Annotated in this window: 62 protein-coding genes and 1 pseudogene (2 of these 63 running past the window's edge); 17 read left to right on the top strand and 46 right to left on the bottom strand. The window is 33.4% G+C overall.

What is annotated here, in order from left to right:
• Positions 1-108: pseudogene (locus R4Y45_RS04310) on the top strand (GNAT family N-acetyltransferase) (its annotated part extends 30 nt beyond the left edge of the window); the annotation flags it as partial.
• Positions 109-177: 69 nt separating this feature from the next.
• Positions 178-801 (top strand): hypothetical protein, encoded by a 624-nt coding sequence (locus R4Y45_RS04305; protein WP_339969633.1) that lies wholly within the window; start codon positions 178-180, stop codon positions 799-801.
• Between the two features lie 41 nt (positions 802-842).
• On the opposite strand, the gene R4Y45_RS04300 is transcribed toward R4Y45_RS04305, so the two are convergent.
• The 4 genes from R4Y45_RS04300 to R4Y45_RS04285 form a co-directional block, all read right to left on the bottom strand.
• A complete protein-coding gene (locus R4Y45_RS04300; protein WP_339969631.1) occupies positions 843-1295 on the bottom strand; it encodes a hypothetical protein in 453 nt (150 codons plus the stop codon).
• Positions 1296-1379: 84 nt separating this feature from the next.
• On the bottom strand, positions 1380-1532 hold the full coding sequence (locus R4Y45_RS04295) for a hypothetical protein (RefSeq protein WP_339969629.1): 153 nt from the start codon (positions 1530-1532) through the stop codon (positions 1380-1382).
• Between the two features lie 88 nt (positions 1533-1620).
• A complete protein-coding gene (locus R4Y45_RS04290) occupies positions 1621-2544 on the bottom strand; it encodes a magnesium transporter CorA family protein (protein ID WP_339969627.1) in 924 nt (307 codons plus the stop codon).
• A gap of 74 nt (positions 2545-2618) precedes the next feature.
• Positions 2619-3017 carry a reverse transcriptase-like protein gene (locus R4Y45_RS04285; protein WP_339969625.1) on the bottom strand — a complete coding sequence of 133 codons (399 nt, stop codon included), beginning with the start codon at positions 3015-3017 and terminating at the stop codon, positions 2619-2621.
• Positions 3018-3067: 50 nt separating this feature from the next.
• Here R4Y45_RS04285 and R4Y45_RS04280 point away from each other — a divergent pair, with 50 nt between their 5' ends.
• The 7 genes from R4Y45_RS04280 to R4Y45_RS04250 all read left to right on the top strand — a co-directional run bounded on the left by R4Y45_RS04280 (position 3068) and on the right by R4Y45_RS04250 (position 12379).
• Positions 3068-4756, top strand: a complete 1689-nt coding sequence (locus tag R4Y45_RS04280; protein WP_339969622.1) for a formate--tetrahydrofolate ligase — start codon at positions 3068-3070, stop codon at positions 4754-4756.
• Between the two features lie 18 nt (positions 4757-4774).
• The gene (lspA, locus tag R4Y45_RS04275) at positions 4775-5236 is read left to right on the top strand and encodes a signal peptidase II (RefSeq protein WP_339969620.1); all 462 of its coding nucleotides are present in this window, start codon (positions 4775-4777) and stop codon (positions 5234-5236) included.
• Positions 5220-6149 (top strand): RluA family pseudouridine synthase, encoded by a 930-nt coding sequence (locus tag R4Y45_RS04270; RefSeq protein WP_339970256.1) that lies wholly within the window; start codon positions 5220-5222, stop codon positions 6147-6149. The genes lspA and R4Y45_RS04270 overlap by 17 nt, the downstream gene beginning before the upstream one ends.
• A gap of 169 nt (positions 6150-6318) precedes the next feature.
• A complete protein-coding gene (gene pyrR, locus R4Y45_RS04265) occupies positions 6319-6825 on the top strand; it encodes a bifunctional pyr operon transcriptional regulator/uracil phosphoribosyltransferase PyrR (protein WP_339969618.1) in 507 nt (168 codons plus the stop codon).
• Between the two features lie 22 nt (positions 6826-6847).
• Positions 6848-8113, top strand: a complete 1266-nt coding sequence (locus R4Y45_RS04260) for a uracil-xanthine permease family protein (protein ID WP_339969616.1) — start codon at positions 6848-6850, stop codon at positions 8111-8113.
• Between the two features lie 14 nt (positions 8114-8127).
• The gene (locus tag R4Y45_RS04255) at positions 8128-9210 is read left to right on the top strand and encodes a carbamoyl phosphate synthase small subunit (RefSeq protein ID WP_339969614.1); all 1083 of its coding nucleotides are present in this window, start codon (positions 8128-8130) and stop codon (positions 9208-9210) included.
• Complete coding sequence (locus tag R4Y45_RS04250; protein ID WP_339969612.1) at positions 9203-12379, top strand: carbamoyl phosphate synthase large subunit; 3177 nt, start codon at positions 9203-9205, stop codon at positions 12377-12379. The genes R4Y45_RS04255 and R4Y45_RS04250 overlap by 8 nt, the downstream gene beginning before the upstream one ends.
• Positions 12380-12396: 17 nt before the next feature.
• Here R4Y45_RS04250 and R4Y45_RS04245 read toward each other — a convergent pair whose 3' ends face one another.
• Together R4Y45_RS04245 and R4Y45_RS04240 are read right to left on the bottom strand one after the other, a co-directional pair.
• Positions 12397-14181 carry a hypothetical protein gene (locus tag R4Y45_RS04245; RefSeq protein WP_339969610.1) on the bottom strand — a complete coding sequence of 595 codons (1785 nt, stop codon included), beginning with the start codon at positions 14179-14181 and terminating at the stop codon, positions 12397-12399.
• Between the two features lie 87 nt (positions 14182-14268).
• Positions 14269-15960, bottom strand: a complete 1692-nt coding sequence (locus tag R4Y45_RS04240) for an Rqc2 family fibronectin-binding protein (protein ID WP_339969608.1) — start codon at positions 15958-15960, stop codon at positions 14269-14271.
• Positions 15961-16099: 139 nt separating this feature from the next.
• Between R4Y45_RS04240 and R4Y45_RS04235 the strand changes: the two genes are divergently transcribed.
• Positions 16100-16996, top strand: a complete 897-nt coding sequence (locus tag R4Y45_RS04235) for a DegV family protein (RefSeq protein ID WP_339969606.1) — start codon at positions 16100-16102, stop codon at positions 16994-16996.
• 299 nt (positions 16997-17295) lie between these two features.
• On the opposite strand, the gene R4Y45_RS04230 is transcribed toward R4Y45_RS04235, so the two are convergent.
• The 16 genes from R4Y45_RS04230 to parE all read right to left on the bottom strand — a co-directional run bounded on the left by R4Y45_RS04230 (position 17296) and on the right by parE (position 32642).
• Complete coding sequence (locus tag R4Y45_RS04230; RefSeq protein ID WP_339969604.1) at positions 17296-17673, bottom strand: hypothetical protein; 378 nt, start codon at positions 17671-17673, stop codon at positions 17296-17298.
• 46 nt (positions 17674-17719) lie between these two features.
• Complete coding sequence (locus tag R4Y45_RS04225; RefSeq protein WP_339969602.1) at positions 17720-20416, bottom strand: putative mucin/carbohydrate-binding domain-containing protein; 2697 nt, start codon at positions 20414-20416, stop codon at positions 17720-17722.
• 146 nt (positions 20417-20562) lie between these two features.
• Positions 20563-21420: an SPFH domain-containing protein gene (locus R4Y45_RS04220; protein ID WP_339969600.1), complete on the bottom strand. Its 858-nt coding sequence runs from the start codon at positions 21418-21420 to the stop codon at positions 20563-20565.
• Positions 21421-21441: 21 nt separating this feature from the next.
• A complete protein-coding gene (locus R4Y45_RS04215) occupies positions 21442-21768 on the bottom strand; it encodes a toxin-antitoxin system HicB family antitoxin (protein WP_339969598.1) in 327 nt (108 codons plus the stop codon).
• A gap of 110 nt (positions 21769-21878) precedes the next feature.
• On the bottom strand, positions 21879-22223 hold the full coding sequence (locus tag R4Y45_RS04210) for a hypothetical protein (protein ID WP_339969596.1): 345 nt from the start codon (positions 22221-22223) through the stop codon (positions 21879-21881).
• Between the two features lie 67 nt (positions 22224-22290).
• Positions 22291-23118 (bottom strand): DUF2785 domain-containing protein, encoded by an 828-nt coding sequence (locus tag R4Y45_RS04205; protein ID WP_339969594.1) that lies wholly within the window; start codon positions 23116-23118, stop codon positions 22291-22293.
• A gap of 20 nt (positions 23119-23138) precedes the next feature.
• Positions 23139-23573: a hypothetical protein gene (locus tag R4Y45_RS04200; RefSeq protein ID WP_339969592.1), complete on the bottom strand. Its 435-nt coding sequence runs from the start codon at positions 23571-23573 to the stop codon at positions 23139-23141.
• A 93-nt stretch (positions 23574-23666) separates the two neighbouring features.
• Positions 23667-24125: a hypothetical protein gene (locus R4Y45_RS04195; protein WP_339969590.1), complete on the bottom strand. Its 459-nt coding sequence runs from the start codon at positions 24123-24125 to the stop codon at positions 23667-23669.
• A gap of 36 nt (positions 24126-24161) precedes the next feature.
• Entirely contained in the window at positions 24162-24575 is a 414-nt protein-coding gene (locus R4Y45_RS04190; RefSeq protein WP_339969588.1) for a hypothetical protein, read from the bottom strand.
• A 79-nt stretch (positions 24576-24654) separates the two neighbouring features.
• Positions 24655-25116, bottom strand: coding sequence for a hypothetical protein (locus R4Y45_RS04185; protein WP_339969586.1), 462 nt, complete (start codon positions 25114-25116; stop codon positions 24655-24657).
• A 26-nt stretch (positions 25117-25142) separates the two neighbouring features.
• Positions 25143-25595 carry a hypothetical protein gene (locus R4Y45_RS04180; RefSeq protein ID WP_339969584.1) on the bottom strand — a complete coding sequence of 151 codons (453 nt, stop codon included), beginning with the start codon at positions 25593-25595 and terminating at the stop codon, positions 25143-25145.
• Between the two features lie 19 nt (positions 25596-25614).
• Positions 25615-26052: a hypothetical protein gene (locus tag R4Y45_RS04175; protein WP_339969582.1), complete on the bottom strand. Its 438-nt coding sequence runs from the start codon at positions 26050-26052 to the stop codon at positions 25615-25617.
• A 104-nt stretch (positions 26053-26156) separates the two neighbouring features.
• Positions 26157-27092: a manganese-dependent inorganic pyrophosphatase gene (locus R4Y45_RS04170; RefSeq protein WP_339969580.1), complete on the bottom strand. Its 936-nt coding sequence runs from the start codon at positions 27090-27092 to the stop codon at positions 26157-26159.
• Positions 27093-27111: 19 nt separating this feature from the next.
• Positions 27112-28077, bottom strand: a complete 966-nt coding sequence (locus R4Y45_RS04165) for a LysR family transcriptional regulator (RefSeq protein ID WP_339969578.1) — start codon at positions 28075-28077, stop codon at positions 27112-27114.
• Positions 28078-28195: 118 nt separating this feature from the next.
• Positions 28196-30679, bottom strand: a complete 2484-nt coding sequence (gene parC / locus R4Y45_RS04160) for a DNA topoisomerase IV subunit A (protein WP_339969576.1) — start codon at positions 30677-30679, stop codon at positions 28196-28198.
• A gap of 28 nt (positions 30680-30707) precedes the next feature.
• Complete coding sequence (gene parE / locus R4Y45_RS04155) at positions 30708-32642, bottom strand: DNA topoisomerase IV subunit B (protein ID WP_339969574.1); 1935 nt, start codon at positions 32640-32642, stop codon at positions 30708-30710.
• A gap of 113 nt (positions 32643-32755) precedes the next feature.
• Between parE and plsY the strand changes: the two genes are divergently transcribed.
• Entirely contained in the window at positions 32756-33364 is a 609-nt protein-coding gene (gene plsY / locus R4Y45_RS04150) for a glycerol-3-phosphate 1-O-acyltransferase PlsY (protein WP_339969572.1), read from the top strand.
• Between the two features lie 29 nt (positions 33365-33393).
• Here the strand turns inward: plsY and hslU are convergent, their stop codons facing one another.
• From hslU to R4Y45_RS04105, 9 genes are all read right to left on the bottom strand, one after another.
• Positions 33394-34806 (bottom strand): ATP-dependent protease ATPase subunit HslU, encoded by a 1413-nt coding sequence (gene hslU / locus R4Y45_RS04145; protein WP_339969570.1) that lies wholly within the window; start codon positions 34804-34806, stop codon positions 33394-33396.
• 11 nt (positions 34807-34817) lie between these two features.
• Positions 34818-35342 (bottom strand): ATP-dependent protease subunit HslV, encoded by a 525-nt coding sequence (gene hslV / locus R4Y45_RS04140; RefSeq protein ID WP_339969567.1) that lies wholly within the window; start codon positions 35340-35342, stop codon positions 34818-34820.
• Entirely contained in the window at positions 35329-36255 is a 927-nt protein-coding gene (xerC, locus tag R4Y45_RS04135; RefSeq protein ID WP_339969565.1) for a tyrosine recombinase XerC, read from the bottom strand. Before xerC ends, hslV begins: the two co-directional genes overlap by 14 nt.
• Positions 36256-36266: 11 nt before the next feature.
• Positions 36267-38339: a type I DNA topoisomerase gene (gene topA, locus R4Y45_RS04130; RefSeq protein ID WP_339969563.1), complete on the bottom strand. Its 2073-nt coding sequence runs from the start codon at positions 38337-38339 to the stop codon at positions 36267-36269.
• Between the two features lie 87 nt (positions 38340-38426).
• Entirely contained in the window at positions 38427-39278 is an 852-nt protein-coding gene (dprA, locus tag R4Y45_RS04125) for a DNA-processing protein DprA (RefSeq protein WP_339969561.1), read from the bottom strand.
• 34 nt (positions 39279-39312) lie between these two features.
• On the bottom strand, positions 39313-40068 hold the full coding sequence (locus R4Y45_RS04120) for a ribonuclease HII (protein ID WP_339969559.1): 756 nt from the start codon (positions 40066-40068) through the stop codon (positions 39313-39315).
• Positions 40058-40909, bottom strand: coding sequence for a ribosome biogenesis GTPase YlqF (ylqF, locus tag R4Y45_RS04115; protein WP_339969557.1), 852 nt, complete (start codon positions 40907-40909; stop codon positions 40058-40060). The genes R4Y45_RS04120 and ylqF overlap by 11 nt, the downstream gene beginning before the upstream one ends.
• Positions 40910-40966: 57 nt before the next feature.
• The gene (locus R4Y45_RS04110) at positions 40967-41194 is read right to left on the bottom strand and encodes a YozE family protein (RefSeq protein WP_339969555.1); all 228 of its coding nucleotides are present in this window, start codon (positions 41192-41194) and stop codon (positions 40967-40969) included.
• An 11-nt stretch (positions 41195-41205) separates the two neighbouring features.
• The gene (locus R4Y45_RS04105) at positions 41206-42051 is read right to left on the bottom strand and encodes a DegV family protein (protein ID WP_339970255.1); all 846 of its coding nucleotides are present in this window, start codon (positions 42049-42051) and stop codon (positions 41206-41208) included.
• Between the two features lie 126 nt (positions 42052-42177).
• On the opposite strand from R4Y45_RS04105, the gene trhA reads away from it, so the two are divergent.
• Positions 42178-42843: a PAQR family membrane homeostasis protein TrhA gene (trhA, locus tag R4Y45_RS04100; RefSeq protein WP_339969553.1), complete on the top strand. Its 666-nt coding sequence runs from the start codon at positions 42178-42180 to the stop codon at positions 42841-42843.
• Positions 42844-42878: 35 nt separating this feature from the next.
• On the opposite strand, the gene R4Y45_RS04095 is transcribed toward trhA, so the two are convergent.
• The 6 genes from R4Y45_RS04095 to R4Y45_RS04070 form a co-directional block, all read right to left on the bottom strand.
• Positions 42879-43040 carry a hypothetical protein gene (locus R4Y45_RS04095; RefSeq protein WP_339969551.1) on the bottom strand — a complete coding sequence of 54 codons (162 nt, stop codon included), beginning with the start codon at positions 43038-43040 and terminating at the stop codon, positions 42879-42881.
• 105 nt (positions 43041-43145) lie between these two features.
• On the bottom strand, positions 43146-43700 hold the full coding sequence (locus R4Y45_RS04090; RefSeq protein WP_339969549.1) for a hypothetical protein: 555 nt from the start codon (positions 43698-43700) through the stop codon (positions 43146-43148).
• Between the two features lie 264 nt (positions 43701-43964).
• The gene (locus tag R4Y45_RS04085) at positions 43965-44423 is read right to left on the bottom strand and encodes an NUDIX hydrolase (protein WP_339969547.1); all 459 of its coding nucleotides are present in this window, start codon (positions 44421-44423) and stop codon (positions 43965-43967) included.
• A 210-nt stretch (positions 44424-44633) separates the two neighbouring features.
• Entirely contained in the window at positions 44634-45131 is a 498-nt protein-coding gene (locus R4Y45_RS04080; protein ID WP_339969545.1) for a dihydrofolate reductase, read from the bottom strand.
• Positions 45132-45135: 4 nt separating this feature from the next.
• Positions 45136-46092: a thymidylate synthase gene (locus R4Y45_RS04075; protein WP_339969543.1), complete on the bottom strand. Its 957-nt coding sequence runs from the start codon at positions 46090-46092 to the stop codon at positions 45136-45138.
• Complete coding sequence (locus R4Y45_RS04070; RefSeq protein ID WP_339969541.1) at positions 46085-47293, bottom strand: CCA tRNA nucleotidyltransferase; 1209 nt, start codon at positions 47291-47293, stop codon at positions 46085-46087. The genes R4Y45_RS04075 and R4Y45_RS04070 overlap by 8 nt, the downstream gene beginning before the upstream one ends.
• Positions 47294-47383: 90 nt before the next feature.
• On the opposite strand from R4Y45_RS04070, the gene R4Y45_RS04065 reads away from it, so the two are divergent.
• The gene (locus tag R4Y45_RS04065) at positions 47384-48280 is read left to right on the top strand and encodes a YitT family protein (protein ID WP_339969539.1); all 897 of its coding nucleotides are present in this window, start codon (positions 47384-47386) and stop codon (positions 48278-48280) included.
• 338 nt (positions 48281-48618) lie between these two features.
• Here R4Y45_RS04065 and R4Y45_RS04060 read toward each other — a convergent pair whose 3' ends face one another.
• Positions 48619-49035: a cytidine deaminase family protein gene (locus tag R4Y45_RS04060; RefSeq protein ID WP_339969537.1), complete on the bottom strand. Its 417-nt coding sequence runs from the start codon at positions 49033-49035 to the stop codon at positions 48619-48621.
• 165 nt (positions 49036-49200) lie between these two features.
• On the opposite strand from R4Y45_RS04060, the gene R4Y45_RS04055 reads away from it, so the two are divergent.
• From R4Y45_RS04055 to R4Y45_RS04045, 3 genes are all read left to right on the top strand, one after another.
• Positions 49201-49443 (top strand): hypothetical protein, encoded by a 243-nt coding sequence (locus R4Y45_RS04055; protein WP_339969535.1) that lies wholly within the window; start codon positions 49201-49203, stop codon positions 49441-49443.
• 352 nt (positions 49444-49795) lie between these two features.
• Entirely contained in the window at positions 49796-50635 is an 840-nt protein-coding gene (locus tag R4Y45_RS04050) for an ABC transporter ATP-binding protein (protein WP_339969533.1), read from the top strand.
• A complete protein-coding gene (locus R4Y45_RS04045) occupies positions 50628-51527 on the top strand; it encodes an ABC transporter permease (RefSeq protein WP_339969531.1) in 900 nt (299 codons plus the stop codon). Before R4Y45_RS04050 ends, R4Y45_RS04045 begins: the two co-directional genes overlap by 8 nt.
• Positions 51528-51584: 57 nt before the next feature.
• Here the strand turns inward: R4Y45_RS04045 and R4Y45_RS04040 are convergent, their stop codons facing one another.
• The 3 genes from R4Y45_RS04040 to R4Y45_RS04030 form a co-directional block, all read right to left on the bottom strand.
• Positions 51585-52190 (bottom strand): hypothetical protein, encoded by a 606-nt coding sequence (locus R4Y45_RS04040; RefSeq protein ID WP_339969529.1) that lies wholly within the window; start codon positions 52188-52190, stop codon positions 51585-51587.
• A 429-nt stretch (positions 52191-52619) separates the two neighbouring features.
• Positions 52620-52805, bottom strand: coding sequence for a hypothetical protein (locus R4Y45_RS04035; RefSeq protein WP_339969527.1), 186 nt, complete (start codon positions 52803-52805; stop codon positions 52620-52622).
• 21 nt (positions 52806-52826) lie between these two features.
• Positions 52827-53042, bottom strand: a complete 216-nt coding sequence (locus R4Y45_RS04030) for a DUF2642 domain-containing protein (RefSeq protein ID WP_339969525.1) — start codon at positions 53040-53042, stop codon at positions 52827-52829.
• Positions 53043-53179: 137 nt separating this feature from the next.
• Here R4Y45_RS04030 and R4Y45_RS04025 point away from each other — a divergent pair, with 137 nt between their 5' ends.
• Complete coding sequence (locus tag R4Y45_RS04025; protein WP_339969523.1) at positions 53180-53377, top strand: DUF3923 family protein; 198 nt, start codon at positions 53180-53182, stop codon at positions 53375-53377.
• A 16-nt stretch (positions 53378-53393) separates the two neighbouring features.
• Here R4Y45_RS04025 and R4Y45_RS04020 read toward each other — a convergent pair whose 3' ends face one another.
• The 5 genes from R4Y45_RS04020 to der form a co-directional block, all read right to left on the bottom strand.
• Positions 53394-53543 (bottom strand): hypothetical protein, encoded by a 150-nt coding sequence (locus R4Y45_RS04020; protein ID WP_339969521.1) that lies wholly within the window; start codon positions 53541-53543, stop codon positions 53394-53396.
• Positions 53544-53701: 158 nt separating this feature from the next.
• On the bottom strand, positions 53702-55168 hold the full coding sequence (locus R4Y45_RS04015; protein ID WP_339969519.1) for a metal ABC transporter solute-binding protein, Zn/Mn family: 1467 nt from the start codon (positions 55166-55168) through the stop codon (positions 53702-53704).
• A 140-nt stretch (positions 55169-55308) separates the two neighbouring features.
• Positions 55309-56568 carry a tetratricopeptide repeat protein gene (locus R4Y45_RS04010; RefSeq protein WP_339969517.1) on the bottom strand — a complete coding sequence of 420 codons (1260 nt, stop codon included), beginning with the start codon at positions 56566-56568 and terminating at the stop codon, positions 55309-55311.
• A gap of 77 nt (positions 56569-56645) precedes the next feature.
• The gene (locus R4Y45_RS04005) at positions 56646-56921 is read right to left on the bottom strand and encodes an HU family DNA-binding protein (RefSeq protein ID WP_056974976.1); all 276 of its coding nucleotides are present in this window, start codon (positions 56919-56921) and stop codon (positions 56646-56648) included.
• Positions 56922-57083: 162 nt separating this feature from the next.
• A protein-coding gene (gene der / locus R4Y45_RS04000; protein WP_339969514.1) for a ribosome biogenesis GTPase Der crosses the window boundary here: on the bottom strand, positions 57084-57671 show its 3' end. It continues 723 nt past the right edge of the window; the window shows 588 of its 1311 coding nt (coding positions 724-1311); the start codon falls outside the window, past its right edge — the gene reads right to left on this strand; the stop codon is at positions 57084-57086.

Raw genomic sequence — 57671 nt, 5'->3', positions numbered from 1 at the left:
TGTGGCATGACAAAAGAAGCCATTATTTGAAAAGTACGCTATTTAAATGGTCAGTACTATGACTCGGTTAAATACGGTATTTTGAGAGAAGAGTTTAACAATTGTTAAACTCTTTTTTATTAGTTTTACAGTTCTATTCATTAAATGCTATTATTCGTAATAGAATGGAGGAGTATGATGAAGAAAAAGTATATTGGAATAGCCATAGGACTTGCAGCCTTTATGGTAGCACTGACGGTATATATTAATGTTTTTCAAAAAAATGCCGAAGCAAGTAGAAATAATCACGATTTTGCGGTTTATCAAAGTGGAGAAATAACTGTTAGAGAAGCAGTTGCTAATACTGACAATGACTATATTAAAGCGTCAGCCAAGGTAAAACCTGAATACTTTGAGCTTGCTCAAAGTATTTCAGATGACATGCATCAAAAATATCCTGGATATGACTTTGAAGTCTCAATCATTACAGGTAGTTCTGAAAAAATTACAAAGTCACAATATCCAACTCAGCAGTTTATTTATATTGATACTAAAAACGCATTAAGTAAACTATTAAAAGACAACAAAAATAACGAACATTATCTTGAATTCAGACAATTTATTCGAGAAAAATCAACACATTTACGTCAGATTCCAGCATTAGGAAATATTCAAAATAGTGCCGATTTAATTATTGCAGGTAATCATTTACAGTTAGCAAGTATGTTACCATTTCCAAGTGATAAAGGGACTGATTTATATTTACAATATGCCAATAATTTAGATGTCCAATTATATATTGCAAATCAACCACAAAAATAAAACCTAATCTCATTGGAGATTAGGTTTTATTTTTTTAAGTCTTAAATTAATAACAATAGTAAGAAAAAAAGCAAAATAAATGATGGTATACTCAAAATTAATATTAGACGTTGATTCCTTTGCCATTGCTTTTTTTGACTAATGTTTAAATATTTTTCATCAAATCGAGGTTTTTGATAGTAAATAAAGGAGCCATAAACAATAAACGATATAATAAAGAATAACACAATTAAAATTCTATAAATAGGTAATAGTGAATCGCCAAATGTTATTAAAATATCAACCATAAACAAAGGAATAATAAATAAAATCATAGCAAGAATGACTTTGGATTGGAATTTTTTTTGAATTAATTTGTCTTTTGAGTTTAGTTGAGATTTAACTAATCTTCTTAGTTTTAATTTAATACGAGCTAAGGGAACTGATGCTAAAAATAGCAAAAATTCTATTATTAAAATTATAGATATTAATTCTGATCCGTTAATTCCAAACATCTTACCACCGAACTTTCAATTTAGTAATCTCAGAGTACAACTAATTCTAGTCTCCGTAAAATGAAAGATCCTCAAAATTTTGTGTTAGTGTTTTTGTCGCTTTTTTCTTTTGCCACTGATACCAATTATTAGGAAAAAAATCATTGTAATGATTTGAATAGGTGTCCATTCCATAAAAAGGTCAACTAATACACCAATTATCCCTTTTTCTTTAATCGTTTCTTTTTCCTTTTTCATAGTTACCCCCCTAAAAAGTTCTTAGTGAGGGGAGTATAACACGTCCATACAAAAAAGCCTACAAGCCCCGTAGACTTGTAAGCTTTTTTTAAAAGAAGTGGTGTTTTTTCATTTGCCACCACATAAAACTAATAATACCAACCATAATTAAAACAACGAACACCCATGAAAAGGGTGAATCTGCTAATGGAAGATCAACGTTCATTCCATAAAATCCAGTCACAATTGTAGGGATTGTGAGTACTATGGAATAAATAGTTAAAAATCGCATCACATTATTGGTTGTATTACCAATTAAATTATTATAGGTATCAGCCACTTTATTCGTAATATCAGAAGTTAGCTGAGCCATTTGTTGTGCTTGGCGTGCTTCGATTAGCACATCATCTAAACGTTCGTATTCTAGTTGACTAAGATCTAAAATACCAAGACGTCTATTATAAAGTTTGAAACTTTCAATAGCCATTGTATTAGAGTTTGCACTGGTCAACATATAAACCATTGCCTTAGTTAGGTCAGCCAGTTCAAAAATATGGTCATTATTTGGACTATTTCTAATTTCAGTTTCAAGTTCTTGACGTTGAGCATTCAATGCTTCAATTTGATCAAAAAAATCAGTCGTAATGCGGTATAAAGCATTAAATACCATTTCCCAAATTGTTTGATGGGTTAGGGGGATATGCAATTTTGTATTGTCTATTTTTGAGAAATAGTTCTGAATATACTGTGTTTCAGTACGTGTAAAGACAAATACATTCTTATCCCGAATAATAATAGCAATCGGACTAATCGGTCTTGAAAAATTTTCAGCTACTGCATTATAAATCATAATCCAGGATTGAGTAGGTTGGTCATATTCCACACGAGCTCTTTCTCGAAGGTCTTTTGCATAAATTAACATTTCAGTCGTCAGTTGATAATTTTCTCGCAAGTACTCTTGATCTTCTTTTGACATATTGTTAATTAAGATGGTGCGTGAGTCTCGGCTTTGGACTAATTCTTTTGAGATCACATGCTCACTTCCTTTTGTAGTTATCGGCAACACTCTAATTAAATCATTAATTAAGAGTCGTGTTAACCCTTAAATTATTTTAATTCAAATAACCGATCATTCGCCAACTTATGTGCTCGAAAGTTCTGTTTATCAGGAATAAGTTTGATATAATGATCATAGAACCGGTCTAACTGGTTTAAAATATCTTGCGTTAATTCTTGATAATTCTTAGCATACCGTTTATCAATTGAGTCACACAGAATTTTAGAATCTGTTTCAATACTCAATATTTGGTTGGTTTGCTGGGTTTTAATTAAGTAGTCTAACGCATAGTTTAAAGCGATGAACTCTGCTTCATGATTATCTTTAGCGAAAATTTTTTCAGCGTGTTGTTTAACTAAGGTGGACTTTGGGAATGTTTCAATGATATAGCCGATGGTTGCTTGATTAGTTTTGATATCAAAGGCACCATCTGTATGAATTTTTAACATAAACGAGGTCACACTTTCTATTGAATGAATTATTTCAGGAGGATTTTTTGGTGAGAACAGATATCGAGATTGCACAAAACTTTCAAAATACTAAGGCTAAGCCGATTAATGAAGTAGCCCAAACCTTAGGACTAGAATCAAATGACTTAGAGCTCTATGGTCATTATAAAGCTAAACTCAGTCATGACGCATTAAAAAAATATACCGAAAACAAAAAACTTGGTAAATTAATTTTGACAACCTCGATTAATCCTACTCCTGCCGGAGAAGGTAAGTCAACGATGGCCATTGCATTGGCAGATGCTTTATCAACACAAACCCATCAAAAAAGCATGTTAGCTTTAAGAGAGCCTTCACTTGGACCAGTTATGGGACTAAAAGGTGGGGCAACAGGTGGTGGACAGTGTCAAGTTGTCCCAATGGAAGATATCAACTTGCATTTTACAGGTGATTTACACGCCTTAACTAGTGCAATTAATACATTAGCCGCTTTAATTGATAATCATATGCAACAAGGGAACGATTTGAACTTGGACCCTCGACAAATTATGTTTAAACGCAGTTTAGATGTAAATGACCGTGTGATGCGCCATGTTTTAGTTGGTATGGGTGGCAGAACAAGTGGAGTCCCACGTGAAGAAAGCTTCCAAATTACAGCGGCTAATGAATTAATGGCTATTTTATGTCTAGCAACAGGGATTGATGATTTAAAGAACAGAATCAGTCAAATACTTGTTGGTTATACTTATGATCAACAACCTGTTTATGTTAAAGATTTAAATGTTCAAGGGGCTATTACAGTTCTACTAAAAGATGCAATTAAGCCTAATTTAGTACAAACACTAGAATATACACCAGCTTTAATTCATGGAGGTCCATTTGCTAATATTGCTCATGGAACAAACTCTGTAATTGCAACTACAGCCGCTTTAAATATGGCTGATTATGTGGTGACTGAAGCTGGATTTGGAGCTGATTTAGGTGGGGAAAAATACAATGATTTTGTAAGCCAATTGCTACCAAAAGCTCCTGATGCTAGTGTCATTGTCGCAACAGTTCGTGCATTGAAGTACCACGGTGGACAAGCACTTGCAGATCTTAAAAATGAGAATGTTTCTGCACTTGAAGTAGGATTTGCTAACTTAAACCAGCATATTGAAAACATGCAGAAATTTAATGTACCTGTTGTCGTTGCCATCAACGCTTTTGCTAGTGATACACCAGCAGAATTAGCTAAACTTAAAGAATTAATTGAAGCTTTAGGTGTCAAAGTTTGTCTAGTAGATGCTCACCAAAAAGGATCTATTGGGGCTAAAGATTTAGCTGAAACAATTATTGAAGTCACTCAAAATCAGCCTGTGACTGATTTTAAACGTATTTACGATAATAATGAATCTATCGAAGACAAAGTTAAACATGTCGCTCAAGAAATTTATCGTGCTAAAGATGTTGCATTTTCAAAACAAGCTTTAAACTCAATTAAAAATATTAAACAAAATAACAAAGAAAACTTACCAATCATTATCGCCAAGACACAATCATCATTTTCAGATGATCCTAAACAACTTAATGTAGTTTCTGACTTTACTTTACAAGTTCGAGATGTTGATTTGAAATCAGGAGCTGGATTTATTGTTATCTATGCTGGAAGTGTGTTAACAATGCCTGGATTATCTAAACATCCAGCTGCTTTGGATATTGATATTGATTCTAATGGTAAAATTTCCGGTTTATTTTAAAGGAGATTTCACTACTATATGATACTTTTTTGGTTAATTGGTCTAGGCATGCTTGTTTTAGACCAACTACTAAAGCTATACATTGCCGCTAATTTTCAGTTAGGGCAAGTACAAGAAGTTGTACCTAACATTTTGTCATTCACTTATGTTCAAAATACCGGCGGAGCCAGCAATATTTTTAGTGGGAATATGTTATTTTTCTACATTATTTCCATTATTGCTATCCCAGTCTTGTTATACTTAATCCATCGCACAAAAAAACGCCACTTTACTTGTCGACTTGGACTTATCTTGATTTTATCAGGGACAATCGGTAATTTAATTGACCGTATTCGTTTACAATACGTTATTGATATGTTCCAATTAGACTTTATGCGATTTAATATCTTTAATATCGCTGACATTGCCGTAACTTGTGGAGTTGCGTTAATTATTATTTACTTATTATTTTTAGATGGGAAAGATCATGAACAAAATTAATTTAACTATTTCAACAGAAACAGGCCGTTTAGATGCTGTGTTAGCTACAGCTTATCCTGAACTCAGTCGTGCTAAATGTAAGACAATGATTCAAAATGGCGATATTAAAGTGAATGGCGAGCCAAAGAAAGCTAAATACCAAGTTAAATCTGAAGATCAAATTACAGGAGAAGTGCCTGAAGAAAAGCCTTTAGATTTGGTAGCTCAAGATATTCCTTTAGATATTGTTTATGAAGATGATGACGTTATTGTGGTTAATAAACCTCAAGGAATGGTCGTACATCCCAGTGCAGGTCATCCTGATCAAACGCTTGTCAACGCTTTGCTTTATCACACTAAACTTTCAGGAACTAATGAAGGAGAGGCTTTTAGACCAGGTATTGTTCATAGAATTGACAAAGATACATCGGGATTACTTATGGTAGCCAAAAACGACCAAGCCAAAATTAGTTTACAAGCTCAATTAAAAGATAAAGTTAACAAACGTCAGTATTTAGCGATTGTACATGGGAACTTCAACGAAGAAAGCGGAACTATTACAGCACCAATCGGTCGTGATTATAAGGACCGCAAAAAGCAAGCGGTTATTCCAGATGGCCGTGATGCAGTGACTCACTTTAAAGTATTAGAACAATTTAGTGGATACAGTTTAATTCAATGTGAACTAGAAACTGGTCGTACTCACCAAATTCGTGTTCATATGAAGTATATTAGCCATCCTGTTGCGGGAGATCCTTTATATGGACCACGTCGTTCTTTAAGTAGCCATGGTCAATTACTGCACGCCAAAACACTTGGATTTTATCATCCTGTAACTGAAGAATGGTTAGAGTTTAATGTTAACCCGCCTCAGTTATTTGAAAATATTTTGACTCAGCTACAAAAAGATTCAGTTGACAATTCCACCAATTAAAGTTAATCTAGTAAACAACTATTTTAATTCCTTTAATTAAGTTCTGTGAAGCTTCAAGGAGTTGCTCAATTGTTTATTATCTATTTTTATATGGACTGATAACTAACAAAAGGACTTCGCATGCTTTGCGGAGTCCTTTTTTATGTGGAAAAGAGAGGAAAATAACATAATGACTAAAGAAATTATGGATCAAAATCAAATTAAACGTTCACTAACACGTATTAGTTATGAAATTATCGAAAAACTACAAAACCCTGATGAATTAACTTTATTAGGAATTAAGAGCAGAGGCGAATCACTAGCCAAAACAGTAGCTCAGCTTCTTGAACAAAATAATCCTGAAACTAAAATTAACCTTTATGATTTAGATGTTAGAAAGCACCGTGACGATGACCGTCAAGAAGATGTGACTAATGATATTCCTAAAGAAGCAATTGAAAATAAAACCGTTATTTTGATTGATGATGTTTTATTTTCAGGACGTACAATTCGTGCGGCCTTAGATAGTGTATCTGAAATTGGACGTGCCAAAAGAATTTGTTTAGCAGTACTAGTGGATAGAGGTCACCGTGAATTACCAATTAGACCTGATTTTATCGGTAAAAATATTCCAACAGCTATCAATGAACATGTCCAACTACAATTAGGTGATACACAAGCCGTTATCTTGAACTAATGACTTTTTATGGAGGGTTACGATGAAGAACGAAAAACCGGTATTAGATATTTTCGATAAGCCATCCTTTTTTAAAGGAATTTTCTTATCTATGCAACACTTATTCGCTATGTTTGGTGCTACAGTATTAGTGCCGATTTTAGTTGGGTTAAATCCAGGAATTGCCCTATTTGCTTCAGGAGTAGGGACTTTACTTCACTTATTGATTACCAAAGGTCAAGTTCCTCTTTATATGGGGTCTAGCTTTGCCTTTATTACGGTGATGGCATCCCTTATGAAAACTGCTGGATATGGTGGGGTTTCTCAAGGAATCATCGCTGTTGGTGTGGTTTACTTGATTATTGCATTAGTTATTCATTTTATAGGTTATGATTGGGTTGATAAAGCACTTCCAGCTATCGTAGTGGGGCCAATTGTCATTGCGATTGGGCTATCATTAGCCTCAAGTGCAGCCAAGCAAGCGACAATGGTGAATAATAATTATGATGTGAAGTCTTTTGCGGTAGCGATTGCTACGTTACTTTTAACTATTGGTTTTACCATTTTTGGCAAAGGTTTTATTAGTCAAATTGCTGTATTATTAGGTATTGTCTGTGGATATATTCTTTCGCTACTTGTCGGATTAGTTGATTTTACACCCGTAATGAATGCCAACTGGTTCCAAGTTCCTAATTTTGAAGTCTTGTTCGTTAATAGTCATCCTAGCATTAACTGGGGAGCTATTTTAGGAATGGCACCGATTGCTTTTGTGACGATGACAGAACACATGGGACATATTATGGTCTTAAATGATTTAACCGGTCGTAACTTCTTCAAAAAACCTGGTTTAGATCGTACGCTTGTAGGTGATGGTGCAGCATCTATTGTTTCTGGACTAGTAGGTGGACCTGCAATCACCAGTTATGGTGAAAATATCGGAGTAATGGCAATTACTAAAATTCATTCCGTGTATGTTTTAATTGGTGCAGCCGTATTTGCAATTTTGTTTAGCTTTATCGGTAAATTATCAGCACTAATTCAAAGCATCCCTGGTAGCGTTTTAGGAGGCGTTAGCTTCTTGCTATTTGGAGTTATTGCTTCAAGTGGTCTTCGCATCTTAGTTGAAAATAAAACAGACTTTAATAACCGTCGCAATTTGATGATTGCTTCATCCATTTTGGTTATTGGGGTAGGAGATGCTATGTTACAATTAAACCCTCAACTAAGTTTTTCAGGTTTAACAGTTGCAACTGTTATTGGTATTGCATTAAACTTAGTATTACCGAAAGATATCGAATCTAAAAAGTAAAGTAGGCTCAAAAAATGGATAAACGTTATTTGATTTTAGAAGATGGTACTTACTACTCTGGAATCAGATTTGGTTCAGCAGTCACTACAACTGGTGAACTAACTTTTCAAACTAGTAATTATGGCTACCAAGAAGCGATCACTGACCCAACAAACAGTGGTCGTATTTTGGTTTTTACAACGCCAATTTTAGGGAATGCCGGAATTTCTGCAATTGATTATGAATCGATTGACCCAACAGTTAAAGGTGTCGTTATTAATCAATTGGATTATAATCAAGGAATTCATAACGATCTATTTAATCTAGATGCCTTCCTAAAAGAAAAGAATATTCCTGGTTTGTATAATGTTGATACAAGGAGCTTAGTTCGTAAAATCACACGCCAAAATGTTAAAAAAGCAAGTTTTATGGATGCCAATGATCAACATGCATTTGATCAAATCAAAGCTTTGGTTTTGCCTAAAAACTTAGCTTCAATGGTGTCAACTAAACAAGCTTATGCTGCGCCTAATGTAGGGAAAACTGTAATTGTCTTAGATTTAGGAATCAAGCACTCATTATTACGGGAACTGTCACTTAGAAATATTAATACGTTAGTATTGCCTTTTAATACTAAATTAGAAGAAATTTTAAGTTTAAACCCTGATGGTGTGATTATTTCAAATGGTCCAGGACATCTAAAAGACGTTTCTGCCATTAAGCCTGTAGTTGAATCGTTAATGGGGAAAGTACCTGTCATGGCGATTGGGCTGGGATTTTTAGTGACATCTGAACTTCTAGGACTATCCTTAACAGACAGGACACGTATTGGGTTTTACGGTACGAACTTCCCAATCATTGATCAAAACAAAACCCAAAAATTGAAGCAAACATCAATGAATGTGCAACAGTTAGTTCAAGCTGATAAACGACTAGACGATTATGACTTCAAAGAAGTTTATTATGAGTTGCATCATCACTATATTGCGGGCTATGAATTGCAAGATATGCCGCTATTAGCAGTGGCTTTTAACCCAGAAGCTGCACCTGGAACAAAAGAAGCGGTTGTAATTTTGGATGACTTTTTGAGATTGATGGAGGAACAAAAGAATGTTTAGTAATAGTATCAAAAAAATATTAATCTTAGGTTCTGGTCCTAGTATTGTGGGAGAAATTGCGGAATTTGACCTCATTACAAAACAAGCAATTAAGTCATTTCAAGAAGAAGATAAACAAATTGTTATTATCAACCCTAATCCTGCTACAGTCGCTACTGATCACGATGAGAACGTCACAGTTTATTTAGAACCGATGACTAAGGACTTTTTGAAGCGTATTATTCGAATGGAAGAACCTGACGCCATTGTTTCAATCTTTGGAAGTAAAGTCGGTATGAAAATGGCTTATGAGTTATATGAAGATGGCATTTTAGATGAGCTATCCATTAAATTACTATCATTGCCTATCCAAACACTTAAGTTCACACAAAATAAGTATGATTTTAATACAGCGTTGCATGAGGCTGGTATTTTTGTCACCCAAAAACAACGACTTTTCCCTAGAGATAACAACTTAGAAGAGCGAATTGAAGAAATAAACTTTCCGATTGTCTTAAAACCTGAGAAATACGATGCCCATTTAGGGTTTAGACATTTAAATAATGCTGAAGAATTGCGAACGATTATCAAAGAAGAACGACGCAAAGAAACGAGCTTGCAAAATTCTTATGAAGTGCAAGAAGACTTATCAGATTATACAGAGTATACAATTGATGCTGTTCGTGATAGTAAAGGACAAATGGTTGTCTTAAATTACGCTGAAAATATTAATCCAGCAGGAGTTAATGCTGGAGATGCTATTAGTGTTTCACCTATTCAAACACTCAATGATCATAAAGTTCAAGTTCTAAGACGATATACTAAAAAGATCATTGATTCACTTGAAATTGTTGGTATTGTCAGTGTCCGTTTTGCAGTTAAACCGCTAACAGACAAGTTAAGATTTAGAGTAATTGGCATTTACCCAAGAGTTACTCGCAGCAATTTACTGGCTTATCGGACAACAGGTTATAACATTGGCTATATCTTAGCTAAGTTAGTTTTGGGATACACATTAGATAAAATCATTAATCCAGCAACAAAACTCAGTGCGGCAATTGAGCCAGTATTAGATGCTGTGAGTGTCAAAATACCGATGTGGTCTTTTGCAGACTTAGGAGAGAACCATTATTTATTAAATAATAAAATGCACTCTAGTGGTGAAAGTGTGGGAATTGGGCGTAATTTTGATGCTGCTTTAATGCAGGCTGTTTTAGCGACAAATCAAGTTTCAAAGGTCTTGAATTTCAAATTTTTTGCTAATTTATCTGAAAAAGAGTTAATCAAACAGCTATCGCACCCAAATGAAAATTTGATTTTTATTATTTTAGCCGCTTTTCACAAGGGATTCACACTACAAGACATTCATACTTACACTCGAATTCATCCAACTTATCTTGAAAAATTTGCTAGGCTGACAAACTTATTAGAAGAAGTTCTTGAAAATCCATTTGATTCAGGTGTCTTAAACAAAGCTAAGCATCGAGGGATTGCTGATGTTATCATTGCTAAATTGTGGCAATGTTCAGAACAAAAAGTGCATCAATTTAGACACCAAAACCAAATCATTCCAAGTGGACTTTATATTGAATCTACGGCAGGATTTTATCCAACCTACAATAACGCCGTTTTTCATGCTTATCAAGCAAGAAATGAAATTGTTCCTTTTGATAAAGCACAACCTACTATCTTGATTATTGGATTAAGTCCGTTTCAAATTTCACAAAACTCTGAATTCGACTATATGCTTTACAATGCTATTCAAGAAATCAAAGCAAAAGGCTATCGGACAGTGTTGTTAACCAATAATTCTGAATCGATTAGTGCCGATTATCAATTAGTGGACCGCTTATACTTTGAGGCTGTTACATTAGAAAACATTTTAGAAATTGCTAATATTGAATCACCTCAATATGTTTTAACGCAATTTAGCGGTAAAATGGCTACGCAGTTGCTCCCAGTATTACAACAAAATAACCTGCAAGTCCTTGGTGGAAGTGAAGAAATTAACGATCTTGTCGGACAAAAGCAAAACTTTAGTCAATTACTTAATGAACTAGGTTTTCCAGGTGTTTCGGGATTAACGACTAGCCACAATTCTGTTGCCATTAATTTTGCTGAAGAAGTTGGCTATCCATTACTAATTGGTGGTAAAAGAGCACATAAAGTCCGTAAGTCTGCTGTTGTGTTTGAAAAAGAAGCACTTGAACAATATCTTAAAGAATCAGATGTTTCAGATATTTCGATTAGTCGATTTATTGAAGGCCACAAGTATGAAGTAACAGCCATTAGTGATGGGGAACAAGTTACGATTCCGGGTATTATTGAACATTTAGAACAGTCAGGGAGTCATGCCAGTGACTCAATTGCTGTTTTTAACCCTCAAAATTTATCTTCAACTCATCAGCGACAAATTCGAGATATGACAATTGCTTTAGCTAAAAATCTAAAGGCAAAAGGATTTTTGAATATTCACTTTTTAATTCAACAAGATACTGTATATGTGCTACAAGTCAAGAATTATGCTGGTCATAATGTAGCTTTCTTATCTAAATCACTTAAGAAAAATCTATCTCAGATTGCAACCAAAGTCTTATTAGGTGAAAAAATCAAAGATTTAGGGTTTCTGGAAGATATTTGGTCTAACAACCAATTAATTCACGTTAAAATGCCTGTCTTTTCAAGACTTGGTTTTACAGGTGAGGATATTTTTGATTCCGTTATGAAAGCGAGTGGCTTTGTCATGGGACGTGATACAGAGTTACCAAAAGCGCTTTATAAAGGATATGAAGGTGCAGGGCTCAAAATTCCTAGTTACGGAACAGTCTTTATCTCTGTTAATGATGAAGATAAAGATAAGGCAATTAATTTAGCTCAAAGATTTCGTCGGCTAGGGTTTAAGTTAATTGCAACTGAAGGAACTGCAGACTACTTAGCTGAACAGGGAATAACCGTTCGTGTGGTCGCAAAACTTCAAGGTGGTAATCCGTCATTAATTAACAAGATTATTGCTAATCACGTTAATATGGTGATTAATACTACTAATTTCTCTGAACCTGTTAATCGTGCTGCTATCAAGATTCGAGATGCAGCATTAACACACCATATTCCTGTGTTTTCTCGTTTGCAATCAGCAGAATATATTTTAGAAGTTCTTGAATCTCAAGCACTAACCACACAACCCATGTAAAAAACCTTATAGCTTAGCTATAAGGTTTTTTTGTTTAGATAGGTTTTAGTTTTAAAAATAACAATCCCCATAATTGTTATTAAGAAAGTTAACTGTCCTAAAAAGTCATACCAAGCAGGGACGTATTTGATACTAATTTCAATCGTTTTATCGGTAGGATTTTTAATGTAGGGGACATGTTCTTGACTAATATCAAAGCTAACTTCTTGATGGTTAACTGAGATACGATAATTATGATTATAAGCGATAACGGGTAAAAACAGATACTCAACTTGAGGTCTATCACCATCTAAGTTAAAAATCAACTCATTAGGCTGACGTGTCAATGTTGTTGTGTAGTCGGTATGATGAGTCTGAGATAATTTTGTTTCCTGAGTACCTATCACCATTTGTTTTTTCAAATCGTTGATAACGGTTTTTGTTCTCTTAGGTAAATAATCCAGAACATAAGGTTGTACAGCTAATTCTTGAGCAAGATTACTATTATCTAATTTTTTACGCATAGAAGTCGGCTTGCTAAGCGTTTGGGCATAATTTTCAGAGACGCTATACCAATGATTAATCACATTCACGCTAGTAAAGGCTAGCAATAGCACTGTTGCTGTATAAAAGAATTCTCGTTTTTTAAATCCATACCAGTATTGACCTAAATTACTTTGAGGTATGTAACTAAAAATGAACCAACAAGTTAACCAAATAACCATAATGAAGTAAAGCTCATTGAAACGCCATGAAAATTGAAGTTTTTTAGCTAAAATCGGGATGATTTTATCAATTGGCAATAGTGTTGTTTGAACCAGTAGCATCATCAAACTAAAAAGACTAAAACTTTTAGCCCAAAAGGGAAGTTGTTTTTTGAAAAGTATCAAGAGGGGAATTAGTAAAAGTAATATCAAAAGCCAACCATTGTAAAAGTAACTACCATCTAAATTTCTCTGGGCAAAGCTTATGATATCCAGACTTTTATAAACTTCACCCTGATCAAAAGACATTGTTAACGTATCACGAAGGACTAACATATGTGAAATAAGTGGAAGCCAAGTGACACTAGTTAATAGTAGTAAAAGTCCTGTATTTTTCGCAATCGTAATCACAAAGTTACGTAATTTTGACTCTTTAATCTTTCCTTTTTGATGTTGATAAACTAAGTGACAAAATTGAGCAGTTAGAAGTATAAAAAGGGTTATAACAACTAAAATGATACTGAGTAAGTGACTAAATGCAACTCCTGTAAATCCAAAAACAAGAAGCCAATTAATTCTTCGGCTCTTACTTTTATTAGTCAAAAATAGGACTAAACCACCAATTACAGCTGGTAAAAAAGCTTGAGCTAATAATTCGCCTAAATCAAATCGAATGTAAATATTATTCATTCGATAATTAGCAAAGTAATATAAGGTAGCAAAAGTTATCGCACCTAGATTTCGCCATTTTTTCCCGTCAAAAGCTCGGCGAAAACTATAATCAGCTATTAACAGAGTTATAAAGTTTACAATACCTAAAAAAAGGTAAGTACTTAGCACAAAATCATGAGTTAACCATAAGCCAAAGGCCAACGGATACAGCAAAAAACTAGGGTAAAATGCTGTGATCATATTTCCTAAAGACCCAAAAGTATGGGTGTTAATATAAGAGAATTGACCATTATTTTGAGCAATTTCATAAGCTCTAGAGAGATGAAATCGCAGGTCATCGCCATACATTAATGAGTTTTGACTCATACTGTAAATATAAAAAGTTGTCAAAATAGCAAGTAGTAAATAAATGAAAATCATTACTTTTGCCGGAAAAAATTTTTTCATAAAATCTACCTATTCTTAAATTTCTAGCTAAAACATAAAAGAATGCTTTGAGATTTAACCTCAAAAGCATTCTTTTGTATTTAGTTATTAAAGTTTCATTTGATCTAATTTCTTAGCTTCAGGTGTTACTTCAATTGAGTTTTGTCCTGTGTAAATAACAAATCCAGGTTTAACACCATTTGGTTTTTTAACACGTTTAACTTCCACATAATCAACTTGAACATGGGCAGAATTTTGCGCTTTTGAATAATAGGATGCAACTTCAGCAGCTTCTTGAATTTCAGTATCTGTTGGTTCAGTTGTTTGTAGAATAACATGTGATCCCGGAATATCTTTAACGTGGAACCAATATTGTTTTTTCTGAGCTTTTTTGAAAGTTAGCCATTCATTTTGGAAATTATTTTTACCAACTAAAATTGGCGTGCCTTCAGAGCTTTGATATTTGGTAATATCTTGTTCAGATAACTTTTTATGGTTACGTGTTTTTTGTTGTTTACGATTCTTCTTCAGATAACCTTGTTCACGCAATTCTTGAACAATTTGTTCAATATCATTAGGTGTTGCAATTCGTAAGTTTTCTTCGATTCCTTGGAAATAGTTCAATTCAGAACGGGCAATGTCTAATTGTTCTTGAACATATTTGATTGAATTACGTAACTTTTGATATTTAGAAAAATACCATTGTGAATTTTTCGATGGTGTTAATTCTGGTTTTAAGTTAATCTTGATAAGACCATTATTTTCATCATAATAATTAGGTAGTTCAATTTGTGTCATACCAGGTTTAACTTCATGAAGATAAGTCGTCAGCAATTCACCCTTGATACGATAATCTTCTGAATTTTCGGCTTGATCTTGTTGCTTGATTAAGGCCTTAATTTTTTTCTTTAACTTTTTAATTTGATTTTTCGTTAAAGTATCAACATGAGATGACCGTTGTTTAACCCATTCACTATTAGCTTTTCTTTGATAAAAGTTAGCTATCAAGTCACTCAATGAGGGATAATTGATAATTTCATCATAACTATCGCTATTAAGAGGGGGAATAGGAGCAAAAGAAGTTTTGCCATTGACTATCATTTCAGTTGCTTTAGGTGAATTAAATTGAGCAAAAAAGGCCGTGAACTCTTGGTAAGATTTGCCACGTTGGTCAAACCATAAACGTAGTTCATTTTTAGTCTGGCCACTCAACCCACTTAAAGTTGAGAACTCATCATCATTTTTTATTGATTCGTTGAATTGTTCCAATGAAAGTTCGAACGGATTTTGCTGATCAGTTAAAGGGGGAAGTTCATAATCTGCTTTAGGTAATAGTAAGCGAGCACGGTTTTTATCAGGTGCAATTCGCTTGATTAAATCAATTATTTTATTAGTACGTTTACTATATAAAATAATGTTACTATGACGTCCCATAAATTCTGCAGATAAAACTAATTCTTCTTCATCGCCATATTCATTACGAGTTAAAAAGTAAAAATTAACAATTCTGTCATTGCCAACTTGTTCAATTTTAAATAAGAAACTACCTTCCAGATGCTTTCTTAAAACCATCGCAAAAGTAGGGGGAACAGTTGGATTTGTGAATTTTTCATCAGTTAAATTCATACGATTATATTGTGGATTAGAAGAAATCAACAATTTTTTATTTTGTCGATTGATTCGGAATACGAACACCAGTTCGTGTTCAAAAGGTTGATAAACTTTTGAAACTTTACTATTTACTAGTTCGGGTTTTATTTCAGTCAAAAGACTATGGATAAATGTTCCATCAAAACTCATATAAAAAACCTCCAATCACTTAATTTTACTATTTTTAGTAGGTTAGATAAAGGGCAATTAACCTGAATTAGTAGATTATCACTATAAATATGATATAATTGTAATAAATTCTAAAAAAGATATAGGTGAGGATTACACAGTGAAAATAGCACTTGTTACAGATAGTACGAGTTATTTAACTAAAAAAGAAATTGAAGATAACCAGATTGTAGTTATTCCTTTGCCAGTTTTCATTGATAACAAGGAATATTTAGAGAACGAAACAATCACTGCAGAAGAACTTTTTGAAATGCAACGTCAAGGTGCTAGTTATCCTAAAACTAGCCAGCCTTCAATCGGACAATTAGTTGAACTTTACCAAAGATTACATGATGAAGGATTTGAAGCAATTATCTCAATTCATTTAGCAAGCACTATCTCTGGTACTGTTCAAACACTCGAAACCATTAAAGAGACTTATCCAGAATTGAATTTATATCCATACGATTCACGTATTACCATTCGTTTAATGGGAAATCTTGTTTTAGCTGCTGCTAAAATGATTGAAAATGGACTAACACCAGATCAAATTATTGAACGTCTAGATCAAATCAGAGATACAACTGATGAACTTTTTGCACTGGACGATTTAAAGAATCTTGTTCGTGGTGGTCGTTTGAGTAATGCTTCAGCATTTGTTGGAACAATGCTTAAAATCAAACCGTTATTAACATTTGATGATGAAACGTATAAAATCGTTTCATTTGATAAAGTTCGTTCAACTAAAAAAGCTGTTAAACAAATTTTTAGTTTAATGAATGAAAAACTTGAAGAACTTTCTTATCCGGTTAAAATTATGGTTTACCATAGTAGCAATCAGAAATTAGCTGAAACTTTATACGATGATGTCAAAGCACAACATCCTGAAGCAGCAATTGAAATTTGTGAATTCGGTCCAATTATCGGAGCTCACTTAGGTGATAAAACAATAGCGTTGACATGGATGATTGATATTGATAAAATCAATTTAGTTGATGGTAAGAAACCGCTATATTAATATAATAGTAGGTAGGGGGATAAAGCATTGAAAAATGCTTTTTTCTTATATATTTAGGTTAACATAATATATATTATCGGAAGTAATGGGCTTATAGTTAAACATCAGAGTAATAATGATATTAAATTTAATATGGTATTTTGATTTCTGACAATTTTAAACATTTAATAAAAAATACTAACTATTACAATTGTACAGAAAAAAATAATTAACACTGTTTCGATGGATTGTTAAATAAAAAAACGAACTTGTGCTTAGAATGTTTCTCTCAGCACGAGTTCGTTTTTATTTATATTAAATTAGTTAATTAAATTCAAATAGCTATTTTTAACTACAAATGTTGCTTGTTTTTGTTTTGAATTGAATTGATTAAATGTACTTGTTATTGAGCTTGATGAGCTACTTGAGATTTTAATTGTATAGTTATCTTTTAAATCAGTATTTATAGATTCATTAATAACATCGCTGTTACCAACAACTCGATCAACTACTTGATTGCCTTTTTCATCTAAAATTTGAATTGTAGATGTTGTTCTTGGCTTATTAGCAGCAATATTTAATTTCATTTGATTTTGATCTTTGTTAGTTATTAATTGAATAACAGGTTTTTTGTTACGGCTATTTACTGTAATCGTATCATTTATAATATCATTTCTATTCAAATCAAATTGCTTCATAAAATTATCTTTATCTGTGTTAGCTAAATCAGATTGTGCAATTTTTCTAGCTAACTGTTTTTTTTACACTTAGTTGCTTAGCATTTGATTGTTTTGAATTGGTTAAATTTTTTCCTACACTCATAATTTTATCTTTCACAGATTTTTCTGTCTGACTAATTAGTCGATTATCTTGAACGAAATATGTTTGAGTCCCTTGAATCTGTTGTGATGAATTTACGATGTTTGATGAATAATTATCAGGTTGCATTATTTTGATTTGATAACCTGATTTCAAGGTCAACTCATCTGTTGCTAATTTTGATTGATTAGAAATAAGATTTTGATAAACAGATTTGCCATTTTCATCTAAAATTTCAAGATAGGTATTTAATTTTGGATTGGATAAATTATTTAATTGAACTGCTAAATCACCATTTGCTATATTTGTTTTAATTTCTGCAAAATCAGTTTGATTATTATCGGTTAAAGTAATAGCTGATGTATATTCTTTAGCTGGTGCTTTAATAGTTAATAATTCAGTATTGTCTTTAAGTATTTTATTTCTCTCATCTTGAGATAATAAATCCAAGCTTAAAATAATGTCCTTTTTCAAAGTAGATACATTTAATTGGCTAAGCTGATTATCATTTTTAAAATCTTGAATTGCTTGGCTAATTGTTTCACGAATACCATTATTATGTGTTTCAGCATTTTCTAAATAGCCATTTTTGACAACCAATTTATTAGTATTATTCTTAGCAGTAGTATTAACAAGTGATGAAATATTAGATGTTAGTCTTGTTTGAGTCTCTGTATGATAAATTTCAATTTGATCCCCTTCTTTAAGAGGTACATTAATTGATTCAGCAGCGTTGTTTATTTTACCATTAAATTCTTTATCAAATACAACATTGCCCTGGTTATCTGTTACTTTCACTTGTGCATAACGATTAAAGTATGGATGTAATTGATTAACTTTTAGTGTATTAATGGTTAAACTATTAGTATCAAAGTTAGGCGTAATATAAGCAAAATCACGATTACTTATTCCTTTTAAGGTAATGGGTTGGCTCAATAAGTTGCCATACTTGTTATCAGAAACGGCAATGCTCGTTTGATTTTGGCTCTCTTTAACATAAACATAGTTTGTACCCAAACTAATATTAATTGGCGCATCAATAATTTCAACTGAATAAGCACCATTATCAACTTTGCCAAAATCAACAGCATCACTATTGATTTTGGCTTTTTTAATAATATTAGAACCGTCTTTTAAGACAATTGTCTTCCCTTTTAAATCATTAAATTGTTGAGAATTAACCTTGAGATTTAATGTAAGTGTGCCGCCATTTAATCCTAATTGTTTTAACTGCTGATTAGTTACTAAATTAAAAATAGAATCAGTTATTTGACCAGTTAAAATAGTTGAAGCTTGATTAAGCTGAGATTTAGGGACAACACTTGAAAGCGGCGAAACAATAGCTCTTGAATTTCGGTTAATTTCTGATTGATTAATTTGAGTTAGGCTAATTCCAAATTGATTAAATACAGGTGTATAATCATGCCCGGTAGCTTGACTGTAATACATATTTAACAAATCTGGTAATGGCAGTTGAATAGCTGGATTATTTTCACTTACTGATTTTCGATACCACTCATTAAATTCTGTCCAAACACTAATGTCAGCACTTTGAATAATATTTGTTAAAATGACTAATCGTTCTCGTTGAGTTATTGGCAATTGTGAGTATGATTGCTTTTGTTCAACTATACTTTGATAAACAGTTTCTTGTGTTTTAGCTTTTTGACCATAATCATATAGCCAGGAACTATCAACTTTTTCCTTACCAAAGTGCGAAAGCAGATACATATTTCCTAATAAATTATTTGACACTTCACCTGTATACATTGAGGACTTATTATTACCGTTACTGTAGTTTGGTTGATAACCGTGTCCCAGCTCATGTAAAGTTGTCCAGTTTCCCTTTTTCATCCAACTATCAACAACTGATTTCCCACCATTAGCGGTATAATTAACATTGTAGTATGCACCTACACCAACACCAGCACTAGTATCTGCTTTGAGGAAAAAACGATTAGTTGGCATTTTATTGAGACTTTGATTATTCTCACTAAGACCCATGATGTGATCATAATAAGTGATTAATTCGTTTTGGTAATCGATATACTCATCAAGATTTGCAAAATCGTTTAATTTTTTTAGCTTATCTTTTTCACTAGTATTGACCATCAATTGGAATTTATTACCTTGTATAATAGCAAAGTCTGCATTTGACTGTTGCCAATGGTCTAAAAAGTCTGTTTGATTATCACCTTTTTTATAAATAGGTAGATCGGTGGTTTTTCCTTGTACAACATCATACTCTACTTCTAAGTTGTTTTGGCCGTAAGGTGTATTAATAAATGGAACGGATATATTATCAACATTTATTGTTTGCCAGTCAGTTGTCAGTGTATAATTTTTTTCTGTTTTACTACTGTCATTTAACAGCCATAATGTTGCATTATTGTAACCATCATTATTCGATACTTTACGAATTTTTATTTGAGATCCTTTATTCAATATAAATCCGAGATCTTGTCGATCATGATTCATACCTCGAGTCATCCCAGTATCAAAGACCCAAGAAGGTCTTTCAAGACTAGTAACATCTTTAGTTGCAGCATCTACCTTTTGATTATTCATTAAAAATAAACTGGTCAATGCGATTCCTGCACTTAGTATTACTTTTTTGCTCAAGCTTTGTTCCTCTTTCTTCATATAAAAATATTGTATTAAAGAATAGTAACATATAAAACTAACTGTAATCAAATGCCATCTCACATGTTATGAACAAGAATAAAAAATCCGGTAAATTTCAATTTACCGAATCTTTTGCTAGTTAATTATTTCTCATTTTGTTCTGATGATTTTTCTTTTTTATCTTCTTTGGTACTTTCTTTAAACACCTTCGCAAGACCAGGAATTTGGCCATAAGTTTGAGCGTTATCACTTGGAACAACAACCATGTTAGATTTTGATTTAGCTAGATCTGAATACGCATTAATTGATTGGTTTTGGAAGTAACGATCATCAGCATTAGCCAGCCCTGATTGAATCGTATCAATACGATATTTTTCAGCATTAGCACGAATCTTAGTTGAATCAGCTTCTGCTTTTGATGTTGCAATCATCGCTTCATTTTTAGCCTTAGTTGTTAGTTCAATTGATTTAGCTTCCCCTTCAGCTTTAGCAATAGATGCTACTCTTTCACGGTCTGCTGTCAATTGTTTATCCATAGCGGTTTGAATTGCTTTTGATGGTGTTAGTTCATCAATATTAATTCTGTCCACATTAATTCCATATGTATTAGTTAAATCACCAATTGCAATAGCTAGTTCTTGATTGATTTTAGCTGTTGAACCTAACGCTTCATTTAGATCCATACGACCAATAATATCACGTAAATGACCACGAACAAGTTGAGCCATCGATTCTACTGAATCCGTATTTTCATACTGATATTTAACAGCACTTGTGACGTGATAATTTAAAGTAACACTGGCCGAAACATCTGCGTTGTCTTTAGTAATAATTGAATAATTAGGCAATGATAATGGTGCCATTGCTAAACTAACTTTACGAATACGTTGAATAAACGGAATATAAAAATGTAAGCCAGACTCAACGCTGTGACTATACTTTCCAAGTGTTTCAACTAGTCCTTGTGAATTCTGTGGTACGATTTTGATTCCAAATGCCATAATATTGTCCTCCAAATATAATTAATTAGATAATTGTTTTAAATAAAGCTGGTTCCCATCATTATTAGTAATTTGATAGTTGTATTGTTTGAGTTTGCTTTGATAAGGATTTTCTAAATGGTAACGATAATAAATGCCAGATACCTCTACCAGATTGTTTTTCTCATCTAATTTTTCCCCTTGAATAATTCTGCCGATAATTTGCCGAGATTCAAAGCTTGGATTAGGTAAATGATCAACAACTAGTCTACGAACATAGTCACTAACTGATAAATTTTTAGACTGTGCAACTTGAACAACTTGTTCATACGTTTGCTCATCCAACTGAATACTAAATTCTTTAGTCATTACTCGTTCCTCCTTTGATGATAGGCCCTATTATAGAAGTAAATTTCATTAATGCAACTGAAAAGTTTGAAAAACTGTTATATACTTACTTTATCACTATCTGCCATTTGCTAATCAGTTTGCCCATTAAAGTAATAATTTCTATCAAAATAAATGATATTATTTTTAGTTGAAGTCAATTTTAGCGTGATTGGTTTATTGCTATCTTCTAGACTAGCGGTAACTGTAGTATACTTGCCCGCTGAATTTTGTTCTAGATTGATAAACTGTGTGTTTACCGTTTCTACCCCAATATCTGGACTACCGTCATTAAATTTAGTAAAAAATCTAATAACCAATCTACCTTCATCATCCTTGGCAAATCCTTGATTAATAACCTCTATTTTTCCAGTATTTAAGATGTCAATTTCTTCTTTGCTCACATATTTTTGAGGTAATTGTGCTTCATTATTCATTGAACAGGCAGTTACAAACACTGATATTACAAATAAAAGCAACCCTGTAATTATTTTATGCTTCATTCTAATATTCTTCCAACACCTTAAATAACCCTTCGATAAGTTTTGAACTTATTCCAAATTGATGTTTTCTTAGATGAAAGTAAATATACGCTAACATATTTTTGAAAATCATTAATTGATAATACGCTGATTGATTGGATAAATCAAAAGAAAATGTTGATATCCACTCTGATAACTGTGATTGAGAAATACGATGGTTTAAAATTCCTTGTACTAAAGCCTCAGCTATTCTTTTTTCTTCCTCATCTATAAATGGAACTTTTATAGCAAAAACAACATTCTTGATAGCTTGAAGTACTTCTGGAACCCAAGATTCAGAAAATTGACTATGTGAAATAGTAGCTGATAAGTAATCTCCAGCATGTGCCATAGCGTGAACCCAGCCGTATTTTTCAGAATATCCTGTTATATCTTTTTCATTATTTAAATAATCAATTGATGATTGCATCAAATAGCACCTACCTTTGGGGGATAGTTTTTGATAGTAAATGCTAGTTTGATCATCATCAACATATAACAAAGTTCCACTTATAAGAGCCGTAAAACTTCTTGTCAGCGTATAATATGATTTTTTATTAATATTCTGAAAAATTAATTTCTTATCAATAATTTCTTTATGTATATTGTTATGTTGTTTAAGAGTGAATAAATTAGACACTAAGCCTAACGTTAGAAATTGATAAACTAAACCATCTCTAATTTTTTGGTCTTTATCACCAATATGTTGAACTAACCAGTTAACCTCTTCGTCACTAATATCAACTTGTTTATTTTTCTTGATTGTACATAATTTTTTTGATAATAGTTGGGCTGTAATTTTATCTTTCATATTTTTATTCCCTTTAAAAACTAACGAACAGAATAACTTTTTTCAGCTATTATTTTGTCACCTTGCTTGATTGAAAAAATAATAGGATTAGTTTTATTAACTAATGAAATAATTTTTGTTTCATATTGATAATAACCTATTGTTTTTTTTAATTGTGTTTGACCATTTTGTTCAAAATTCAACCCTATAATATCATTTTCTTTAGGTGATAATTCCTGTTTCAAAGATAATTGATACACATCAGCACCATCATCATCTTGAGTTATACCCTGATTTAAAACTGTAATTTTACCTCTATCAGGAATTTCAAATTCATCTTTAGAAATATATTTTTGATTTTCAAATAGTTGATTTTCAGGAATATTAATTTGTTGAGTTTGTTCGTTATTAGTTGAACATCCCACAAATAAAATCCCTATTGACATTAATAACCCCAATGTTGTTACTCGTTTCATTTTTACCCCTCTTTTACTTTCCTCATAGCACTCCAAATAGTAATTTGTTTGCCTAACTTTACCAAAAATTATGGATAAAGACAAATTTATAAATTAATCATTAAACCATTCAAGATCTAATCCAAGATTTAAATTAGGGTTAATAACGGGATAGTAATATTTATCTGTATAAATGGTATTGTCCTGATAATTTTCTATTTTCAGTCTAGATGGTGCATTTTCGTTTTTATCATAGACCTGATAATAAACATCATAACCATCTTCTCCGTTTGGTGCGGTAACAGTATAACTTTTGCCCTCTTGCTTATCAAAGCTGGTTAATAATCCTTGAAACTCATTACTTGTTTTAACCATTAGCTTTAAAACAATCTTATTATGATGTTCTTTATCTGAAGCACCTTGGTTGATAACTGTCATTTTACCTTTATTCGGTATTTCAAGTTCCTCTTTACTCAGATAATTTTGAGGCAACTGAGTTTGATTATTTGTTGAACAACCAGTTAGCATCATTATGATGAGTAAAAAACTCCACACAATTGATTTGTTTTTCATTTCAACATTCTCCTAGTATTATTAAAAGGTATCTATTTATTCGAATGCACCTGTATACAAGTGGGGATAATAGTTTTTTTGAAAAACAATTTTATCGTCAGCCTCAATTGTATACGTAATAGGTACATTCTCATCTCCTACGGGAACTTCATATAATTCAAAGGTATCTCCTCGAACATAAGTAACACTAGCAGGAACTGTCTTACCTTTTTGAGTAAAATAACTTGCTTCTTTTTTAGATTCAGAATAAAAATCTCTTAAATCTACTTTGAATCTCATTACCAGCTTATTATTTTGATTGAGCATTTTTCCTTTATTGATAATAGTGCCTTTTCCTTTACCGGGAACTTCTATCGTTTCTTTTTCAAAATAGTTTTGTTCATTAGACGAACATGCTACAAGCAAACACGCCATTACAATTAATAACCCAACTGTCGCCAATCGTTTCATTTTTAACCCTCTCTTACACTCAAATAGTCACCGATTATCTAACTCTAGTGAGAGTCATGGACAAAAGCAAATTTATAGCTTAATTATTAAACCATTCAGGATCTAATCCGAGATTTAAATTAGGATTGATAACAGGATAGTAATACCTATCAACATAAACCGTGCCATCTTTAAAATTCTTCATTTGAAATCTAGCTGGTTCAGTTTCTCCCTGATTATAGACTGTATAGAAACTATAGTATCCGCTTGCTTCAGCTGGTAAAGTAACCGACGGATAATTTTTACCTTCTTTTATATCAGAACTTACCAAAAATGGCTGAAGTTCACTACTTGCTTTGACTAATAAATTCAAAACAACCTTGTTGTTATACTCTTTGTCTGAAGCACCTTGATTAATAATTGTTATATCGCCTTTATTCGGTATTTCAATTGTTTCTTTACTCAGATAATCTTTAAGTTCACTTTCTTTGTGAATAAAAGTACAACCTGTCAATAAGCTTACTGCTAATCCACAAATACTTAAAATCGATAGTTTTTTCAAGTTAACTCCCCCCTATTTTTCAACACTTAAAAAGTCAGATTTTTAGATGATCCTGGATAGTAAGCTCTTTCATAAATTGTTCGTTTTTGTCCATCTGAATCAAAATAAATAGATAATGTAACTGGATTTTTATCATTTTCCAGAGTAACATGATAGTTTTTAGTATTTACTTGCTTATCATTTGTGGCAGTTGCTTCAAGCAATCGACCGTTTTGTCTATATTCAATCGCTGTATCTGAATTTTCTTTAGTCAAAGGTTCTGTCTTAATATCAAATGTCATAGAAGGTTCAGTTTTAGAAACGCTTTTGTATGTGATTTCTATTTTTGACTGATTCAGTAGTTCTGTACTTGTTTTGTCAATATAATTAGTAGCCTGTTCATGATTGTTCTCAGTTTGATTATTGCTATTAGCTGAACAGCCAACTAAACTAACACCTATTAAACAAATTAATCCCAAACTTAATATTCCTTTATTCATATAATCCTCCGAGTTAAAATTAAGTATCAAGATAGTAATTGCGTTTTACTAACGCCTCACCGTTTTCTCTGATAGTAAAGGTAATTGGTGCTTTAGTATCAATTAACTCCAGTATCACAGTTTCAAATTGAGAATCAAAATGAGTGATACTTGATTTTAAAACACCTTTATTATTTTGCTCTAAGTACAATGATCGTTTTGAATTCTTATCATTATAATCAGTCTTATATGAAATTTTGTAAATAGTTTTCCCTTGATCATCTTGACTAACACCATGTGTCAGAATAGTTATTTTTCCTTTTTGAGGAATTGTAATCTCATCTTTTGTCAAATACTCCAGATTGTCCAATATTCTATCTGTTGTTTCGGCATTAGATTGCTGACTATTGTTATTTGTGGAACACCCCATTAAAAGTAACAAACTAACTATAGCTATTACGGCACTTATTTTTTTCATTTATACTCTCCAAATAGTAGTCTTATAGTTAAGACTATCATAGTCATGCCATCGAACGCAAAAAAATAACCTTTCACTTAACTGTGAAAGGTTATTTTTTAACTTTATTTAGCTAATTGTTCAGTTAATTGAGGAACAACTTGTTTCTTACGAGAAACAACACCTGGTAAATCAGCGTGGTTATTTTCAAGTGAAACATTGAAAGCTGTTTCAAATTTAGATGCTGCTGCATCATCACCTAAAACAATTGCAATTGAGTTGCTATTCAAGATATCTGTCACAATTGTCACAAATAATTGGTAGTTATTATCTGCGATTTCTTTTTGCATACTTTCTTCTAAAGCAGCACTTCTTTGCATAACATTATCTAAATCTACAGCATTGATTTGGGCAATACGTACACTATTTGAACCCATTTCAAAACTTTTAGCATCAATATCAATTAATTCTGCTTCTGACTTGTCAGATAAGTCAGCACCAGCTTTTAACATTTCTAAACCGTATGATTCAACATCAACATCAGCAATACTTGCTAGTTCTTTAGCAGCTTCTTCATCAGTTGGTGTCGTTGTTGGAGATTTAAATAATAATGTATCTGAAATGATAGCTGAAAGCATCATACCAGCGATTCCTTTAGGAATTTCGATATTACTTTCTTTGTACATTTTCCAAAGAACTGTACTTGCTGCACCTAATGGTTCAGCACGATAGTATAAAGGATCAGCAGTGTGGAAATCGCTAATACGGTGGTGATCCACAACATGTGAAATTTTAACATCTTCAATATCAGCAACGCTTTGACCAAATTCATTGTGGTCAACAAGCATAACTGAATCAACTTCAGCACCAGCTTTTTCAATTACTCGAGGTGCTGTTAAACCAAAGTGGCTCAAAGCAAAGGCAGTTTCTTTGCTAGGTTTGCCTAATGCAACTGCTTCTGTATCAAAACCTTTTTGGTTAGCAAGGTATGATAAAGACATTGCAGCTCCAATAGCATCTGTATCTGGATTTTGGTGTCCAAAAACAAGTTCTTTACTCATAATACAATCTCTCCTATTGTTACTTTTTATACTTCTCTTCTAATCTACTAAAATATGACTGTTTTGCCAAGAATTTCTCAAAAGAATCAATAAAGTTTTTAATTCGAGGGATTTGATACTTTTCGTTACGAAAAATAATTGACGTTTCAATTTTTAAGTTTTCTCCCAATGAATAATGATTCATCTCATTATCAGGATGCGTCATACAAACTGATTTAGGCACAAAGGTATCATAATTTGTTTTTTCAGCAAACTGCATCAATTGTGATGGGCTTGAAAAATAGATGTCGCTTTCCGGTTTAATTAAATCGTTCATACGATATTGCATTGCAAGTTTTTTAGCAAAATAAGCATCATTTGGGTATTGAACCAATGGATGTCCCAATGTACTTTCTAATGCAATATTACCTTGAGCATCTTGTGAGTCGGATAAGTTATGATGCGATAAATAAATCAATTCATCTTCATACATTGTTTTAACATTATAAGATTGCCAGTGACTCACATTTTCTTTAATTAATGGCATAATCACGATATCTACTTCGTTTTTATCCAAACGGTTCCATAATTCACGTCGACTTGAATTCCAAATATTTAACTTCAAATCAGGATATTGTTTACTGAAGTCAATTACAAAGTCTTCAAAAATAGTTGACTCTAAAGATTCTAGAATTCCAATAGAAATCGTTCCAATTTTTGAGTCACTATTTTGTTGGATTTCATCAACGGCCGCATTTACTGTATTAAACAAATCATTAGCTACTGTCTGCATACGTGTACCAGCATCAGTTAAATATAGTTTCTTACCGATTTGGCCAAATAGCGGTGCACCGACAGCTCTTTCAATCTTTTTAATTTGTTGTGTTAATGCGGGCTGAGTAATTCCTAATATTTGTGAGGCCTGTGTATAGCTCATGGAATCAATCAACTGCAAAAAGTATTTTAATGATTTTGCTGATAAAACAGCATCTGTTTTTGTTTTCAATGGGTGGTCCCCCTTCTTATATCTCTCACCCATATCATAACGACATTATCATTATTCAACAAATATAAAGTCTTGGATTAATACTTTTTTAATAAAACCATTTAAATAACTTAATTAACTAAAATAAAGTAGGCTCATCGATTCGATTATTATTATCGTTTAATTCAGTCACTAATGTTATTGATTCTGGAGTTCCTTGTTCTTTAACGTCTAAAATAAATGAACCATTAGAATATCGATCACTAATTGGATAGTTCTCTGTTAGTACGTCAACAGTTTCTTGTTGATCAGTCACAATTGCTAGTTTAGCTTCCGCACTAAATAAAACAGTTGCACTAACACGATGTGGTTTAGACTTTAACTCTCTCAAGACTAAAATACCACGTTTTGCTCGAGAGAATTTTTGAATTTCTTTTAGTGGTAATTGTTTGTATGCACCACGTTGCGTAACAATCCCAAGTTTTGAGTCTTGGTAGTCTGGTGTTAGTAGTTTAAGTTCTTTAACAAAGTCTTTGTCTTTTAAGTTAATAGATTTTACGCCAACTGCTTTAGGACCAACCGTTGGAACTTCGGCTAAATCATAGCGTAATGCATAAGCGTGATGAGTGATAATCAACACGTCAGTATCTTGTTCATTTTCGACATAGTCGATTGAAACAACTGTTGCATCCCCTTGCTTCAACTTCATAACAGTTGCGGCATGACTACGATAAGTTCGACCCGGTTTAACATCTTCCAACTTAACCTGCTTAATGTAGCCATTGTCTGTTGCTAACACAAACTGGCCTTCTTGATTGAGGTCACTAAACATAAAGACCTGACTAAAATATTCGTCTTCTGCTAATTTTAAATCTTGAGAGATATGATGCCCAGTATCTTTCCATCTCATATCTTCAATTTCATGAACAGGACGATAGATAACATGTCCTTTATTCGTAAAAATAAAAACATGATCTAAAGTTGATAAAGTTTCATTAAAGATTGGCGTATCTTCTTCTTTCAATCCATTTTCAGCTTCAAGAGAAGATTGGTAAGAACGTAATGAAGAACGTTTTAGATAACCATTGCGTGAAATTAGTACTCGTGTATTTTCTTCAGCAATCAATGCTGTTTGATCAATTTCAATCTTTTCAACTTTTGCTTCAATTTTAGATAAACGTTTAGCTGGAAATTCTTGTTGAACTGCTAGTAATTGATCTTTAATCACTTGATATAGACTTGATTGATTATTGATAATATCGTTAAAACAATCAATTTTTTCTGATAGTTTTTTGTTTTCATCTTCTAGAGCATGAACATCTGTGTTAGATAAACGGTAAAGCGGTAATGAAACGATTGCTTCAGCTTGATTATCTGTAAATTGGAACTGTTTTACTAAATTAGCCTTAGCTTCTTTTTTATCTTGACTGGCACGAATAGTCTTAATCACATCATTAAGAATAGATAATCCTTTAATTAACCCTTGCACAATATGCTGGCGTTTTTTAGCTTTTTCTAAGTCAAACTTAGTACGACGCAAGACAACTTCTTGTTCATGATTTAAATAAGATGACAAAATGGTTTTTAATCCGACTTGTTCAGGACGCATTTTGTTAATGGCAACCATATTAAAGTTATAAGAAACTTGTAGGTCGGTATTTTTGAATAAGTAGTTCAAAATAACGTGCGGGTCTACTTGTTTTTTAAGTTCGACAACAATTCTTAATCCTGAACGGTCTGATTCATCACGAACCTCACTAATCCCTTCTACTTTCTTGTTAATGCGAACTTCATCCATCTTCTTCACTAAGTTAGCTTTATTCACATCATAAGGAATTTCAGTAATCACAATCTGTTGGCGGTGACCTTTTAACTCTTGGATATCGGTCTTTGAACGCACCATGATTTTACCTTTACCCGTTTCATAGGCTTGTTTAATCCCATCTACCCCTTGGATAATTCCTCCAGTTGGGAAATCAGGACCTTTAACATAGGTCATTAATTCATCCACTGTCGCTTCTGGGTTGTCTAATAAGTGGATAGTAGCATTAACAACTTCCGTTAAATTATGAGTGGGGATATCTGTGGCATAACCTGCTGAAATCCCTGTTGCCCCATTCACTAACAAATTAGGAAAACGTGCAGGTAAAACAGTAGGTTCATTTTCTGTATCATCAAAGTTCAATACCATATCAACAGTATCTTTATCGATATCTGCTAGCAAAGCATTGGCGATTTTACTTAAACGAGCTTCTGTATAACGCATGGCAGCTGGTGGGTCTCCATCCATGGACCCATTGTTTCCGTGCATTTCAATTAAAGGCTCACGTAATTTCCAGTCTTGTGATAGTCTAACCATCGCTTCATAGATTGAACTATCTCCGTGAGGGTGAAAATTCCCCATCACATTACCCACAGATTTAGCTGACTTTCTAAAGCCTTTATCGTAAGTATTATGATCTAAATTCATCGCATACAAAATACGACGTTGAACGGGTTTTAACCCATCTCGAATATCAGGAAGTGCACGTTCTTGGATAATATATTTAGAATATCGACCAAAACGTTCTCCCATAATCTGTTCAAGAGACATCTCTTGAATTCGTTCTGCTTGTTTAGGCATGATTAACTTGTCGTCCTTTCAACTTGGCTTAGTCTCTGGTTGTTTCTAGGATAGAACCTTCTTCTTCCAGCGTAAACTTCACGTTTTGTTCAATCCAGGCTCTTCTAGCACTTACTTTATCGCCCATTAAAGTGGTTACTCGTTTTTCAGCAATTGCAGCATCATCCATCGTTACTCGAATAAGTGTTCGACTAGCAGGATCCATGGTTGTTTCCCATAACTGGTCTGCGTTCATTTCACCCAGTCCTTTAAAACGTTGTAATTGATAGTTCTTGCTGTACTTCTTAACTAATTGATCTAGCTCTTCATCCGTCCAAGCATAATCGATTGCAGATTTCTTTTGAACTTTGTATAAAGGAGGCAAAGCAATATAAACCTTACCTGCTTCAATAAGAGGCTTCATATAACGATAGAAGAACGTTAGCAGCAATACTTGAATGTGAGCACCGTCAGTATCCGCATCGGTCATGATAATAACTTTGTCATAGTGAGCATCATCAAGGTTGAAATCAGCACCAATACCTGCACCAATAGTATAAATCATGGTATTAATTTCTTCATTTTTGAAAATATCTTGCAGCTTTGCTTTTTGCGTATTCAGTACTTTCCCTCTTAATGGCAAAATTGCTTGGAATTTACGGTCACGACCTTGTTTAGCTGAACCACCGGCAGAATCCCCTTCAACTAAATACAATTCATTCTTTTTGGCATTACGGGATTGAGCTGGTGTTAGTTTACCTGATAAAAGCCCATCGTTTTTCTTGCGTTTTTTGCCGTTTCTTGAGTCGTTACGAGCTTTTCTGGCAGCTAGACGGGCATCCCTAGCTCTAATCGCTTTTTTAACTAATTCCTGGGCAAAATCACCATTTTCCATTAAGTAAAATGATAGCTGTTCATATACTAAAGCATCAACAGCTCCACGTGCTTGTGAAGTACCCAGTTTCCCTTTTGTTTGCCCTTCAAATTGAAGTAACTCTTCAGGGATGCGAACTGAAACAATTGCACTCAGTCCCTCACGATAGTCAGAACCTTCTAGGTTTTTATCTTTTTCTTTTAAAAGGCCAACTTTTCTAGCATAGTCATTAAAGGCTTTGGTGAAACCAGAACGAGCACCACCTTCATGAGTCCCGCCATCTACTGTACGGACATTGTTAACAAATGACAGCAAGTTTTCTGAATAACCATCGTTGTACTGGCCAGCAAATTCAATTTCGATGTCGTTTTTGGTTCCTTCAAAATAAAAGATATCTCCCATAGTCGTTTTTTCTTCGTTTAAGTAAGAAACAAATGACTTAATCCCATCTTCAAAATGGAATGAAACAGGTTCGTTATCATTTAAATGATCCGTTAGCGTAATTTTCAAACCTTTAAGTAAAAACGCTGATTCACGTAGACGTTCTTTTAACGTATTAAAGTTAAACTTAGTCGTTTGAAAAATAGATTTATCCGGTTTAAACGTAATGGTCGTTCCTGTTTTTCTTGAAGTATGCCCTTTATTTTGAAGACCTTCAGCAGTTGGATGTCCGCCGTTTTCAAAACGCTCAACATATAAGGTTTGGTCACGTACAACTTCTACTTCCATGTAAGCTGATAAGGCATTAACAACTGAAGACCCGACACCATGAAGTCCACCAGATGTTTTATAATTATTTTGAGTAAATTTACCTCCGGCGTGTAACACCGTCAAAATAACTTCAATCGTTGGTTTGCCACTAGCGTGCATCCCTGTTGGCATCCCACGGCCAAAGTCAGCTACACTCAAACTGCCATCTTCATTGATGGTAACATTAATTTCTTTACCGTATCCGGCTAGGGCTTCATCAATTGAATTATCAATAATTTCATAAGCCAAATGATGAAGTCCTTTAGAATCTGTTGATCCTATATACATACCAGGTCTTTTACGTACAGCTTCAAGACCCTGTAATATCTGTATTGATGAATCGTCGTATTGCTTGGTCACGTTATGATTCCTCCGTTTTTGTCAATTTCTAATTTATGTCTTTCAAAAAATCGTGTAAAATGTTTACTATACCAATTTAGGGAGGTCCATTTGTTATTTTAAACATTTTAGTATTGGGTATATTAGCCTATCTTATCGGATCATTTCCAACCGGTGTACTTGTTGGTAAAACATTCTACCACAAAGACATTCGGGATTATGGAAGTGGTAATACCGGAACAACTAATACTTATCGTGTTTTGGGGTTTGTCCCAGGCACCATTGTATTAGTGATTGATATCTTAAAAGGAACTCTGGCTGGATTACTTCCTGTTTTATTTTATCAAAATACACATTTTTTTGTATTATTATTTGGTGTAATTGCTGTAATCGGTCATTGTTTTTCAATCTTTCTTCATTTTAAAGGTGGAAAGGCCGTCGCAACTAGTGCTGGTATTGCGTTAGCTTACGACTGGCATTTCTTTTTAATGTCAGCTGTGATTTTCGCCATTATTTTACTATTAACCAGCACAGTGTCCTTAACGAGTATCATTTCTTTTCCTTTAATTACGCTTGAAGCGGTTTTATTTAATGACTGGTTGCTTGCTTCAATTGCTGCGTTAATCACAGTCTTTATCATCTACCGTCATAAAGATAACATTAAGCGATTTATGAATGGTACTGAAGAACCCATGCATTTTGGATTACGTTATTACATACTTAAAAAAAAAAGCCACAAATAAAAAACTAGGATAACTATCCTAGTTTTTTTCTATAAAATAAATTTGGTTAAATCTTTGTTAGTTAAGATATCTGATAATTTATTTTCAACATATGCTTGCGTGATTTGAATCTCACCCATTTGCATATCTGGACCTTCAAATAATAATTCTTCAAGAAGTTTTTCAAGAATTGTTGCCAGTCTTCTCGCTCCGATATTATCTGTTCCTTGGTTAACATCGTAAGCAATTTCAGCAATTTTTTCAATAGCTTCTTTAGTGAATGATAATTTAATATCATCTGCATCAAGTAACGCAATGTATTGCTTAATCAATGAATTTGAAGGGTCTGTTAAAATTTTAACAAAGTCTTCACGAGTTAAGGCATTTAGTTCCACACGAATTGGGAAACGTCCTTGTAATTCGGGGATTAAGTCGCTTGGTTTTGATTCAGCAAACGCACCTGCTGCAATGAATAAAATGTGGTTGGTATCAACTGGACCATATTTAGTGTTGACGGTATTTCCTTCAACAATTGGTAAAATATCACGTTGAACCCCTTCACGAGAAACTTCTCCAGATTGTTTCTTTTGACCTGACGTTACTTTATCAATCTCGTCAATAAAGATAATCCCATTTTCTTGTGTACGTTCGATTGCACGTTGATAAATTGAATCATAATCAACTAATTTTTTAGCTTGTTCTTGAATTAATAGTTCACGAGCTTCTTTGACTTGAACCGTACGTTTGATTTTCTTTTTAGGACGAAGTGAGTTCATCATATCGCCCATATCCATGCCCATTTGTCCCATCATATCATTCATTGGATTAACTTTCTTTTGTTCATCCAATTTGATAGTAACGTAGTCATGTTCAAGTAAGCCTTTGTCTAGCTTTTCTTTAAGTGATAAACGTTTATTGCGTGTAGCATCATCTACTTCTTCTTGATCATCATCGTCTTCTTGACTAAAATTTGGCATGTCACCACTACCACCATTGAACATCCCAAACAAATCTTGCATGTTCATTTGGTTATTCTTTTCTTTTTTCTTGCCTGGTGCAAGTGCTTTAACTAAAATTTTGTCTACTTCTTTAAGGGCTTCAGCACGAACAGATTCAAGTTGTTTTTTCTCTTCCATTTGAACAGCATTTTCAACTAAATCACGTACCATTGATTCAACGTCACGACCAACGTAACCAACCTCAGTAAATTTAGTTGCTTCAACCTTGATAAATGGGGCTTCAACTATTTTAGCTAAACGACGGGCAATCTCAGTTTTACCAACCCCTGTTGGTCCTGCCATTAGCAAGTTCTTAGGGGTAATTTCTTGTTGCAGTTCACCGTCAAGTTGCATACGGCGATAACGGTTATACAAGGCAATACTAATCGCACGTTTTGCTGAATCTTGTCCAATAACATAATTGTCTAAAATAGAAACTATTTTCTTAGGTGTTTGAACTGTCATTTAGCACTCTCCTATAAACTATCTGTTAAAATATTGTGGTTTGTGTAAACATCAATATCTGCTGCGATATTGATGGCTTCTTTTGCAATTTCTTCAGCTGTCATATCACTACTGTGACGGGTCATGGCAATTGCTGCTGCTTGAGCAAAATTACCACCAGAACCAATTGCAACAACAGCTTCATCGGGTTCAATGACTTCACCATTACCTGAAATCATCAGTAAGTCATTTTCATCAAAAGCAATTAATAACGCTTCTAGTTTTTGTAATGTTGGGTCTTTACGCCAGTCTTGTGCAAGTTCAACAGCCGCACGTTTTAAATCGCCGCCAAAACTTTCAAGTTTCTTTTCTAGCCAATCTTGTAATGTAATGGCATCAGCCACACCACCAGCAAATCCAACAACCACTTGGTCATTGTAGATACGTCTGATTTTATGAGCTGATTTTTTGGTGATGAATTTCTCACCCATTGTAATTTGTCCATCGCCTGCAATCGCAGTTTTGTTGTTATGTTTTACGGCACTAATTGTTGTCATTAGATGCACCATCCTTTGCTTGATTTCTTTGGAAAAACTTCTGATAGTCCTGTTGTAAATGATCCATTGTGACATGCGTATAAATTTGCGTCGTCGACAGTGACGCATGACCCAGTAACTCTTGAACCGTTCTAAGGTCTGCACCATGGTTTAATAAATGCGTCGCAAAAGTATGTCTTAACATATGGGGATGCATATCAGAAGTCAGTGCTGATTTATTAATTAGCCCTGATAGGATATATCTTATCCCGCGAGATGTCAATTTCTTCCCGTATTGATTAATAAAAACGTAAGAATGTGTTTGATGATATTTAGTCATCAACTCTTTTCTTGCTTCGTGAAAGTAATCTTCTAAAGCATTTTTAGCATGAAACCCAAATGGGACATAGCGATCTTTATTACCTTTACCATGAACTAAAATCACACGCATATCAAAGTCAATTTTCGAAGTGGTTAATTCACTGACTTCACTCACACGCATCCCTGTTGCATAAAATAATTCTAACAGAGCCGCATTCCGCTGTCCAAGTGGTGTTGTGGTATCGAGTGAATCAAATAAAACTGCCATTTCATTTTCGTAGAAAAATCGTGGCAGTTTTTTTTCATTTGATCGTAGCGTAATCGTTTCAAACGGATTTGCCTCGACAACTTTATAGCGAATTAAGTAATAATAAAACGAACGTAAAGAAGAAATACGACGAGCAATAGTTTTTCTTTGGTAACCTGCATCAGACATATCCGCTAGAAAAATTTCAGCATCACGCAGACGCACAGCTTCAAACCCACTAAATCCACCACTATTTTCTAAAAATGCCATAAAATTCTTCAAATCTTCTTCATAAGCATCAATCGTGTGCTCTGAATAATGGCGTTCATTTCTTAAATAATTAAAGTATCTTGTTGGCCAATCCATGTTTTACCCTCTTATTTTTGTGCTTCTTCTTCGTAATCACCGTTTGGACAAACCACTTGTGTCCCGCCCTTGATTTTCTTTTCAACCAAGAAATGTTGATCAACTGGACAAAGTCTAGTCAATGGTTTATCCCATGAGACAAACTCACATTCTGGATAACGTGAACAACCATAAAAAATACGGTTACGTTTTGATTTACGTTCAATCACTTGACCTTCACCACAAGTTGGGCAAGGTACACCGATTTCTTTCACAATAGCTTGAGTGTTACGGCAATCAGGGAAACGCAAGCAAGCATAAAACTTACCATAACGCCCCATTTTAATTACCATTGGAGCTCCACAAATTTCACAATTGAATCCTGCAGGCTCATCTTTGATTTGAATTTTTTCGATTTTTTCATCGGCATTAATAAGCTCTTTTTCAAATGGGCGATAGTAACGGTCAATGACATCTGTCCATTGTTCTTTTCTTTCTGCGATTTCGTCTAAATCAGACTCAAGCTGTGCAGTAAAGTCAATATTGACGATATCAGGGAAGAATGTCTCAATTAAGTCATCTACAATTTCTCCCAATTCAGTTGGCTCAAAAGCACGACCATTCAGTTTAACATAGTAACGCTTTTGAATAGTATCAATTGTTGGGGCGTAAGTTGACGGACGACCGACACCATTTTCTTCAAGAACTTTAACTAACGTCGCTTCACTGTAACGTGCAGGTGGTTGCGTAAAGTGTTGGCTTGGGTTAATGGTTTCTAGTTTAACTTGTTCGCCCTCTTTTAAAACAGGTAACTTAGTATTCTTTTTATCTGTATCTGTTTTATAAACTTTGGTAAACCCTTCAAATTTCATCTGTGAACCATTGGCTCTAAAAGTGACACCGTTTTGTGCTAAGTCGGCACGAACCGTATCAAAAATAGCAGGTGTCATTTGACTAGCTAAAAAACGTGACCAAATTAATTGATAAAGTCTAAATTGATCTCGCGAAAGTAACTCTTTTAGACTTTCAGGCGTACGGAGAACTGAGGTTGGCCGAATCGCTTCGTGGGCATCTTGGCTATTTTCTTGTTGTTTAGCTTTTTTTGGATGATGCGAAGCATATTCTTCACCATATTCATCGTGAATAAATGTCCCTGCTTCATGTTTAGCAACGGCCGAAATACGTGTTGAGTCGGTTCTCATATACGTAATTAATCCGACGGTTCCTTCTTTTTTACCTAGATGAATTCCTTCATATAATTGTTGGGCAATCATCATTGTTTTACGTGTTTTGAAATTTAAACGCTTGTTCGCCTCTTGTTGTAAAACACTGGTTGTAAACGGTGCTTGAGGGTTTCTTTTGCGTTCTTTTTTGACTACTTCTTGGATATCGAACAATTGTTCTTTTTTGATTTTTTTGAGAATTTCTTGGACATCTTGTTCATTTGATAAGTCTTTTTTCTTGCCTTCTAGAGCTTGGAAAGATGCCTCAAATTGAGACTTTCCTTTAGCAAATGTGGTCTCAATCTTCCAGTATTCTTCTGGATTAAATTGTTGAATTTGCTTTTCACGGTCAATGACAAGTTTTAAAGCAATCGATTGGACTCTTCCGGCACTCAAGCCTTTTTTAACTTTACGCCACAAAATAGGACTAATGGAATACCCCACCAATCGGTCTAAAATACGGCGAGCTTGTTGCGAGTTTACAAGATCCATATTAATCGCTCTTGGTTCTTTAAAAGCGCTTTTTACGGCATCTTTGGTGATTTCGTTGAAGACAACCCGATTCTTTGCAGTTGGGTCTAGTTTTAAGATATGTGCCAAATGAAAGGCAATGGCTTCCCCTTCACGGTCCGGGTCGGCTGCCAGATAAACATTCTTAGCTTTTGAAGCAGCTTGTTTCAATTTTTTAATTGTATCGCCTTTACCTCTAATGGAAATATACTTGGGTTCATAATTATTCTCCACATCAATTCCCATTTGTGATTTTGGTAAATCTCGAATGTGTCCCAGACTGGCAATGACTTTATAATTGCGACCTAAATACTTCTCAATCGTCTTTGCTTTTGCTGGTGACTCAACAATTACTAAGTTTTTCTTAGGCATGATAAGCCCCTTCCTATGCGTTCAGTGAAAATCGTAACTAGCATATTCTACAAAAAACCGAATGTCAAATAATTTTTAATACTAGCATTAGCCAAGCTGGTCGATATTTGAAAATAATAACGGCGTTGCACCACTTTCAATTAAAGCGTTAGTTCCTTGCGAAAGCTTGCTCGTAATCGGTCCTGGAATCGCAAAGACATTGCGATTTTCTTGTAAGGCTAAATTAGCTGTAATCAATGAACCACTTTTTTGTCTAGCTTCAGACACAATAATATTTTGACATAAGCCAGCAATAATTCGATTACGCTCTGGAAAACGAAAACGAGTCGGCGGTGTATCTGGTAAATACTCTGATACTAATAACCCTGACCGTTTAATTTCATCTAACAAGCCTTCGTGTGATTTTGGGTAGCAATGCCGTAATCCATGCCCTAAAACAGCAATGGTTTTGCCTTTTTGAGCTAGTGTTTGTTCATGACAAAAGCCATCTACACCCTTGGCTAATCCACTACAAGTTGTTTGGTTTGTTTCAACTAATCGTGCAATGATAGGACGCAGACAATCTTCACTGTATGTTGAGGCAAATCTTGCCCCAACAATTGACGTAATTCTACTATTTAATAAAGTTTTATCACCTTGTAAAAATAATAAAATAGGCGGATGATAAATTTCAGCTAACCGGTTGGGATAGGTCTTATCTAGCAAGCTGATAACTTCACAAAATCGTTGAACTTGCGTAACCTGATAATCCCACTGACGTGAGTACAGCACCTTTAGTAATAACGACTTAATCGGTTGAACTTCTAATGTTTGGTTGATTAGAGTGACAAACTCTGTTTTAGATGAACATTCGGCTAGTAGGGATGCTACTAACAGATTTTGTTTGTAGGTAAACTCTTTTGATAATTGCATTTTTAATAAATATAAGGTTTTATTCATTGGCTTAGCCCTCCTATTTATTAAAATACGCAAATTATAAATATTCCATGACCGGTGAAAAGGTTTTTCGGTGAATAGGAGTAGCTCCCAATTGTTTCAACCCTGCTAAGTGTTTTTTAGTCCCATATCCGGCATTATGTGAAAAATCATATCCTGGGTACGCTTGATCATAAGTAATCATTAAGCGGTCACGAATCACTTTAGCTACGATACTAGCTGCAGCAATCGAATTACTTTTTGCATCCCCTTTGATTAGCTTGGTTTGAGGAATATCGACAGGAATGACCATTGCGTCAACTAAAAGGTGCTGTGGCATTTGTTGTAGGTTTAAAACGGCTTCTTTCATAGCTAGTTTTGTGGCTTGATAAATATTAATATCATCAATCACCTTTTCGCTTTTAATCCCGATGCTGACATCAAGTGCTTGGTCTAGAATTTGATAAAACAAAGCTTCACGCTTTTCAAGACTTAATTGTTTAGAGTCATTAACTTCAATCACATTAAAGTCTTCTGGTAACACAACAGCTGCACACACAACAGGTCCTGCTAGTGGGCCTCTTCCCACTTCATCAACCCCTGCAATAGTCTTATAATTATCTTGCCACAGTTTTCTTTCATAGAAAAAGCGGTCATCAAAAGCTTGCTTTAACTGGTGTTGCTTAGCTATACGACTATAATAAGCTTTTAATGCTTGCTGTACGCCTTTTCGAGAGTCTTCAGCAAGTTCTGTAAGTAAAGATTCTTGAACGTCATCAACCTTCAATAATTGCTTAATTTCACTAATCGTCATGACTAACCTCTTTTAAGTAATCAAAGGTGATTTGCCCCAGTTTAAGTTTACGGACTTGTTGAATAAAGTGATAACTATAGCGGTCATAATCATCTCTAAAACCAAACTTTTGCGTCATAGTCATTAATAATTCTGGGAGATTTTCATCAAAGTCAATGGTGTTAAGATATTTATCTAGTTGTTTTGGGTAAAATGAATGTAAATAATCTAACAAGAATAACGCCACGTCATCAAATTGAAAAACGGTTTCTTTAATTGAACCGATTGCGGCTAATTTCATGCCGACTTCTGGGTCTTCGAATTTTGGCCACAAAATTCCTGGTGTATCAAGCAATTCAATTTGTTGGTTAACTTTTAACCAGTTTTGATTTTTAGTTACCCCTGGTTTATTACCAACAACGGCTACATTTTTTCCAACTAGTCGATTTAAAATAGTTGATTTACCGCAGTTTGGAATTCCCACGCAAATAGCACGAATAACAGGATTAACCACGCCTTTTTGAGTGAGTTTTTCAATTTTTGCAGCACTAGCTTTTTTGATAGCCTTGAGTAGTTCAGGTAATTTACTGTTATGTTTTGAATCTAAAGCCACAACAACGGTATTTTCATTTTCGTAATAGTTTTTCCAACGTTTAGTTAACTTTGGATCTGCTAAATCGCTCTTGTTCAAAACAATAACTTTAGGTTTTTGGTCAGTTAGTTTTGCCACAACAGGGTTACGAGATGACTCTGGTACACGGGCATCTAACACCTCAATAACGACATCAACTAAACTTAATTTTTCTTCAATTTGGTTTTTGGCCTTATTCATATGGCCTGGATACCAGTTAATTTTTCGCATTAATAATCCCTCCAAAAATAATTAAAGGTGATGCATCATATTGCATCACCTTTTGCTTTATACTTCTCCCATTTGAGTAAGATAATTTTGAAAAGCCTCATCAAAGACACTCATTTCTAAAACGTAATCCCCACTCAGTTCCAAATAATCTGATAATTCATCGTAATCCTGCGATAGCTTTGGAAAATCATGATCCAAAAACGCATTTTGAGCAAATTGAGCGATTGGATGATGCGAACCTGGATGACGTTGTGTCATTAAATATTGATAAAAACTTTGTTGCATAATTAGCCTTCTTAATCTTCTGTGTAATAGATAATTGCAAATGCACCAAGACCTGTGTGTGTTGCAACAACAGGCGTTGTTTCGTATGAAAGCACAGGTAAGTCTGGTTTAATTTCATGAATTTGATCAGTTAAAGCATCCATTTGATCCTTGATATCAACATAAGAAATCCCGACACCTTTAACATTTTCGTTCTTGATTTTATCTAAGCGGTCATTAATGAATTGCTTAACCACTTTTTGGCCACGTCCACGCCCTACAATATCTAAGTTACTGTCTTTTACTTCTAAAACAGCTTTGATATTAAGCATAGTTGCAATGCGACCGGTTACTTTGCCCAAACGACCACCTTTAATTAAGTTATCTAAGTTTACAACAACTAGTTGTAGTTGGGTATTTTCTCTTACCTTATCAACAATCGCTAATGTTTCTTCAAGTGTTTTACCTGCTTCCACGGCTTGAGCTGCCTCAAGTACTTGGAATGACAAAGCACGGTCAATAAAGGTACTATCAACCACGTGAATTTTATCTGGGTTAACCATTTCAGCAGCTTGGCGAGCTGAATCCACTGTTCCACTTAAACTCTTAGTCATTGTTAGCACTAATAATTCGCTACCATCAGCGGTTAATTCTTCAAAAACTTCCGCAAATTGTCCAATAGGAGGTTGACTCGTTTTAGGTAGGTCTTCACTTTCTTTCATTTTTTGAACGAAAGTTTCACGATCGATATCAACACCATCGACATAACTTTTACCATCAATTGTAATTGTTAGGGGTACGACTGTAATGTTGTGTTGTTTAATTTCTTCAGCTGTTAATTGAACAGATGAATCTGTTACTATTTTTATTTTTGACACCATTTATTCTCCTAAATATATAAATTATAGATAAAGAATTACTAATATGATACGATATTATTAGTATTTTACTGTGTTAAGTATAACAGAAAATAAAAATTCTTTTTAGTTTTAAGGTGAAAAAATATGGAATTAAAAAAACTATTTCAAAAACCAGAACATGTTTCAAAAAGTTATAATATCCTCAATGAAGTTTTTGGGGCGGTAACACATGGAATTGGTGTTTTGTTAGCGATTGCAGGGTTAGTTATCTTAATCGTTAAGGCAGCTCATACCGGGGATGCCATGCGAATTGTTACTTTTACCATTTATGGTTGTTCACTGCTAACTCTTTACCTGTGTTCGACGCTTTATCACTCGCTTTCTTTTACACGAGCTCGACGTGTGTTTAGAATTTTTGACCACAGTGCCATTTTCATTTTGATTGCAGGTTCTTATACACCTTATACATTAGTGGCCATCGGTGGTGCTAAAGGTTGGTGGATGTTTAGCGCTGTTTGGTTCCTAGCTATTTTTGGAATTATCTATAAAATTTTCAATTTATCCAAACATAAAATTATTGACGTTTTACTCTACATTGGACTGGGCTGGATTGTTATTTTAAGTGGTAACGATTTGTATCATACTCTAGGTAGTACCGGATTTTGGCTACTTCTACTTGGTGGCATTACTTATACAGTAGGTGCTTTGATATATAGTATGCGCGGCATTCCTTTTATCCATGTTATCTGGCATGTATTTGTTATGATTGCCTCAGCTTTGATGTATTTTTCAATTTTATTTTATGTATAAAAAGGTTACTGTTTAAAAACAGTAACCTTTTTTGTTTAAATCACCTTGTTAATATTTGTTATATACAAAAACACCCAATTTTTCTCTTTTGCTGTCAGTATTAACTGATATTCCCCCATATCCATGTTGTTTGCAATAATTGAACGAACATGACGTTCTTTGTTTGAGTCCAAAAATACCCCACTTATTTTATACATAGTTATTACTCCCCTTAATATATATCTAAATATAAGATACGCCTTCTTAAGGTATTTTTCAATTTTATTATTAAAACTATAAATTAGAGATAATAAACACAAATTTTATCGTCTTGTCTTTATTTTGGGTGTTTTATAACTTTTTGGATTGCTTTTATAACTTTTACTTGGTTGCTTGTAGCTTTTAGTGTCTGTTTTATATGACTTAGATTGCGCTTTAGTATTAGTTGACTTTTGTGCAGTATCTTTCTTGCTGTTTTTTATAATCTTATCACTAAAACTTTGATTACTTGATTGCTTTGTTCGTTTTGAATTAGTCGTTACATTTTGATTATATCTTGGATAGTTAACTGGGTTATGGTAAGTATTGAAACGATTAGATAGCAATGAACTGATAAGCATATAATTTAAAACCGTTGATCCAAATGAAGATTGATGTTGTTGTGCAACAATACCATTATGATATGGTTGTAATCCATCCGTTGTATTATTAACGATATTTTGATGGCCTAATTCAGTCGAGTCTAAATCAACTCCCATCGTACTTTCTGACGTATTTAACTGTTGTTGGTTACTGTTATTTACACTAAATAAATTATACAATATAACACAAGCTACAATAAAAATAATGATGCTACTTACAATTTTCAGATTTTTCATAATTGACTCCTCAATATAAAGTAGCTTCAATTCTACCATACAAAAAGAAGAAGTATAGAAAATTCTATACTTCTTCTTTTTATCTTCGTCAGCGTAAACAAAAGAGATGCTAGCCTTTGATTGAACTGGTAAAGTTCTAATATCATTAACGTTATCTTGCTCTCCAAAAAAAGCACAAAAGATGTAACATCAAATCATTAGGTATATTTTTTAAGTTAATTCTACTTGGTACGTAAGAATATAAAAATATATTATCTTGTCTTCTTAATCATAAAACGGTGTTTCATTCTTGAAAAATTTATCTATCATAAATTTATGCTGCTTGTTAAAAATCTTTGGAAGATTTTCTTTCCCAAAATAATCAAATTTAATTGTTTCTGTATCAGTATTACTGTTTTTGCTACTAATTTTCTTTACTAAAAATGCAATAACAATAGCTTGAGCAACATCTCCATTAGGATAATGTTGAATGTTGTCGGTTGAAACTCCCAGTAATGAGATAACTTTAACATCTATTCCAATTTCTTCTTTAAATTCTCTAACACATGATTCCTCAGCCGTTTCGCCAAAATCTATGGCTCCACCCGGCAAACCCCATTCTTTGAAATCACTACGCTTTTGAAGAAGTACTTTATTATCTTCATCTGCTAGAATTCCACCTGCAAAGGTTAAAATTATCGGATCATGGCCAATTTTAGCTCTGATGTCACTTATATAATCCATTTACATCTCTTTTCTATTTTCGTATACAACTATTGACGAATATTATTCATCCTCATCACTTGGTTTTTTTACTTACATACAGCCATTCGGAAGCACTCTTGAATTTGCTAAAAATTGTTATTATAAATTTGTAATGACAGTTATTATATCAAATTCTAGATTACCATATAAAAAAGGTTCTAAAATCACTCGATTTTAGAACCTTTTTCTTTATTTTCTTTTATAAATCAAATAAGTATGTGGGTATTCATTTTTATCATCTACAGGACCTTCTTCTTTTGAGACTAACTCATAGTCTGAGTAATCAATTTCAGGCATATAAGTGTCCCCTTCAAAAGTATGATGAATTTGTGTTAGGTAAAGCAAATCAACATCATCAAGTAATTGACGATAGATTTGCGTACCCCCGATTATGAATACGATATCTTCAGACATGTTGCGTAAATAATGCAATAGCTCCTCTTTATCATTAAAAACTTCGACACCCTCATGAGACCAGTTTTGATCACGAGTTAAAACGATGTTTTTTCTAGCTGGTAATGGTTGAATATTCAAGCTATCAAAAGTACGACGCCCCATCACAACAGGGTGTCCCTTAGTCGTGTCCTTAAAAAACTTCAAGTCAGCAGGTAAAAACCACGGAATGTTACCATCTTTTCCGATTAAGTGGTTTTGATCTTCAGCCCAAATAAATGCTAATTTTGACATAATATTATACCGCCACAGGTGCTTTAATCGCACCTTGTGGTTCATATCCTTTCAACTTAATATCTTCTACTTCAACATCAAAGATGCTTTTTCCGTTTAAATCTAGTTCTAATTGTGGTCCTTCGTTTGGCATACGACTCAATTGTGTTTCAATTTGGTCAAAATGATTTTGATAAATATGTGCATCCCCAAATGTATGGATAAACTCACCGACTTCAAGACCGGTTTCATGAGCAATCAAATGTGTTAACAAAGCATAACTCGCAATATTAAACGGCACACCCAAAAAGATATCGCCACTACGTTGGTAAAGCTGACAAGAAAGCTTGCCTTCACGGACATAGAACTGGAATAAGGTATGACAAGGTGGCAAAGCCATACTTGGGACATCTTCTGGGTTCCAAGCACTAACAATCAAACGTCTTGAATTAGGATTTGTTTTAATTTGATCAATCACGTCTTTAATTTGATCAATAAATCCACCTTCTCTGGTTTGCCACTTACGCCATTGTTTACCGTAAACATCACCTAAATTGCCATACTTAGCCGCAAACTCATCATCTTCCAAAATCTGGTCTGTGAATTTCTTCTTTTCTGCTTGATAACTTTCTGCAAACTCTGCATCTTCTTGTGAACGAAGACCAAAATCAGTCATATCAGGTCCTTTATAATCGTCACTTTTAACATATTTAGCAAAAGCCCATTCATCCCAAATATGATTATTATATTTCAATAGATATTGAATATTAGTATCGCCTTTTAAAAACCAAAGTAGTTCACTTTTAATTAATTTAAACGGTACACGTTTAGTTGTTAAAAGCGGGAAATTTTCAGTTAAGTCAAAACGCATTTGATAACCAAAAATACTTTTTGTTCCGGTTTTAGTACGATCATCTTTAAAGTGACCGGTTTCCATTACATATTTGGCAAAATCTAAATATTGTTGTTCGTTCTTATTCATGAAAATCTCCCACTTCTATATAATTTTTGATTGCTTTCAAGTTATTTTCTAATTCATGATTTAAAATAGCTTCTTCGACATCATACAGAATTTGACCAATAGCTGGACCTGGTCTAAATCCTAAATCTTTAATCAAAATTTTACCATCAATTGCTAGTTCATCACGTGATTTAATCAAAAGCTGATTATAACGATCGACTAATAAGGTGGCATTGACTTCTTCACCAAACATTCTCATTAATTCAATGGTTTGTAGTAGTGTCGTTAACCCATATTGATACAACTCACGGTTAGTGGGTTCTTTAATCATCATCACATCAAATAGTTCCACCACTGCAACTACTTCTTCTTTAATCTTATTAGAGTTCTTCCATTTAACTAAAAATGGTCGAATTTTGTCTAGTGGTAATTGGCAAGAAACGGCAATCATTGACCAAAATATCACTTCGTTAGCTGGCAAAAAGTCAATGCCTAGCAAACGTCTTAATTCTGACTCATAATCATAAAGAATCGGTACTTGCTTAAGTAGATTGAACTCAATAAAACTTTTAAATCCTTTTTTGAATCCTTGACCTAATCCCAATTTCAAGAATTCATCTCGAACACGTTCAACTGCTATTTTTGATAGTAATTCATGATGTTCAATAATAGCTTCTTTGGTATGTTGTTCAATTTCAAAATCTAACTGACTTTGAAAACGAACTGCACGCATCATTCTTAAAGCATCTTCATGAAATCGCTCACTTGGATTACCAACAGCTTTAATCACTTTATGATTTAAGTCGTCTAGCCCGCCAAATAAATCAACAATTTCACCATTAGCATCCATAGCTAGAGCATTAATTGTAAAATCTCTTCTCTTTAAATCTTCAGTTAGACTTTTAACGAATGTAACCTTATCAGGTCGTCTGAAGTCTTGATAGTCAGATTCAGTTCTAAACGTGGTTACTTCATAAGTTTGTTTATTTTCAATAACCGTTACTGTCCCATGTTCAATCCCTGTATCAACAGTTTTCTTAAACGTTTGCTTAATCTCTTCAGGATAAGCACTTGTTGCAATATCAATATCATTAATTGGGCGGTTGATAAGTAAATCACGAACGGATCCACCTACAAAGTACGCCTCAAACCCATTATCTTGTAAAGCCTTTAAAATCGGGGCAGCTTCTTCAAATAATTCAGGTAAATTTTCTACTCGCATAATTGTCGTCACCTCTTACGTTGATAGATTTATAGTATCAAAACTGGTATGCTTTTCAAAGAGCCGATTATTTATTAAGGGGGTAATTTTATGAAAAGAATGAATCTCTATCGCACGTTAGTCGATCTTTTTATGATTACGTTAGGAACATTTACATACGCGTTTGGAATTGTGGCTATCAATATCCAAAACAATCTTGCTGAAGGTGGACTGACGGGGATAACGCTGATTATTCGCTACTGGTTAGGAATTGATCCTGCCTATTCAACGATTATCTTAAATATTCCAATTTTGTTATTAGGGTATTATTTCTTAGGAAGAAAAGCGATTTTTTATACTTTATGGGGAACTGCTTCACTTTCAGCTGGTCTTTGGGTTTGGCAAAGAACATCCCTTGCAACTGCTATCAATTTAGATCATGATTTATTTATTTCCGCACTTTTAGCTGGTCTTTTCGCTGGAGTTGGATTAGGAATCACCTTTAAGTTTGGTGGAACTAGTGGCGGTGTTGATATTCTAGGTAAAATTCTCGAAATCAAAAAAGGAATATCAATGGGGAAATCATTGTTACTATTTGATTTATTCGTACTTCTTGCATCCCTTAGTTACCTAGATATCAAACACATGATGTACACATTGCTCGTTTCTTTTGTCTTTTCAAAAGTTGTGAACTTTGTACAAGATAGTTCTTATAATGCCAAAGGTGCCTTTATTGTGTCAGAATATTACACTGAAGTAGCCGAAGCTATTAAATATAATTTAGACCGTGGTGTTACCTTTATGGACGCTGAAGGTGGCTACAAAAATCACAAGAAAAAAGTTATTTATTGTATTGTACGACCAAACGAATTGCACAACTTAAAAACAGTTGTCCATGAAGTTGACGATAAAGCCTTTGTTTCAATTTTTGATGTTAATGAAACAATTGGTAATGGTTTTTCTTATCAACCATTGAAGAAAAAACGCTTCTTCAAAAAAGCTAATTAAAATAAGCCTCTAGAGGCTTATTTTTTATGCTAAACTGATTTAATTTCTCTAATCAAACATGCTACTATTATATTAAATTGAATGAAGGAGTCATAAAAATGAAAGGCATACCAAGACTGGTCCAATTTTCGGTTATGAGTACCCTAATATTGTTAATAGCTTACGGCTGTTTAAGCATTTTTGAGTGGCATAATTCAACAGTCGATACGGTTATTGGCATACTTTTTGGTTTACTTTTTGTCTTTAATCTCATTATTTTTATTAGACAAATTAGAAATAATCAAGAATAAAATCGTTATCGAGTAAAAAGCAGATTTAATTAAATCTGCTTTTTTAATTTATTGAGTTCTCATTTCACCCCACCATTTAGGAAATGATTCGGCTAATTTGATAGTTTCTTTCGTATTATAGTCAATCATAATTTCAGTTTCGGCATTTTCACTATTTAACTGCATTAAAAATTCACGGCATGCCCCACATGGCATCCCACCCACACCAGAAGGTGCTTCATTTCGAAAAGCAATCAATCGTTTGATTTTGGTCTGCTTACTAAATTGGTACATATTAAAAGCAGCAGCACGTTCAGCACAAAGGTGAAATACGCCTGCTGATGCTTCAAAACAATAACCCGTATAAATTTCACCATTCTCAGCTTCTAAAGCACAAACGACATGCTCAGCATAGATGAATGATGAAACTTCATGCGGATTATATAAACCTTTTGCACTATTAAATAGTTTTTCCCAGATATCCATATAAAATCCCCCCTTATATTTCTTAATAGTGTAGCACATGATTTTGAATATTATTTTCCTTTAATAGCTAAAACTGAATGTCTGTAATAAATTGCCATAAGTTTTTGATACATAGCTAGTTTTACTATAATATTATTAACTATAGTATCTTCAAGGGGGATTTCAATGGATAAAAAGGCAAAAATAGTGGCTGGTTGCTCTGCCATTTTACAAGTTGTTGTTTTGATTTTTTCAATTACTTTGACTGTTTTAATGAATTTAAGTGATCAGCAAAAGTTTTCTGGCCTTTCGTATGATACATTATTTCAATGGTCTAATATTTTACTTGTCATTCAAATGTTTTTGCTAGCTATAACCATGATAAGCACAGCCGTATTGTTAGAAAATCGCAAGAAAAAAAGAGCCTAATACTATTAGGCTCTTTTTTATGGCATTAATCCATTAACAATACTTTTACCGAAATCTCTTCCGGTTTGATAAATAGTTGGAACAGCAACTACTACAGCTGTAATAATGCAGCCCCCACACCCAAAATAATTCTTTTGTTTTTTTGATAAAACTCTATGATTAGTTTTTTCATTTTTTCCTCCATAACATATTTTTAATTTTAATTATACTCCTTTAAAATAAAATCAATCAAAATAATTTTGCTTGATTTTTAACATAAATCGATATTCCAAAGTGCCTGTGCTTGCTTTTTCTTCCAAAAAGTAGGAATATGCAAGCTGTAATTAATTATATCAAAATGAGGAGTAAGTGTATGATATCTATCAATGATTTAACTATTTCTATTGATAACAAATCAATATTAACTAATATCAATCTGCAATGGGGTGAGAATACGATAATCGGTATTGTAGGACTGAATGGTGCTGGCAAAACCAGTATTTTTAAAAGTATTCTTCAGTTAGGATTTTTTAAAAATAAGAATATAAGCTATTCAGAAGGCTTAAAAATCAAACGTGATATTGGGTATTTGAATGAATCCAGAGGTCTTTTTATCAAGGAAACTGTAGACCACAACTTAAGTTATTTTTCGACACTCAATCATTTAAACCGTGATGAGGCTGTGGCAACGATTGACTATTGGTTAACTTTTTTTGGCATATTGGATTTAAAAAACAAAAAGATATTTGATCTTTCAAAAGGTAATCAGCAAAAAATTCAATTTATCGCTAGTATCTTAGGTCATAAAAAATATATCATTTTAGATGAGCCTTTCAGCGGTGTAGACCCTGTCAATGCGGATATTTTCCTAAAAGCCATCAAACAACTACATGATACTGGGGCATCAATCCTCTATTCAAGTCATCAGATGGAATATGTAGAAGAGTTAGCAAATCGTGTCATCATGATTAAGTCTGGCAAAATAATTCATAATAGTTCCCTTGATAAGTTAAAATCCCATTATGTGGTCTATACAGGTAATATTTCTAACTTAAAAGACTCGTTCATCAAACAAAATATTAAAATTATTGCTGATAAAGAGCATATTATTTGTGATGCCAAACATAGCGTCAATCAGGCTGATATCGCTCGTTCAACACCAACACTTTCACAAATTTTCAAGCTAGTTAATGGAGATACTCAAAATGCATAATTCAAAATTAATAAATCCTTACACAAAAATAGCAGTCAAAACATTAATGACAAAGTCAATGATTATTATGGGACTTTTTTTTATGATTTTAATTGGAATCGGAATTGGCATTTATGGCCATTTGTCCCATTTCAATATTAGTGATACTTTGACGACTAACCGGCCAGCACCAACACTAACATTGGGGACTGTTAAACTGATTTTTATGTTTATTGTTTTCATTTTATTTAGCGTTTTGTCAGGAACGATGCAAAGTATTGTTGCTGAAAAAGATAATAATGTTATCTCCCAAATTATTCCTTTAATTACTGAAAAAGAGTATGTTTTAGGTAAAGTATTCTCTGCTTTTGCGTTAGCACTCATCTCATTAGTTAATCTTATATTATGTCTCACAAGCAGTTTATTAACCCTAGACTTATTAAACGGTCAAGGCGTACATCTTTTTACTTACTTATCAAAAATTACTAACAGCACCCCTGCTAGTTCTCTGGCACCTCTTATATTAAGCCTTGTTATCGAAGTAATGACGCTTATCTTATTTACTATTCTTGTATCGGGGAGAATCAATAAAGTTCAAGAATCAACAACGAATGCCCTTATTGTCTTATTACCCTTGTTTATCACGCTATTTATTCTAATAGTACCCATGGCAACTAATCAGCTAAATCTTATTAGTTCATTGGGAATGTTCGTCCCATTATTTTCTCCCTTATTTTTACTAATTAACTATTCTTTGAATGGTGTGACAATGCCACTATTAGCTAGCTTATTTATTAGTATTATTTACATCATAATCTTATATAAATTGACGATTAAACTCTATCAATACTTCTTAACAACTAATAAAAAATTCTCTTTTAAAGAATCAATCATTTTAGCATTTAATAAATAAGCGGTTATCAAAAACAATACCCTCCAGATTTTTCTGGGGGGTATTTTGTCTGTTAAGTTATCTTGAATAAGCCAACTCTTTTTTTGCAATGTCTATAACTTCAGAATTTGAGACTAAAATAATTGTGTTCGGCGTTTTTTGTGACTCTTGACTAAGATCAAGATTTCCTGATGGGTCAAAGTGATGCCACTCGCAATACAATGTATTTAAGTTAGTGTAGTTAGAAACATTGTAAGGTTTAGGAATATCTTCCGATATAATAGGAGTGCTCGTAATATTTAAGTCTTGGTTAATATACTCGATATGATTATTTTCATTACTACTATGAAAATAATCATATACCTCATTGATATCATCAAAAATCAAAATAGATGTTGTTGATACCGATCCAAGTCCATAAAATAGCAAATAAAATCTATTATCATAAGAGCTAATTTTCGTGTTGAGTATATCAATAAATTCATCAAATAACTCTTTTCGATACTTTTGTTTGAATTTTCTTGTTTTCCCTGTATAAGGAATTACTCCTGGACCAGGAATTTCATCATAATCATCACTATGTTCAGCATAATAGTGCATCCATCGCTTCGAAGTTCTCCAAATACGTCTTAGCCCTCGCAATTTTTTTGTATAATAATATAATCCGCGTTTACTTCTTGCCATAAGCTAACCTCTTTCTTCCACATAAGCTAACTCGTCTTTTGCAATGTTTATAATCTCAGAATTCGAAATTAATATAACGGTTTCTAATCCCTCCTGCATAGATGCAGGTATTTTATTGCCATTATTGTCAAATTCTTCTTAGTCACAATATAATGAGTGTAATTCTGTTTTTGTATTTGGAATTTTATATTCACTAGGAATTCTTTCAGATTTTATAGTGAAATTTTTTAAATCATAGTGTGGGCTTCTATATTTTTCATGATTTTTCATGTTGCTTTTTCTAAAATATGTTCTAACTTCATCAATACTATCATAGATTAAAATATTAGCTGATGAAGGATGCAACTCTTCATACGGATAAAATAATAAATAGTATCGTCCGTCTTGCTTATTAATTTTTTGGTCAAGAATACGGATTAATTCGTGAAATCATTCGTTTCGATACTTTTGTTTAAATTTTCTTGTTTTTCCTGTGAAGGGAATTATCAAGGGTGCTGGAATCTCAATGTCATTATCACTTTCATCTGCAAGCTCATTCAGATACCTTAACTCCTTTTTCCAGATACGACGTAAGCCTCTTAGTTTTTTTCTATAGTAATTACTTGGTAGTGCCATAAAGTCCCCTAACTCATCACTTTAAGATGTTGTATAGAATAGTTTCTTTTTACCTTTTTTGTTAGTGGGCAGTGGTCGTACACTCACAATATAGTTTAAGTTAATGAATAAGTCATAGTTTTTCTTTTTCAAAGTCAAACTATCCGATTTTACTTCAGCAATTTCACCAACATAATCTTGTCTAATTGTTGAAATAATACAACGTTGTCCCACTAATCTTTCAATTGATTCTTTCATTATAATCTCCTCCTTGTTTAGCTTACTCAAAAATACAGCAAGCATTATAGGATACAGTATACCAAAAAGAACCGATAATTTGTTTTTTGACACAGCCAGGTTTAGGATAAACTTAACTTATTTTAGGAGGTTAGAAAATGAAAATTTTGGGTTATGTTTTTTCAGTCATCTTTGTGATTGTTTCGCTTTTTCTTTGGTTTAGAGGAGTTGACGGTAGTGGCGTGACAAATACCTTATCAGTGAAAGCAGCCTCTTTATCCGTTTGGGTTATCTTTTGTTTGATTGTTTTGGCTATTTATTTAATTACCTACTATTTTATGCGACACCGTTCTTAAAACACAAAAAGGATTTTTATGAGAAAAATCCTTTTTTCTTTTGAGATTTAATTGGAGTCTGATGAACACCAATAATATATTGAATATTAATAAATTGCTCTAACTTATGAGATTGTATTGTTACGACACCATTTTCTACTGCCATCACTTCCCCTACGTACGTCATTTGCAACGTTGAAATTAAACAATGTTTTCCAATTAAATTTTCAAGTACTTTATCCATATATCCTCCGTGTTTAATCGTCAATTACTGTTCATCATACCAAAACTAAATCTTGATAACAAAAAAGACTTAACAATAACTGTTAAGTCTTTTTTATTTGGTTAATGAGCTACCATTTCTTGAGCAACTTCAAGTCCTGATAAATCGCTATGATAGTAAGTTGGCCAGTTATCTAATTCTTCTAGTAATTTTGCTTGGCTTTCTCCACCAAAATAAATGTGGAAATGTTCGGCCTGTTGAGGGACAATAGCATGATCACTAAATTGAACATACTTAAAGCGACCAGCATTTGGATCATCTGTTTTGAACATAAAACGCACACCACGGTTTCCTTTTTTATAGTTCAAAATTTGATAACCATCATATTGATAGTGGTATTGGTAACGATTGTCACCCACTATAAATGTCATTGTATCACCTGTTATTAGCAGATGATCAACATCTGTCTTGTAGCCAACTGTATAATAGTCTTTATATTCTGCAGCTGACATCGTTTGATTTAATTTAGATTTATAATCAAACACAGGATCTAATGTACCGTCTTGTAAGTAAGGATAAACAGATTGAAAGTCACCTGCATAATCACTTAAGGTTCTGTCTTTTACGGCTTCATCTTTAAAGTAACCCTGCGCAACAGTTTGAACTGGTGCTTCTTCATGTTCTGGTTTAAAGGCATCCCCTGCTGTCTCTGTAGTTTTTTGTAAAGCTAACAGGTTTTCCTTCATCAATGTCAAATAATCCTTAGAACTAGCTTGTATTAGCGGATTTAAAAATGCTGCTTGTACATTTGCTTTGTTCACTAATGTTTGATTAAAGTCGTTATCTATTAGTTGGTCAAAATAAATATATGGAATATGATTTTTGGCAACATAAGTTTTAAGTTCAGCTAAACGACTAGCTGAGGGTTTAACATTAGGATAAATATCTGTCAATTTAATTTGCTTCAATCCATAATCAAGTGCCAAGTAAGTAAAGCTATCATTTTGTGTAACAAAACTCTTTTGTGAAGCTTTGCTAAAGGCATTACTGTAATCAGCATCTAATTGTTTCAACTGTTCCAGATAGTTTGATGCGTTCTTTTCAAAGACATCGGCTTTGTCTGGATAATAAGCTATTAACTGTTCTTTAATTTTCGTAACTTCTGTCATCGCTCTTTGCGGTGATAGATAAGTTGTGTCATCTAATTCATGAGTATGCTCTTCTTCCTCTCCATGGCTATGACTATGACTGTGTTCATCATGAGCAGCTGGTAGTAGTACAGTATCTTTGGTACCAGAAACTAGTTTAGGTGATTGATTTCCCCAATTTTTTTGAGCTTTTGTGACCCAATCGTCAGAACTTTCATGTTGATAAATCAAAACATCAGCTTGTTTAGCTTTTTCTTGATCTTGTTCTGAAACTAATGTCACGGTTGCTTCTGCTCCAGCAATGTTTTTAGCAAATTCCAAAACGGCATAGTTCGTTGCAACAACATCAAGTGACTGATGATTTTTTCCTTTTTCAGTCAAATAGGCCCCAAATCCAAGTAAAGCTACTAATCCAATAATTAACAGGTGTATTTTTTTCATTAATACGCTCTTTCCAATCTTATTTTTTCTAAATGATAATTATTATCATTTAGATTTTAATAATATCATATGCTTATTTTTTGTCAATAACTTTTGGAATACAAAAAACGTCCTTTACCAAGTAAAGGACGTTTTATTAATTATCTATTTTGCAAATCGTCTAGATCGTTTTGCATCTGTAAATCATCAGGATTCACTTTTAAATATTGTTGCATTAACAAGATTTGTAGTTCTCGATCTGCTAATTCTTGGGCAAACTCAAGCATTTGCTTCAAGAAATCAGTATCTGTTGAAAATGCACGATAAGCCAATAAGTACTGTGCTTTAGCTTGTTCAAATTGCTCTGTTTCTTGATAAGCTTTTGCTAAATCCCAGTTCATTTGTGGCGTAAGTTGATCTTCATCTAACTGTGTTAAAAAGTCAATTTCTGCTTGATAGCTTTTTTGTCGTAGATAAGTTTGACTTAGGCCTGCCTTTAGTACTTGGCTATCTTCATTGATAGCCAGTCCTTTTTCAAAGATTTTTTGAGCAGTATCAAACTGTTTGAGGTAAAGTGCGGCTTCCCCAGCAATTTGATATAGAGCCTCATCAAATTCAGTGTAAGATAAACCAGCTTGTGCTGTGTTTAGAGCTTCTTCATTTTTGCCTAAATGTTGTTGTGCCATAGCTAAAGGTGCATAGGCACTAATATAATCGGGCATCTCATCGACAACAGCCATTAAGTAATTTTCAGCCTGTTTGTCATCGTTGACTTGCAATGACAACAATCCTAACTGATAGTTAACCTCAGTATCTTTTTCTAAATCATTTAACTCTTTTAACTCATTCAAGGCTTCTTCATAATCACCCATTTTAGCTAAAGCGAGTCCTAAACGTTTTTGAATATTGGTATTTGCAATATAATTTTCGCCACCATCAAGTAACAAACTATAATATTCTGATGCTGGTTGGAACTGTCCCATTGAATAATAAAGTTCAGCCAAGCCAAAGATGATAACAGGCTCTTCTGGGTCAATTTGATGAGCCTCTTTCAATTTTTGTTCAGCTGCTTCAAATACACCTTCAGTTTGGTAATAATCCGCTAGAACAAGCAGTGCTTGCAAATAAGCATCTGATTCTTCTGTGATTTCATATAAATAACTTAAGCCTTCTGTTTCCTGATTTTCATTGAGTAATAATTCACCTAAAAAGACTTTGAAAATATCTTCTTTTGGATGTTGTTTAATCAAAAAGCGATAAACTTGTTGACTTTGATCAGTGAAACCCATGGCATAAAGTTCTTCTGCCAAACTACTTAGAGTTTCACTATCATCTTCTTTAAAAGCATATTTCAAGTTTGTTTGTGCTTCTTCTAAATTATTGTCGCTTAAATTGTGTAACACTTGTTCTGAATATGACATTTGTGTCCTCCTTTTTAATGGAAAAACAAAAAGAGGGATACTTAAAAGTATTCCCTCTTTTTTAGTTAAATAATGTCTTATTTAACAGCATCCTTTAAAGCTTTACCTGGTTTGAATGCAGGTACTTTGCTTTCTGGAATTGTAATTTCTTCACCTGTTTGAGGGTTACGACCCTTACGTGCAGAGCGAGTACGAACTTCAAAAGTTCCAAAGCCAATCAATTGAACTTTTTCTTCTTTAGAAAGGTCTTCTACGATTGAGTTGAAAACTGCGTCAACAGCTGTTGTAGCTTCTTTTTTAGTAATGTTAGCTTTTTCTGCAACACTTGAAATTAATTCAGCTTTATTTGCCATCTTAGATTTCACCTCCTAAATAATTGGAATATGTATTATATACCCAATGATATAATTCCTAACGAAATTCGTTAAAAATTGGAAACAATGAAGACTACCACTCACCATTCCTAACCTTAAAATTATCATAGAAAAGGCTTGGCGACAAGGTTTTTTTCAAATTTATTTCCTTGCACGAGCAATAATATGAATTGGTGAACCTTCAAAATCAAAAGTTTTTCTTAATTGATTGATTAAGAAACGTTTATATGAAAAGTGCAATAACTCGGGATCATTAACAAAGATCACAAATGTTGGTGGGTTGGCTGAAACTTGTGTCATGTAGTAGACTCTTAAACGTTTACCTTTAACTAAAGGTGTTGGTGTTAAACGAGTTGCATCTAATAAAACATCGTTTAAAACAGATGATTGAATACGTTGACTGTGGTTAACACTCACACGTTTGATTAAGTCAGGTAAATTAGCTAGACGTTGTTTTGTTTTGGCTGAAACAAACACAATCGGTGCATAATCCAAATACTGGAATTGCTGACGAATTTTATCTTCAAATTCTTTCATGGTATGCGTATCTTTTTCAACAGTATCCCATTTATTTACGACAAAAATCACACCTCGACCAGCTTCATGAGCATATCCTGCAACGTGTTTATCTTGTTCGATAATACCACGACTAGCATCAAGGACAACAAGGACAACTTGAGAACGGTCAATCGCACTCATTGCACGCATCACAGAATATTTTTCAGTTGA

Origin of the sequence: Holzapfeliella saturejae (assembly GCF_037546065.1) — a bacterium.
GTDB classification, from domain to species: domain Bacteria; phylum Bacillota; class Bacilli; order Lactobacillales; family Lactobacillaceae; genus Holzapfeliella; species Holzapfeliella saturejae.
Note: the sequence above shows the minus strand (reverse complement) of the source record. Positions and strands in the feature narration are given on the sequence as shown.

Coding starts and splice junctions, on each gene's coding strand:
- R4Y45_RS04285 (WP_339969625.1), bottom strand. CDS start 3,017: ATGTTAAAAATTCATACAGATGGTGCCTTTGATATCAAAACTAATCAA.
- R4Y45_RS04055 (WP_339969535.1), top strand. CDS start 49,201: ATGGATAAAAAGGCAAAAATAGTGGCTGGTTGCTCTGCCATTTTACAA.
- trhA (WP_339969553.1), top strand. CDS start 42,178: ATGGAATTAAAAAAACTATTTCAAAAACCAGAACATGTTTCAAAAAGT.
- R4Y45_RS04045 (WP_339969531.1), top strand. CDS start 50,628: ATGCATAATTCAAAATTAATAAATCCTTACACAAAAATAGCAGTCAAA.
- R4Y45_RS04050 (WP_339969533.1), top strand. CDS start 49,796: ATGATATCTATCAATGATTTAACTATTTCTATTGATAACAAATCAATA.
- R4Y45_RS04200 (WP_339969592.1), bottom strand. CDS start 23,573: ATGAAACGAGTAACAACATTGGGGTTATTAATGTCAATAGGGATTTTA.
- R4Y45_RS04110 (WP_339969555.1), bottom strand. CDS start 41,194: ATGCAACAAAGTTTTTATCAATATTTAATGACACAACGTCATCCAGGT.
- R4Y45_RS04070 (WP_339969541.1), bottom strand. CDS start 47,293: ATGCGAGTAGAAAATTTACCTGAATTATTTGAAGAAGCTGCCCCGATT.
- R4Y45_RS04190 (WP_339969588.1), bottom strand. CDS start 24,575: ATGAAACGATTGGCGACAGTTGGGTTATTAATTGTAATGGCGTGTTTG.
- R4Y45_RS04060 (WP_339969537.1), bottom strand. CDS start 49,035: ATGGATATCTGGGAAAAACTATTTAATAGTGCAAAAGGTTTATATAAT.
- R4Y45_RS04090 (WP_339969549.1), bottom strand. CDS start 43,700: ATGAAAAATCTGAAAATTGTAAGTAGCATCATTATTTTTATTGTAGCT.
- ylqF (WP_339969557.1), bottom strand. CDS start 40,909: ATGCGAAAAATTAACTGGTATCCAGGCCATATGAATAAGGCCAAAAAC.
- topA (WP_339969563.1), bottom strand. CDS start 38,339: ATGCCTAAGAAAAACTTAGTAATTGTTGAGTCACCAGCAAAAGCAAAG.
- R4Y45_RS04230 (WP_339969604.1), bottom strand. CDS start 17,673: ATGAAGCAATTTGATTTGAATAGAAATGATATTATAAATGATACGATT.
- R4Y45_RS04195 (WP_339969590.1), bottom strand. CDS start 24,125: ATGAAAAACAAATCAATTGTGTGGAGTTTTTTACTCATCATAATGATG.
- xerC (WP_339969565.1), bottom strand. CDS start 36,255: ATGGATTGGCCAACAAGATACTTTAATTATTTAAGAAATGAACGCCAT.
- R4Y45_RS04035 (WP_339969527.1), bottom strand. CDS start 52,805: ATGGCACTACCAAGTAATTACTATAGAAAAAAACTAAGAGGCTTACGT.
- R4Y45_RS04030 (WP_339969525.1), bottom strand. CDS start 53,042: ATGAAAGAATCAATTGAAAGATTAGTGGGACAACGTTGTATTATTTCA.
- dprA (WP_339969561.1), bottom strand. CDS start 39,278: ATGAATAAAACCTTATATTTATTAAAAATGCAATTATCAAAAGAGTTT.
- R4Y45_RS04175 (WP_339969582.1), bottom strand. CDS start 26,052: ATGAAAAAAATAAGTGCCGTAATAGCTATAGTTAGTTTGTTACTTTTA.
- R4Y45_RS04305 (WP_339969633.1), top strand. CDS start 178: ATGAAGAAAAAGTATATTGGAATAGCCATAGGACTTGCAGCCTTTATG.
- R4Y45_RS04215 (WP_339969598.1), bottom strand. CDS start 21,768: ATGACTAAAGAATTTAGTATTCAGTTGGATGAGCAAACGTATGAACAA.
- R4Y45_RS04180 (WP_339969584.1), bottom strand. CDS start 25,595: ATGAATAAAGGAATATTAAGTTTGGGATTAATTTGTTTAATAGGTGTT.
- R4Y45_RS04255 (WP_339969614.1), top strand. CDS start 8,128: ATGGATAAACGTTATTTGATTTTAGAAGATGGTACTTACTACTCTGGA.
- R4Y45_RS04085 (WP_339969547.1), bottom strand. CDS start 44,423: ATGGATTATATAAGTGACATCAGAGCTAAAATTGGCCATGATCCGATA.
- hslV (WP_339969567.1), bottom strand. CDS start 35,342: ATGACAACAATTAGTGCCGTAAAACATAACAACAAAACTGCGATTGCA.
- R4Y45_RS04025 (WP_339969523.1), top strand. CDS start 53,180: ATGAAAATTTTGGGTTATGTTTTTTCAGTCATCTTTGTGATTGTTTCG.
- R4Y45_RS04120 (WP_339969559.1), bottom strand. CDS start 40,068: ATGACGATTAGTGAAATTAAGCAATTATTGAAGGTTGATGACGTTCAA.
- R4Y45_RS04075 (WP_339969543.1), bottom strand. CDS start 46,092: ATGAATAAGAACGAACAACAATATTTAGATTTTGCCAAATATGTAATG.
- R4Y45_RS04250 (WP_339969612.1), top strand. CDS start 9,203: ATGTTTAGTAATAGTATCAAAAAAATATTAATCTTAGGTTCTGGTCCT.
- R4Y45_RS04095 (WP_339969551.1), bottom strand. CDS start 43,040: ATGTATAAAATAAGTGGGGTATTTTTGGACTCAAACAAAGAACGTCAT.
- R4Y45_RS04065 (WP_339969539.1), top strand. CDS start 47,384: ATGAAAAGAATGAATCTCTATCGCACGTTAGTCGATCTTTTTATGATT.
- parC (WP_339969576.1), bottom strand. CDS start 30,679: ATGCCTAAACAAGCAGAACGAATTCAAGAGATGTCTCTTGAACAGATT.
- R4Y45_RS04080 (WP_339969545.1), bottom strand. CDS start 45,131: ATGTCAAAATTAGCATTTATTTGGGCTGAAGATCAAAACCACTTAATC.
- R4Y45_RS04220 (WP_339969600.1), bottom strand. CDS start 21,420: ATGGCATTTGGAATCAAAATCGTACCACAGAATTCACAAGGACTAGTT.
- R4Y45_RS04005 (WP_056974976.1), bottom strand. CDS start 56,921: ATGGCAAATAAAGCTGAATTAATTTCAAGTGTTGCAGAAAAAGCTAAC.
- R4Y45_RS04015 (WP_339969519.1), bottom strand. CDS start 55,168: ATGAAAAAAATACACCTGTTAATTATTGGATTAGTAGCTTTACTTGGA.
- R4Y45_RS04205 (WP_339969594.1), bottom strand. CDS start 23,118: ATGAAAGATAAAATTACAGCCCAACTATTATCAAAAAAATTATGTACA.
- R4Y45_RS04170 (WP_339969580.1), bottom strand. CDS start 27,092: ATGAGTAAAGAACTTGTTTTTGGACACCAAAATCCAGATACAGATGCT.
- lspA (WP_339969620.1), top strand. CDS start 4,775: ATGATACTTTTTTGGTTAATTGGTCTAGGCATGCTTGTTTTAGACCAA.
- R4Y45_RS04260 (WP_339969616.1), top strand. CDS start 6,848: ATGAAGAACGAAAAACCGGTATTAGATATTTTCGATAAGCCATCCTTT.
- R4Y45_RS04295 (WP_339969629.1), bottom strand. CDS start 1,532: ATGAAAAAGGAAAAAGAAACGATTAAAGAAAAAGGGATAATTGGTGTA.
- R4Y45_RS04245 (WP_339969610.1), bottom strand. CDS start 14,181: ATGAAAAAATTTTTTCCGGCAAAAGTAATGATTTTCATTTATTTACTA.
- hslU (WP_339969570.1), bottom strand. CDS start 34,806: ATGACAGTTCAAACACCTAAGAAAATAGTTTCTATTTTAGACAATTAT.
- R4Y45_RS04240 (WP_339969608.1), bottom strand. CDS start 15,960: ATGAGTTTTGATGGAACATTTATCCATAGTCTTTTGACTGAAATAAAA.
- R4Y45_RS04040 (WP_339969529.1), bottom strand. CDS start 52,190: ATGGCAAGAAGTAAACGCGGATTATATTATTATACAAAAAAATTGCGA.
- R4Y45_RS04210 (WP_339969596.1), bottom strand. CDS start 22,223: ATGAATAATGAAGCACAATTACCTCAAAAATATGTGAGCAAAGAAGAA.
- pyrR (WP_339969618.1), top strand. CDS start 6,319: ATGACTAAAGAAATTATGGATCAAAATCAAATTAAACGTTCACTAACA.
- R4Y45_RS04020 (WP_339969521.1), bottom strand. CDS start 53,543: ATGACGTACGTAGGGGAAGTGATGGCAGTAGAAAATGGTGTCGTAACA.
- R4Y45_RS04300 (WP_339969631.1), bottom strand. CDS start 1,295: ATGTTTGGAATTAACGGATCAGAATTAATATCTATAATTTTAATAATA.
- R4Y45_RS04010 (WP_339969517.1), bottom strand. CDS start 56,568: ATGTCATATTCAGAACAAGTGTTACACAATTTAAGCGACAATAATTTA.